Annotated in this window: 57 protein-coding genes and 1 pseudogene (1 of these 58 cut by a window edge); 22 read left to right on the top strand and 36 right to left on the bottom strand. The window is 74.3% G+C overall.

Features of this window, described 5'->3' with window-relative positions:
• Positions 1-58: 58 nt before the first annotated feature.
• The 3 genes from CUT44_RS12640 to CUT44_RS12630 are packed head-to-tail and all read right to left on the bottom strand — an operon-like array spanning position 59 to position 3,117.
• Positions 59-1,354 (bottom strand): GNAT family N-acetyltransferase, encoded by a 1,296-nt coding sequence (locus CUT44_RS12640; RefSeq protein WP_100202057.1) that lies wholly within the window; start codon positions 1,352-1,354, stop codon positions 59-61.
• 25 nt (positions 1,355-1,379) lie between these two features.
• Entirely contained in the window at positions 1,380-2,372 is a 993-nt protein-coding gene (locus CUT44_RS12635; protein ID WP_100202056.1) for an asparaginase, read from the bottom strand.
• A 46-nt stretch (positions 2,373-2,418) separates the two neighbouring features.
• Complete coding sequence (locus CUT44_RS12630) at positions 2,419-3,117, bottom strand: RsiG family protein (RefSeq protein ID WP_100202055.1); 699 nt, start codon at positions 3,115-3,117, stop codon at positions 2,419-2,421.
• A gap of 263 nt (positions 3,118-3,380) precedes the next feature.
• Between CUT44_RS12630 and dtd the strand changes: the two genes are divergently transcribed.
• Positions 3,381-3,842 carry a D-aminoacyl-tRNA deacylase gene (gene dtd / locus CUT44_RS12625; protein WP_100202107.1) on the top strand — a complete coding sequence of 154 codons (462 nt, stop codon included), beginning with the start codon at positions 3,381-3,383 and terminating at the stop codon, positions 3,840-3,842.
• Positions 3,843-3,945: 103 nt separating this feature from the next.
• Here dtd and CUT44_RS12620 read toward each other — a convergent pair whose 3' ends face one another.
• The 4 genes from CUT44_RS12620 to CUT44_RS12605 all read right to left on the bottom strand — a co-directional run bounded on the left by CUT44_RS12620 (position 3,946) and on the right by CUT44_RS12605 (position 9,412).
• The gene (locus CUT44_RS12620) at positions 3,946-4,944 is read right to left on the bottom strand and encodes a carbohydrate ABC transporter permease (RefSeq protein ID WP_233221372.1); all 999 of its coding nucleotides are present in this window, start codon (positions 4,942-4,944) and stop codon (positions 3,946-3,948) included.
• Entirely contained in the window at positions 4,941-6,353 is a 1,413-nt protein-coding gene (locus CUT44_RS12615; RefSeq protein ID WP_100202054.1) for a carbohydrate ABC transporter permease, read from the bottom strand. Before CUT44_RS12615 ends, CUT44_RS12620 begins: the two co-directional genes overlap by 4 nt.
• A 12-nt stretch (positions 6,354-6,365) precedes the next feature.
• Entirely contained in the window at positions 6,366-7,766 is a 1,401-nt protein-coding gene (locus CUT44_RS12610) for an ABC transporter substrate-binding protein (RefSeq protein ID WP_100202053.1), read from the bottom strand.
• A gap of 368 nt (positions 7,767-8,134) precedes the next feature.
• Complete coding sequence (locus tag CUT44_RS12605; RefSeq protein ID WP_100202052.1) at positions 8,135-9,412, bottom strand: ABC transporter substrate-binding protein; 1,278 nt, start codon at positions 9,410-9,412, stop codon at positions 8,135-8,137.
• 160 nt (positions 9,413-9,572) lie between these two features.
• Here CUT44_RS12605 and CUT44_RS12600 point away from each other — a divergent pair, with 160 nt between their 5' ends.
• The 3 genes from CUT44_RS12600 to CUT44_RS12590 all read left to right on the top strand — a co-directional run bounded on the left by CUT44_RS12600 (position 9,573) and on the right by CUT44_RS12590 (position 13,336).
• The gene (locus CUT44_RS12600) at positions 9,573-10,079 is read left to right on the top strand and encodes a PadR family transcriptional regulator (protein WP_100202051.1); all 507 of its coding nucleotides are present in this window, start codon (positions 9,573-9,575) and stop codon (positions 10,077-10,079) included.
• An 83-nt stretch (positions 10,080-10,162) separates the two neighbouring features.
• Positions 10,163-10,915 (top strand): ABC transporter ATP-binding protein, encoded by a 753-nt coding sequence (locus CUT44_RS12595; RefSeq protein WP_100202105.1) that lies wholly within the window; start codon positions 10,163-10,165, stop codon positions 10,913-10,915.
• A 6-nt stretch (positions 10,916-10,921) separates the two neighbouring features.
• Positions 10,922-13,336, top strand: coding sequence for an ABC transporter permease (locus CUT44_RS12590; protein ID WP_100202050.1), 2,415 nt, complete (start codon positions 10,922-10,924; stop codon positions 13,334-13,336).
• Positions 13,337-13,407: 71 nt separating this feature from the next.
• Here CUT44_RS12590 and CUT44_RS12585 read toward each other — a convergent pair whose 3' ends face one another.
• From CUT44_RS12585 to CUT44_RS12575, 3 genes are all read right to left on the bottom strand, one after another.
• Positions 13,408-14,814, bottom strand: coding sequence for a TraB/GumN family protein (locus CUT44_RS12585; RefSeq protein WP_100202049.1), 1,407 nt, complete (start codon positions 14,812-14,814; stop codon positions 13,408-13,410).
• A gap of 179 nt (positions 14,815-14,993) precedes the next feature.
• Positions 14,994-15,494: a lamin tail domain-containing protein gene (locus tag CUT44_RS12580; protein WP_100202048.1), complete on the bottom strand. Its 501-nt coding sequence runs from the start codon at positions 15,492-15,494 to the stop codon at positions 14,994-14,996.
• A 153-nt stretch (positions 15,495-15,647) separates the two neighbouring features.
• The gene (locus CUT44_RS12575; RefSeq protein ID WP_100202047.1) at positions 15,648-16,178 is read right to left on the bottom strand and encodes a DUF6924 domain-containing protein; all 531 of its coding nucleotides are present in this window, start codon (positions 16,176-16,178) and stop codon (positions 15,648-15,650) included.
• A 177-nt stretch (positions 16,179-16,355) separates the two neighbouring features.
• On the opposite strand from CUT44_RS12575, the gene CUT44_RS12570 reads away from it, so the two are divergent.
• Entirely contained in the window at positions 16,356-16,832 is a 477-nt protein-coding gene (locus CUT44_RS12570) for a hypothetical protein (protein ID WP_233221371.1), read from the top strand.
• Here the strand turns inward: CUT44_RS12570 and CUT44_RS34510 are convergent.
• Both CUT44_RS34510 and CUT44_RS12560 read right to left on the bottom strand, forming a co-directional pair.
• A complete protein-coding gene (locus CUT44_RS34510; RefSeq protein ID WP_269846177.1) occupies positions 16,823-16,957 on the bottom strand; it encodes a hypothetical protein in 135 nt (44 codons plus the stop codon). The genes CUT44_RS12570 and CUT44_RS34510 overlap by 10 nt on opposite strands.
• A gap of 325 nt (positions 16,958-17,282) precedes the next feature.
• Positions 17,283-17,558, bottom strand: a complete 276-nt coding sequence (locus CUT44_RS12560; protein WP_100202046.1) for a DUF7848 domain-containing protein — start codon at positions 17,556-17,558, stop codon at positions 17,283-17,285.
• Positions 17,559-17,780: 222 nt separating this feature from the next.
• On the opposite strand from CUT44_RS12560, the gene CUT44_RS12555 reads away from it, so the two are divergent.
• Positions 17,781-18,611, top strand: a complete 831-nt coding sequence (locus CUT44_RS12555) for a helix-turn-helix domain-containing protein (protein ID WP_100202045.1) — start codon at positions 17,781-17,783, stop codon at positions 18,609-18,611.
• The gene (locus CUT44_RS12550; RefSeq protein WP_100202044.1) at positions 18,608-18,823 is read left to right on the top strand and encodes a DUF397 domain-containing protein; all 216 of its coding nucleotides are present in this window, start codon (positions 18,608-18,610) and stop codon (positions 18,821-18,823) included. Before CUT44_RS12555 ends, CUT44_RS12550 begins: the two co-directional genes overlap by 4 nt.
• A 389-nt stretch (positions 18,824-19,212) precedes the next feature.
• On the opposite strand, the gene CUT44_RS12545 is transcribed toward CUT44_RS12550, so the two are convergent.
• Entirely contained in the window at positions 19,213-19,434 is a 222-nt protein-coding gene (locus CUT44_RS12545) for a hypothetical protein (RefSeq protein ID WP_100202043.1), read from the bottom strand.
• Between the two features lie 171 nt (positions 19,435-19,605).
• Between CUT44_RS12545 and CUT44_RS12540 the strand changes: the two genes are divergently transcribed.
• A complete protein-coding gene (locus CUT44_RS12540; protein ID WP_100202042.1) occupies positions 19,606-20,313 on the top strand; it encodes an AAA family ATPase in 708 nt (235 codons plus the stop codon).
• A gap of 15 nt (positions 20,314-20,328) precedes the next feature.
• On the opposite strand, the gene CUT44_RS12535 is transcribed toward CUT44_RS12540, so the two are convergent.
• Both CUT44_RS12535 and CUT44_RS12530 read right to left on the bottom strand, forming a co-directional pair.
• Entirely contained in the window at positions 20,329-20,895 is a 567-nt protein-coding gene (locus CUT44_RS12535) for a Uma2 family endonuclease (RefSeq protein WP_100202041.1), read from the bottom strand.
• A gap of 330 nt (positions 20,896-21,225) precedes the next feature.
• Positions 21,226-22,188: pseudogene (locus CUT44_RS12530) on the bottom strand (helix-turn-helix domain-containing protein); the annotation flags it as partial.
• Between the two features lie 97 nt (positions 22,189-22,285).
• On the opposite strand from CUT44_RS12530, the gene CUT44_RS12525 reads away from it, so the two are divergent.
• The 6 genes from CUT44_RS12525 to CUT44_RS12500 all read left to right on the top strand — a co-directional run bounded on the left by CUT44_RS12525 (position 22,286) and on the right by CUT44_RS12500 (position 27,066).
• Entirely contained in the window at positions 22,286-23,605 is a 1,320-nt protein-coding gene (locus CUT44_RS12525; RefSeq protein WP_199185689.1) for an APC family permease, read from the top strand.
• 493 nt (positions 23,606-24,098) lie between these two features.
• Positions 24,099-24,809: a hypothetical protein gene (locus CUT44_RS12520; protein ID WP_146252211.1), complete on the top strand. Its 711-nt coding sequence runs from the start codon at positions 24,099-24,101 to the stop codon at positions 24,807-24,809.
• 69 nt (positions 24,810-24,878) lie between these two features.
• Complete coding sequence (locus CUT44_RS12515) at positions 24,879-25,511, top strand: serine/threonine-protein kinase (protein ID WP_100202037.1); 633 nt, start codon at positions 24,879-24,881, stop codon at positions 25,509-25,511.
• A gap of 114 nt (positions 25,512-25,625) precedes the next feature.
• Complete coding sequence (locus CUT44_RS12510; RefSeq protein ID WP_100202036.1) at positions 25,626-26,000, top strand: PadR family transcriptional regulator; 375 nt, start codon at positions 25,626-25,628, stop codon at positions 25,998-26,000.
• Positions 25,997-26,656 carry a hypothetical protein gene (locus tag CUT44_RS12505; RefSeq protein ID WP_100202035.1) on the top strand — a complete coding sequence of 220 codons (660 nt, stop codon included), beginning with the start codon at positions 25,997-25,999 and terminating at the stop codon, positions 26,654-26,656. The genes CUT44_RS12510 and CUT44_RS12505 overlap by 4 nt, the downstream gene beginning before the upstream one ends.
• The gene (locus tag CUT44_RS12500) at positions 26,653-27,066 is read left to right on the top strand and encodes a hypothetical protein (RefSeq protein WP_100202034.1); all 414 of its coding nucleotides are present in this window, start codon (positions 26,653-26,655) and stop codon (positions 27,064-27,066) included. Before CUT44_RS12505 ends, CUT44_RS12500 begins: the two co-directional genes overlap by 4 nt.
• 83 nt (positions 27,067-27,149) lie before the next feature.
• On the opposite strand, the gene CUT44_RS12495 is transcribed toward CUT44_RS12500, so the two are convergent.
• Complete coding sequence (locus tag CUT44_RS12495) at positions 27,150-28,166, bottom strand: helix-turn-helix transcriptional regulator (protein WP_100202033.1); 1,017 nt, start codon at positions 28,164-28,166, stop codon at positions 27,150-27,152.
• Positions 28,167-28,234: 68 nt separating this feature from the next.
• On the opposite strand from CUT44_RS12495, the gene CUT44_RS12490 reads away from it, so the two are divergent.
• Positions 28,235-28,708 carry a hypothetical protein gene (locus CUT44_RS12490; protein ID WP_146252210.1) on the top strand — a complete coding sequence of 158 codons (474 nt, stop codon included), beginning with the start codon at positions 28,235-28,237 and terminating at the stop codon, positions 28,706-28,708.
• A gap of 28 nt (positions 28,709-28,736) precedes the next feature.
• On the opposite strand, the gene ygfZ is transcribed toward CUT44_RS12490, so the two are convergent.
• The 6 genes from ygfZ to CUT44_RS12455 all read right to left on the bottom strand — a co-directional run bounded on the left by ygfZ (position 28,737) and on the right by CUT44_RS12455 (position 33,972).
• On the bottom strand, positions 28,737-29,708 hold the full coding sequence (ygfZ, locus tag CUT44_RS12485) for a CAF17-like 4Fe-4S cluster assembly/insertion protein YgfZ (RefSeq protein ID WP_100202031.1): 972 nt from the start codon (positions 29,706-29,708) through the stop codon (positions 28,737-28,739).
• Between the two features lie 9 nt (positions 29,709-29,717).
• Positions 29,718-30,230, bottom strand: a complete 513-nt coding sequence (locus tag CUT44_RS12480) for a Fur family transcriptional regulator (protein WP_233221370.1) — start codon at positions 30,228-30,230, stop codon at positions 29,718-29,720.
• A 68-nt stretch (positions 30,231-30,298) separates the two neighbouring features.
• Complete coding sequence (locus CUT44_RS12475) at positions 30,299-30,862, bottom strand: FABP family protein (RefSeq protein WP_100202030.1); 564 nt, start codon at positions 30,860-30,862, stop codon at positions 30,299-30,301.
• 505 nt (positions 30,863-31,367) lie between these two features.
• Positions 31,368-32,351 (bottom strand): hypothetical protein, encoded by a 984-nt coding sequence (locus CUT44_RS12465; RefSeq protein WP_100202028.1) that lies wholly within the window; start codon positions 32,349-32,351, stop codon positions 31,368-31,370.
• Positions 32,348-33,109 carry a hypothetical protein gene (locus CUT44_RS12460; RefSeq protein ID WP_100202027.1) on the bottom strand — a complete coding sequence of 254 codons (762 nt, stop codon included), beginning with the start codon at positions 33,107-33,109 and terminating at the stop codon, positions 32,348-32,350. Before CUT44_RS12460 ends, CUT44_RS12465 begins: the two co-directional genes overlap by 4 nt.
• Entirely contained in the window at positions 33,106-33,972 is an 867-nt protein-coding gene (locus CUT44_RS12455; RefSeq protein ID WP_100202026.1) for a hypothetical protein, read from the bottom strand. Before CUT44_RS12455 ends, CUT44_RS12460 begins: the two co-directional genes overlap by 4 nt.
• A gap of 119 nt (positions 33,973-34,091) precedes the next feature.
• On the opposite strand from CUT44_RS12455, the gene CUT44_RS12450 reads away from it, so the two are divergent.
• Entirely contained in the window at positions 34,092-34,481 is a 390-nt protein-coding gene (locus CUT44_RS12450; RefSeq protein ID WP_100202025.1) for a DsrE family protein, read from the top strand.
• A gap of 118 nt (positions 34,482-34,599) precedes the next feature.
• On the opposite strand, the gene CUT44_RS12445 is transcribed toward CUT44_RS12450, so the two are convergent.
• The 6 genes from CUT44_RS12445 to CUT44_RS12420 form a co-directional block, all read right to left on the bottom strand.
• Complete coding sequence (locus CUT44_RS12445) at positions 34,600-34,887, bottom strand: DUF1416 domain-containing protein (protein WP_100202024.1); 288 nt, start codon at positions 34,885-34,887, stop codon at positions 34,600-34,602.
• 57 nt (positions 34,888-34,944) lie between these two features.
• Positions 34,945-35,787 (bottom strand): sulfurtransferase, encoded by an 843-nt coding sequence (locus CUT44_RS12440; RefSeq protein WP_100202023.1) that lies wholly within the window; start codon positions 35,785-35,787, stop codon positions 34,945-34,947.
• A gap of 496 nt (positions 35,788-36,283) precedes the next feature.
• Positions 36,284-36,970: an LmeA family phospholipid-binding protein gene (locus tag CUT44_RS12435; RefSeq protein WP_100202022.1), complete on the bottom strand. Its 687-nt coding sequence runs from the start codon at positions 36,968-36,970 to the stop codon at positions 36,284-36,286.
• Between the two features lie 163 nt (positions 36,971-37,133).
• A complete protein-coding gene (locus CUT44_RS12430; protein ID WP_100202021.1) occupies positions 37,134-38,165 on the bottom strand; it encodes a hypothetical protein in 1,032 nt (343 codons plus the stop codon).
• A complete protein-coding gene (locus CUT44_RS12425) occupies positions 38,162-38,428 on the bottom strand; it encodes a MoaD/ThiS family protein (protein WP_100202020.1) in 267 nt (88 codons plus the stop codon). Before CUT44_RS12425 ends, CUT44_RS12430 begins: the two co-directional genes overlap by 4 nt.
• 13 nt (positions 38,429-38,441) lie before the next feature.
• Entirely contained in the window at positions 38,442-39,440 is a 999-nt protein-coding gene (locus CUT44_RS12420) for an alpha/beta hydrolase (protein WP_100202019.1), read from the bottom strand.
• Between the two features lie 131 nt (positions 39,441-39,571).
• Between CUT44_RS12420 and CUT44_RS12415 the strand changes: the two genes are divergently transcribed.
• From CUT44_RS12415 to CUT44_RS12395, 5 genes are all read left to right on the top strand, one after another.
• Entirely contained in the window at positions 39,572-40,402 is an 831-nt protein-coding gene (locus CUT44_RS12415) for a response regulator transcription factor (protein WP_100202018.1), read from the top strand.
• Positions 40,403-40,524: 122 nt separating this feature from the next.
• Positions 40,525-41,550 (top strand): LacI family DNA-binding transcriptional regulator, encoded by a 1,026-nt coding sequence (locus CUT44_RS12410; RefSeq protein ID WP_100202017.1) that lies wholly within the window; start codon positions 40,525-40,527, stop codon positions 41,548-41,550.
• Between the two features lie 89 nt (positions 41,551-41,639).
• The gene (locus CUT44_RS12405; protein ID WP_100202016.1) at positions 41,640-42,689 is read left to right on the top strand and encodes a S1C family serine protease; all 1,050 of its coding nucleotides are present in this window, start codon (positions 41,640-41,642) and stop codon (positions 42,687-42,689) included.
• Positions 42,690-42,714: 25 nt separating this feature from the next.
• Positions 42,715-43,452: a response regulator transcription factor gene (locus tag CUT44_RS12400; RefSeq protein ID WP_100202015.1), complete on the top strand. Its 738-nt coding sequence runs from the start codon at positions 42,715-42,717 to the stop codon at positions 43,450-43,452.
• 38 nt (positions 43,453-43,490) lie between these two features.
• A complete protein-coding gene (locus tag CUT44_RS12395) occupies positions 43,491-44,966 on the top strand; it encodes a HAMP domain-containing sensor histidine kinase (RefSeq protein WP_100202014.1) in 1,476 nt (491 codons plus the stop codon).
• Between the two features lie 69 nt (positions 44,967-45,035).
• On the opposite strand, the gene CUT44_RS12390 is transcribed toward CUT44_RS12395, so the two are convergent.
• From CUT44_RS12390 to CUT44_RS12370, 5 genes are all read right to left on the bottom strand, one after another.
• Positions 45,036-45,485, bottom strand: a complete 450-nt coding sequence (locus CUT44_RS12390) for a hypothetical protein (protein WP_100202013.1) — start codon at positions 45,483-45,485, stop codon at positions 45,036-45,038.
• A 68-nt stretch (positions 45,486-45,553) separates the two neighbouring features.
• Positions 45,554-46,096, bottom strand: a complete 543-nt coding sequence (locus CUT44_RS12385; RefSeq protein WP_100202012.1) for a hypothetical protein — start codon at positions 46,094-46,096, stop codon at positions 45,554-45,556.
• Positions 46,097-46,494: 398 nt separating this feature from the next.
• Positions 46,495-47,067, bottom strand: coding sequence for a hypothetical protein (locus tag CUT44_RS12380; protein ID WP_100202011.1), 573 nt, complete (start codon positions 47,065-47,067; stop codon positions 46,495-46,497).
• A 134-nt stretch (positions 47,068-47,201) separates the two neighbouring features.
• Positions 47,202-47,714, bottom strand: coding sequence for a hypothetical protein (locus CUT44_RS12375; RefSeq protein ID WP_100202010.1), 513 nt, complete (start codon positions 47,712-47,714; stop codon positions 47,202-47,204).
• A gap of 75 nt (positions 47,715-47,789) precedes the next feature.
• Entirely contained in the window at positions 47,790-49,646 is a 1,857-nt protein-coding gene (locus tag CUT44_RS12370; RefSeq protein WP_100202009.1) for a bifunctional metallophosphatase/5'-nucleotidase, read from the bottom strand.
• A 138-nt stretch (positions 49,647-49,784) separates the two neighbouring features.
• Here CUT44_RS12370 and mshD point away from each other — a divergent pair, with 138 nt between their 5' ends.
• Positions 49,785-50,696, top strand: a complete 912-nt coding sequence (mshD, locus tag CUT44_RS12365) for a mycothiol synthase (protein WP_100202008.1) — start codon at positions 49,785-49,787, stop codon at positions 50,694-50,696.
• Between the two features lie 25 nt (positions 50,697-50,721).
• Here mshD and CUT44_RS12360 read toward each other — a convergent pair whose 3' ends face one another.
• From CUT44_RS12360 to CUT44_RS12350, 3 genes are all read right to left on the bottom strand, one after another.
• On the bottom strand, positions 50,722-50,967 hold the full coding sequence (locus CUT44_RS12360) for a hypothetical protein (RefSeq protein ID WP_100202007.1): 246 nt from the start codon (positions 50,965-50,967) through the stop codon (positions 50,722-50,724).
• Between the two features lie 81 nt (positions 50,968-51,048).
• Complete coding sequence (locus tag CUT44_RS12355) at positions 51,049-53,889, bottom strand: DUF6493 family protein (protein ID WP_100202006.1); 2,841 nt, start codon at positions 53,887-53,889, stop codon at positions 51,049-51,051.
• Between the two features lie 403 nt (positions 53,890-54,292).
• On the bottom strand, positions 54,293-54,494 hold the final stretch of the coding sequence (locus CUT44_RS12350; protein WP_100202005.1) for a DUF6493 family protein. Its footprint extends 2,717 nt past the window's final position; only the last 202 of its 2,919 coding nucleotides appear in the window; its start codon lies off the right edge, out of view — the gene reads right to left on this strand; the stop codon is at positions 54,293-54,295.

Below are 54,494 nucleotides of genomic sequence, written 5' to 3'. Positions count from 1 at the left end.
CCCCGCCCCCGGTCACGTCCCGCCCCCGGTCGCGTCCCGCCGCCCCCGGCCCGTCGGCTCAGAACATGTCCGGGCACCAGGGCCGCCGGCCCGTGCGCAGCAGGGCGTCCGCCAGTTCCACCGCCCCGGGGCGCTCCTCGTCGATCCGGCCCAGCGCCCGCAGCCGGGAGGCCGACTCGTCACCCAGGTACAGCGCGCTCAGCTCGCCCACCCCCAGCACCAGATCGGCCGCCCGCCCGGTGGGCGCGCAGTCGGCCCCCTCGGTGCCGGCCGCCAGCAGGAAGCGGCCCTCCGCCAGGCCCATCGGGTCGCGCAGCTCCAGCACCAGCGCCCCCTCGACGGGGTACGTGCGGGAGGTGAGCAGCGCCGGTACGTCCAGCGGGCGCAGCCACAGGAAGTCCGCGTGGTGGACGGTCCGGGCGGCCCGGACGTCCGGCAGCAGCAGCGGCAGCAGGTCGTCGGGGGCACGCCGGCCGGTGCGGACGGTGGCCACCCAGTCGACGGACAGCAGGTGGTGCCACAGGGCCCGTTCGGCCTCGGGCCCGTCGGCGAGCAGATCGCGGACCGTCAGGACCGACTGCGGCAGATCGGCCTCCCAGCGGTTCTCCACCGTGTACGTCGCCAGGCCCCGCACCCGCCCGGCGGCGTCGCGGTACAGCGCGTGGAAGGGGCGCGTCCAGCCGCTGCCGGGCCAGTCCAGCTCACCGGTGGCCAGCCGCCACCAGCGCCCGGAGCGGTCCACCGTCCCGTGCCGGCCGGGCAGGACGCGCACCCGCTCGTGCAGGGCGGCGCCCTCGGCGCACACCTCGGCGGCGCCGGCCAGGTCGATCCGGGCGCCGGGCGGCGGCGGCACCGGGCGGTGCCGGTCCAAGCCGGTGCGGTGGACGTCCACCTCCCACTCGGTGGCCCAGGCCGCCGGGCCGTAGCCGTAGCGGCCGTAGATCGGGTACTCGGCGGCGTCGAGCGTGGAGCAGACGTCCCCGCGCTCCTTCGCGGCGGCCAGCTCCCGCGTCATCATCCGGGTCAGCAGCCCGCGGCGGCGGTGGGTGGCGGCGACGGTGACGTTGGTGACGGCGAGGGAGTCCACCGCGGCGCCGCCGGGGACGGTGAGCTTCTGCGCGAAGGTGCGGAAGGTGGCGACGCAGCGGTCACCGTCGAACGCGCCCAGGGTGCGGTCCGGTTCGATCCCGCCGCGCCGGATCGCCAGCTCCTCCTCGCCGACCTCCCCGGAGCGCAGGAAGCCGGTTCCCAGGGCGCGGACCCACGCCGGGTAGTCGTCCTCGGTCAGGGCGCGGATGTCGGGCGCGTTCGCGGCGGCGGCTGGTACGGCGGGTACGGCGGGTACGGCGGGCATGGGAGCGACGTTAGGGGTGCCGGGGTCAGAACGTCGCGCGGATTTCCCCGACCCGCTCCCCGCCCCCGGTCAGGGGCGCGTCGGCGAGCCCGGCCGGCACCGGTGCGGCCGTGCCCATCCGCTCCAGGGCGCGGGCCGTGACCGGGCCCAGCGCCCGGGTGGCGCCGTCCTCGATCTTGAACGCCAGGGCGCGGCCGTCCGGCAGCGCCACCGCCTGCACCGCCTCGGCGCCCATCTTCGCCAGCGCGCCCGGTATCCCGCGCATCAGCAGGGTGTCGGCGCGCCGGGTGCCCGCCACGTACTCGGGGTGGGCGCGCATCGCGTCCGCGACCCGGCGCCCGGGGCTGCCGGGGGCGGCCAGCACCAGGGCGCGGAAGGCACGGGCCAGGCCGGTGAGGGAGAAGGCGAACAGCGGGGCGCCGCAGCCGTCCGTCCCGGTGTGCGCCACCGGCTCGCCCGCCGCGGCCTCGACCGTTTCGCGGACCAGCAGTTGCAGGGGGTGCCCGGGGTCGAGGCAGCCGGCGCGCGGCCAGCCGTTCGCGTCGCAGGCGGCGAGGAACGCGGTGTGCTTGCCCGAGCAGTTCATGGCGGCGCGGGACGGGCGCCCGCCGGCCGCCAGCCACCGCTCGGCCTCCACCCGGTCCAGCGGCAGGTCGGGCGGGCAGGTCAGCTCGTCCTCGGCCAGCCCGTGCTCGGCGAGCAGCCTGCGCACCAGGTCCAGGTGGAAGGGCTCGCCGGAGTGGCTGGCCGCGGCCAGCGCCAGCCGCTCGCCGGACAGCTCCGCACCCGCCCGCAGCACGGCCGCCGCCTGCAGCGGCTTGACGCAGGAGCGGGGGAAGACCGGCGCCGTCACCTCGCCCAGCGACCACTCGACCGCGCCGTCCGGACCGAGCGCCACCAGCGAGCCGCGGTGCCGGCTCTCGGTGAAGCCGGAGCGGACGGCCTCGGCGAGGACCGGGGGGGCCGGAAGGGCCGCAGGGGTCGAGGACGCGTCGGAGGCGGACACGGTGGTGCTCATGGGCGGGGCCTTCCCTGGGTGCGGGAGGGACGGCCGCCGCCCGGGGTCAGGGCAGCAGGTCGTCCACGTGTGCTTCGCCCTCACGGTACCTGCGGGCGATCTCCGCGCTGCACCCGTTCGCCGTGTCCTGGAGCACCTGGCGGCGGCGGGAGAGCTGCCGCTCGTACTGGCCCAGCCGCACCATGGCGGTGTGCAGTTCGTCCTCGGTGCGGGCGGCCGGATCGGAGAGCTCCACCTCGGCGAGCACGTTCTCGGCCAGCCGCCGGTACTCCTCGCTGCGCGGGGTGCGCAGGGTCACATGGCGGGCGGACCGTGCCGGGCCGCCCGCCGGCGAGGGGCCGTCGGCGAGGATCTCCGCCAGCCGGTCGACGACCGGCGCCGCCGTGCCGCCGCGGCGGGCCAGTTCGGCGCGCAGCAGGTCGAGCCGGCCCTGGACCAGCCGCCGTACGTAGCCGGTGTCCGCCTCCTCCTGCTGCGCCTGGCGGCGCAGTTCGCGCAACTGGGGCAGGCGCAGGCCGGTGAGCCTCGGGGGCTCGGTGTCGCGCAGCACCGCCGGGAGCGCCCCGTACGCGTCCGGCGGGGTGCCCGGCGGGGCGTCCCCCGGTGAGGCGTCCGACGGCGGGTCCGGCGGGCTGCCCGGTGGGATGTCCGGCGGGGTGCTCGGTGCGGGTGTGCCGTGGGTGTCGGCGGCCGTGCGGGTCGCCGGTACGGTTCCGGGCGTCTGCCCGGTTCCGGCAGTGCTCATGGTCTTGTGCCCCTCGTCCCCTTCGCCGTGGACCGCGGCGGAGCACCGCGGCCCGCCGCGGATACGCCGCGCCGGCCACCGCGCGCACCGTGCGGTACGCGCCGTGCGGTACGCATCGTGCCATCACGGGCACCCTCCGTGCAGCGCGGGGCACCCCTCCGGCGGGTGCCGGGCGGCCGTCCGGCGGGCGCCCGCAGGGGTGCGCCGGGGGCGCGACCGGGCGCATGCCGCGGCCGGCCCGGGGGCGCGGCATGATGGTCCGCATGCGTGCTGTGGTGCAGAGGGTGGACGGGGCCAGGGTCGTCGTCGGGAGCGGGGACGAGGGCGGCGCGGCGGACGGGGCCGGTGAGGAGACCGTCGGTGAGATCAAGGGCGAGGGGCTGTGCGTACTGGTCGGGGTGACCCATGACGACACTCCGGAGAAGGCGGACAGGCTCGCGCGCAAACTGTGGGGCCTGCGCGTGCTGGAGGGGGAGCGCTCCTGCTCGGACACCGGGGCGCCGCTGCTGGTGGTGAGCCAGTTCACTCTCTACGGTGACGCCCGCAAGGGGCGCCGCCCCACCTGGCAGGCCGCCGCTCCCGGCCCGGTCGCCGAGCCGCTGGTGGACGAGGTGTGCGCCCGGCTGCGGGCGCTGGGCGCCCGGGTGGAGACGGGCCGGTTCGGGGCGAGGATGGCGGTCTCGCTCACGAACGACGGCCCGTTCACGGTGCTGCTGGAGGTGTGACCCTGCCGGAGGTGTGACCCGGCTGCCCGCACGGGGGAGGCGACGGGCAGCCGGGCGTTCGTCGGGCGGCTCCGCGGAAGGACCGGGGGAGCCGCCGGGGCGGTCACTTCACCGAGCCGGCCATCACGCCCTGCACGAAGTGCTTCTGGAAGGCGAAGAACACCACCAGCGGCACGGCCAGGGAGAGGAAGGCGCCGGGCGCCAGGATCTCGATGTTGCTGCCGAACTGCCGCATCTCCGACTGGAGCGCGACGGTCAGCGGCTGCGAGTCGCTGTCCGCGAAGATCAGCGCGACCAGCATGTCGTTCCACACCCACAGGAACTGGAAGATCGCCAGGCTCGCGATCGCGGGCCGCCCCACCGGCAGGATGAGCCGCGTGAAGATCCGCCACTCCCCGCCGCCGTCCATCCGCGCGGCCTCCAGCATCTCGCGGGGGATCTCCGCGAAGTAGTTGCGCAGCAGGAAGACCGCGAACGGCAGACCGTAGGCGATGTGGAACAGCACCACCCCGGGGATCGTGCCGAACAGCCCCAGCGCGCCGAACATCTTCGCCACCGGCAGCAGCCCGACCTGGACCGGCACCACCAGCAGGCCGACCACCACCAGGAAGATCCAGTCGCGGCCGGGGAACTCCAGCCAGGCGAACGCGTAGCCCGCCAGGGCCGCGATCACCACCACCGAGACGGTGGTGGGCACCGAGATCAGCACGGTGTTCCAGAAGGCCTCGGTGATGCCGGAGTTCTCCAGCAGCGCCGTGTAGTTGTCGACCGACAGCCCGCCCGGCTCGGCCAGCGCCTCCCACCAGCCGCCGGCGGCGTTGTCCTCCTCCGAGCGCAGCGAGGACAGGAACAGGCCCAGCGCGGGGGTGATCCAGACCAGCGCGATCACGACGAGGAACACCTGGACCGCGGTCCTGCCCAGCAGGGCCGTGAGCCGCCCGGCGGCCCCCCGCCGGGCGGGGGCGGGGAGCCCGGCGGGGGGTGGGGACCCGGCCCCCGCGGCCGCCGCCGCGAGGGCCGGGGACTGTGCGGCCGGTGCCTTCCCGGGGTTCTCCGGCTCCGGGTTGTCCGGCCTCTCCTGGACGGTGCCGTGGGCGGTCATCGCTGGCTCCTGCGGAAGCGTCGGATGTTGAAGATCATGGCCGGGACCACCAGGAGCAGCAGCAGGACGCCGATGGCGCTGCCCAGGCCCTGGTTGTTGCCGCCGCCGAAGGAGACCAGCCACATCTGCATGGCCAGCACGTTGGCGTCCTCGAGCACCGGACCGGGGGCGATGATGTAGACGAGGTCGAAGACCTTCAGCACGTTGATCACCAGGGTCACGAAGACCACGGTCAGCACGGGCGCGAGCAGCGGCACGGTGATCCGGCGGAAGATCTGCCACTCGTTCGCGCCGTCCATCCGGGCGGCCTCCAGCACGTCCCGGGGCATCGCGGCCAGCCCGGCGCCGATGAGGACCATCGAGAAGCCCGTCCAGATCCACAGGTAGGCGCCGATGATCGCCGGGGTGACCAGGGCCGGGCCCAGCCAGGAGACGCCGCCGTAGGGCTCGGCGAAGTTGGCCGCGGGCAGCTTCAGGGAGTACGCGCCGCTCCCCGACAGCCCGGTGAAGCGGAACGAGCCGTCGGCCGCGGTGGTGGCCTCCCCCACCACCTCGCCGTCGCGCACCGCCTGGACCGTCATGCCGGGCAGCCCGCGCTCCCCGGAGTCGATCCGGCCCGCCTCGCCGCCCCCGCCGGGGGTGAAGTCCAGATAGACGGTGCCGGCCAGCGCCCCCTCCCCGGCCTTCGGGGCGCCCGCGGCGGGTTCCGCACCGGCGGGCACCTCCTTCGGCGGTACGCCGACCACGCCCAGGGAGACGGTGCGGTCGCCGGGCGACAGGTCCGCGGCCGTGGAGTACGAGCCGTCCGCGGCCCTGGTGACCCCGCTCTCCTCCCGGACGCGGGCGCCGGGGTAGGAGGGCTCGTCGGCGAAGGCGCCGTGGACGCCGGTGACGACGGCGTTGAGGATGCCGCGCTCGGGGTCCTGCTCGTAGGTGATGCGGAAGATGATGCCCGCGGCGAGGAAGGAGATCGCCATCGGCATGAACATCAGGATCTTGAACGCGGTGGCCCAGCGCACCTTCTCGGTGAGCACGGCCAGGACCAGCCCGAGCCCGGTCAGCAGCGCCGGGGCGGCCACGACCCAGACGGCGGTGTTGCGGACGGCCTTGAGGGTGGCCGGATCGCGGAACATCTCGACGTAGTTCCCGGCGCCCACGAACCGGTCGCCGGAGGCGTCGAAGAGACTGCGGCCGACGGAGAACAGGATCGGGTACGCGACCAGCGCGCCGAGCAGCAGCAGGGCGGGCAGCAGGAACAGCGCGGCGCTCAGTTGCCGGCGCCGCCGGGCGCTTCGCCGGAGCGCCGCGGCGCGGTCGTCGGGGGCGGGCGCCCCGGCCGGGGCGCCTTCCCGGCCGTCAGCCGCCGGGGCGGGCGGTACGGGGACCGCCGCGGGGGGAGAGGAGGTCACGGCTGTTCCCCCTCAGCCCTGCTGCCAGGCCTTGGCCGCGGCGGCCTCCAGCTTCTCCGCGGTGCCGGCCGGGTCGGAGGGGTCGCGCAGGAAGTCCTGGAGGAGCTTCCACTCGCCGGCGCCCTGGGTGCCGCCGAAGGCCGCCGGGGCCTGGTCGGACATGTCGAACCGCACGTCGTCGCCGGCCGCCACCAGGGACTCGGCGGTCTGCCGGGTGGTCTCGTCCTGGTAGGCGTTCAGGTCCAGGGACTCGTTGGGGGAGAGGAAGCCGCCCGAGGCGGCCCACACCTCGGCCGCCTCGGGGGTGGCCAGGAACTCCACGAACGCCATGCCCGCCTTGGTGTTCCCGCCCTTCTTGAGCACCACCGCGGCGTCCCCGCCGCCGACCACCGGCGGCTCGCCGCCGTCCACGGCCGGGAAGGGGAAGAACTTCGCGTCCTCGCCGACCCGCTTGCCGAACTGGCCCGAGATCAGGCCCGCGACGAAGTCGCCCTCGTAGACCATGCCGGCCTTCGGGTCGTCGCCGAAGACCCGTTCGACGGACTCGGGGAAGTCGGTGCGCAGCGCCCCGGTGCCGCCGCCCTCCACCAGCTCGTCGTCGCCGAAGAGTTCGCCCAGGGTGGTGAGGGCCTTGACGACGGACGGGTCGGTCCAGGGGATCTCGTGGTGGGCGAGCTTGTCGTACATCGCGGGGCCGGCCTGGGAGAGGTAGATGTTCTCGAACCAGTCGGTGAGCGGCCAGCCGGACTCGCCGGCGACGGAGAAGGCCGCCAGGCCGGAGTCGGAGAGGGTGCGGCCCGCCGTCAGCAACTGGTCGTAGGTCTCGGGCGGGTTGACGCCGGCCTGCTCGAACGCCTCCGGGCTGTACCAGACGGTCGACTTGTGGGACGCCTTGAAGTACAGGCCGTAGAAGATCCCGTCGACGGTGCCGTAGTCCTTCCACACCGGGGCGAAGTGGTTGTCGGCGAGCTGGTCGGTGTCCCTGGACAGCGGCTTGAGCCAGCCCTTCTCGGCGAACTGCCGGAGCACGCCGACCTGCGGGACCATCACCACGTCGGGCGCGTTGCCGCCCTCGATCTTGCTGCCGATGACGGTGGAGACGTTGTCGCCGGTGGAGACGAACTTCGTCTCGGCGCCGGTCTTCTCGGTGAAGGCGGCCATGACCTTCTTGAAGTTCTCCTGCTCGACGCCGGTCCACACGCCGGCGACCGTGACCGTCTGGCCCTTGAGGTCCTGTCCCGAGGAGTCGGCGGCGCTGTCCCCGCCGCAGGCCGTCGCGGTGAGGGCGAGGACGAGCGAGGCGGCTCCGGCCACCGTGCCGCGCCGTCCGGCGGCACCCCTCGCGCGTCCGGTACGTCCGCCGCTGCCGGTGCTCTCCGTACGGCCTGTACGTCCTGTGCGTTCGGTGGTCATGGCTCTCCTCTTCGAGGCCGGGGCCGCGCGGCGGCCGGACGGTGCGGTGCGTGGCGTGCGGTGCTCGTGGTGCCGGCTCGGCGGGAGGCCGGGCGGGGCCCCTTCCCGGCCGTGGCGGTGCGCGCCCGCGTTGCTTCCGTTTCCTGCGCCGGGTGAAGGGCAGCCACGACTGTGCCAGCCGCCGTTATGCATTCATGTTAAGTAGCGGAAACAGTGAGGTGTCAACGAGTGGTCGGAAAGCTGCCCTGCTATGGCCGTAGATGTCCGCGCGTAAGGGCGGCGGAGGACTCTTCCGGTACCTAACGTGTAGGTATCTGTCGGAGAGATGCACTCAACTCTCCGGCCCGGCACCGGTCCTGACGCCGGAGTCAGCCGCCGCGGGCGACCGCCCGCAGCTCCCGCGCAAGCCGCGCCACCGCCGCCTTCGGCGTCTGGCGCCCCGCCATCGCGTCGTGCACCACGGCCTGCACCACCAGGCTCACCTGGTCGTAGCGCGGGCTCTTGGGCCGCGGCTCGGCCGCCAGCACACTCTCCCGCAGCGTCGGCAGGTAGGGGAAGGCGCGTACCAGCTCCGGATCCGAGTACAGCTCCGCCCGCACCGGCGGCAGCGCCCCCTCGGTGAGCACCCGGCGCTGCACCCGCTCACCGGTGAGGTACGCGATCAGGTCGGCCGCCGTCTCCGGATGCCGGGAGTGGGCGCTGACCGCCAGGTTGGAGCCGCCCAGCACACTGACGCCCGGACCGTCCGGCCCCGGCAGCGGCACCGCCCCGAACCGCCCGGCGACCTTCGAGTCCGGGCCGTTCGCCATGGAGTGCACATACGGCCAGTTGCGCAGGAACAGCAGCCGCCCCTCCTGGAACGCCCGCCGCGACTCCTCCTCCTTCCAGCCCAGCGACTCCTCGGGTATCCAGCCCTCCCGCACCCCCTCGGTGAGGAAGCGCAGCCCCGCGCGGGCCGCGTCGCTGTCCACGGTCACCGTCGCGCCCTCGTCGCCGAGGAAGGAACCGCCGGCCGAGCGCACCGCCTCGGTGGCGTTGGCCGTCAGTCCCTCGTACGGCAGGAACTGCCCGGCGTAGCCGTCCAGTCCGTGCCGCGGGGCGACCTCCCGCGCCAGCCGGGCCAGCTCCGCCCAGGTGCGCGGGGGCTCCTCGCCCGCCGCCGCCAGCACGTCCGAGCGGTAGTACAGCAGCCCGGCGTTGGTGACGTACGGCACCGCGTACAGCCGCCCGCCGAAGGTGGCGGTGTCCACCACCGGCGGCAGGAACGTCCCCAGCGGGAAGCGGTCCGGGTCGACGGGCGCGATCCAGCCCGCCGCGGCGAACTCCGACGTCCAGGCCACGTCGATGTTGAGCACGTCGAAGCGGTCGCTGCCGGAGCGCAGGGCGGTGACCATCTGGGCCCGGGTCTCGTCCGCCGAGTCCGGCAGCTCCACCAGGGTGGCCCGCTCGCCGGGGCGCGCGCGGTTCCAGTCGTCGAGCACCGGATCGAGGTACTCGGTCAGATCCCCGGCCGTGACCAGGGTGACCGGTCCGCGCCCGCCGTCGTGCGCGGCCGGACGCGCCGCCGGGGAACCCGCCCCCGCATGACCCGCCAGGACGACGGCGACCGCCAGGAGCCCCCTGCCCGCGGCCCTCGTCCACCGCATAGGTCCCTCCCCGTGCACCGGTCTCGCCGTCGGGCGCCGAACAGCCCGTATTCACCCGTCGGGCATGGGCGATACTAGACGCCGACCGACCGCCGGCCGACCGCCCGGCACCGAGAAGCGGAACCGGAACCGGAACGAACGGGGAGGAAGGAGAGGGCGCGTGCGTCTGCCGCTCCTGGCCCTCCTCGCGGCCGGCCCCGCCCACGGGTACGAGCTGAAGCAGGCCCTCGAGAAGCTCCTGGGCGCCGCCTACCCCCAGCCGAACGTCGGCCAGATCTACGTCACCCTGGGCCGCCTGGAGAAGGCCGGCCTGATCGAGGGCGAGGACGTCTCCCAGTCCGCCCGGCCCAACAAGCGGATCTACCGGCTCACCGAGGCGGGCCGCGAGGCGGTGCTGGCCTGGTTCGAGGAGCCGACCGACGAGCCGCGGGTGCGCGACGAGTTCTTCATGAAGCTCGCCCTCGCCCCGCGGACCGGCCTGGCCGACCAGCTCACCCTGATCAACAAGCAGCGCCGCCAGTACCTCAACACCATGCGCGCCCTGTCGAGGCTGGCCGCCGCCGAGGACCGGGACAACCGGGTGGCGCAACTGCTGATCGAGGGCGCGATACTGCACCTCCAGGCCGACCTCGACTGGCTGGAACGCTGTCAGGAGGAGTTGGATTGACCCGCACCGGCCGCCCCGCCGAGCCCGCCGCGCCCGCCGACCCGCCGCCGGAGCCCGCCGGGCCGGAGCCCGCCGCGCCCCCCATCGTCCGCGCCGAGGGCCTGGTCAAGACCCACCACGGCGAGGGCGCCCCGGTGACGGCCGTACGGGGCGTGGACCTGACCGTGGAACGCGGCGAGTTCGTCGCCGTCACCGGCCCCTCCGGCGCGGGCAAGTCCACCCTGCTGCACCTGCTCGGCGGCCTCCAGAAACCCGACAGCGGACGCATCTGGTTCGACGGCGCCTGCCTGGACCCCTACGGCGAGGCCCGCTGGGCGGTGCTGCGCCGCCGTCGCATCGGCATCGTCTTCCAGTTCTTCAACCTCGTCTCCAACCTCACCGTCGCCGACAACGTCGAACTCCCCGCCCTGCTGGCCGGCCGCGGCCCGAAGCGGGCCCGCGCCGACCGCGCCGAACTCCTCGCCGAGCTCGGCCTGACCGGCAAGGAGCGCAGCATGCCCGGCGAGCTGTCCGGCGGTGAGCAGCAGCGCGTCGCCCTGGCCCGCGCCCTGGTCAACCAGCCCGACCTGCTGCTGGCCGACGAACCCGCCGGCAGCCTGGACAGCCGGGGCACCCGCGAGGTGCTGCGGCTGCTCTCCCGCTTCCACGCCCGCGGCCAGACGATCGTGCTGGTCACCCATGACGCCCGGATGGCCAGCGCCGCCGACCGGGTGATCAGCTTCTTCGACGGCCGGATAGCCGACGACGCCGCCCTGGAGCCGGGAGCCCCCGGTGCCGCCGCCCGCCCCGGACGGCGCGGCGGCGGCGTGGCCGGCGTACTGGAACTCAGGGACTGAGGACGCATGCGCGCCACCCTGCGCTGGGCCCACGCCGACCTGCGGGCACACCGCGGCGAGACGCTGTTCACCGTCCTGGCCACCGTCGGGATCACCGCCTCGCTGCTGCTCGCCGGGGCGCTGTTCTCCTACGCCGCCGACCCCTGGCAGCGGATCTTCACCCAGTCCGAGGGCGCCCATGTGTGGCTCCACACCAGGGCCGGCGCCGAGACGGGGAAGCTCACCGGCCTGGACGGCGTCGAGGGCGTCTCCGGACCCTTCCGCACCGTCCGCGCCACCGTCGGACTGGGCGGCGCCCGGGCGGGCGCCGAACTGCGGGCCACCGGCCCCCATCCCCCGGAGGTCAGCCGCCCGCGGCTCACCTCGGGCCGCTGGACGCGCGCCACCGCACCCGACGAGATCGTCCTGGAGTCCTCCCTGGCCCGGGCCCTGTGGGCGGAGACCGGCGACACGCTCACCGTCCGCGGCACCGGCACCGGCACCGGCACCGGCACCGGCACCGGCAGTGGTGGTGGCACCGGCACCGCGCCGCACACCCTGCGCGTGGTGGGCGTCGCCGACACCGCCGAACCCCGCTACACCCCCGGCGAGACCCCCGGCACCGGCTGGCTCTCCCCCCGCGCCCTGCGCGCCCTCGCGCCCGCACCCGACCGCACCGGCCAGACCGTCGGACTCCGGCTGGCCGACCCCGGCGACACCGACTACACCGTCCAGCGGGCGGTCACCCTGCTCGGCGCCGACCAGATCACCCAGGTGACCCGCTGGCAGCAGGCCCGCGCCGACGCCGAGAGCGACAACCGGCTCCTCGGCCTGCTGCTCGGCCTGTTCGGACTCGGGGCGCTGCTCGCCGCCGCGCTGGCGGTCGCCGCGGCGATCTCCGCCCGCGTCCGGGGCCAGCTCCGGGACATCTCCGTGCTCAAGGCCGTCGGCTTCACCCCCGCCCAGGTGGTGCGGGCCTTCCTCGTCCAGCACCTGGGCTTCGCCCTGCTCGGCGTCGCCTGCGGCGCGGCCGTCACCGAGCTGCTGGGCCCGTACGTGCCCGGCCGCATCGGGGAGGCCGTCCGGGTGTGGCGGCAACTGCCCGGCCACACCTGGACGGTGCTGCGCACCACCGGCGCCGCGGTGCTGTTCATCGCCGCCGTCACCTCACTCGCCGCCTGGCGCGCGGGCCGGGTACCGCCGGTGCCGGTGGCGCGTACGGCCGCGCCGCGCGGCCTGGGCGCGCTCACCGCCGTGGAGCGGCGCCTGCTGGGCGTCCGCCGGCTGCCGACCGCCCTGGTGCTGGGCTGGCGCGGCGCCTTCGCCGGCCGGGCCCGCTTCCTGGCCGACGTGGGGCGGCTGGCCGTACCGCTGCTGATGGTCACCATCGCGCTGGGCACCTGGGCCACCCTGGACCGCTTCGAGAGCCACCCCGGGGAGGTCGGCCTGCCCGCCGCGCTCACCGTGCGCGACACCACCCCCGGCACCCCCGACGCCCGCACCGGTCCCGGCGCCTCCGCCGACCCCGGCGCCGCCCTCGCCCCCGAACTGCGCGAGCTGCTGACCGGCCACCCCGCCGTCACCGCCGTCCACCCCGGCGCGGAGGTCGAGGCCCTGGTCCCCGGCCAGACCGGCACCATCACCCTGCGCGGCCTGGGCACCGACGCCGCCCCCTACCCGTTCGCCCTCGCCGAGGGCCGCGCCCCGCACGGCCCGGACGAGGCGGTCGCCGGACAGGGCCTGCTGGACCTGCTGGACGTACGCGTCGGCGACTGGGTGCGGATGACGGTCCAGGGCCGCCCGCAGATCCTCCACATCACCGGCCGCAGCATCGAGCCCGACGACGGCGGCCGGATCATCGCCACCTCCCTGGACAACCTCCGCGAGAACGGCACCGCCGGACCCGGCTTCCACCAGCTCGTGCTGCGCGACGGCGCCGACGCGGCCGAGGTCGGCGCCGAGCTGACGGCCGCCTCCGGCGGGCGGCTGGAGGCCCGCCAGGTCGCCAACCCCGCCGACGGCCTCTCCGCCGTACGCGGCGTCGTCCTCGGCCTGGTGCTGGTGCTCGCCCTGATCGGCCTCGCCGAACTGTCCACCGTCATCGGCGCCCGGGTCCGCGACCGCCGCCGCGATCTGCTGGCCCTCAAGGCCGTCGGCCTGACGCACCGCCAGATAGCGGGCGTGGTCGTGGCGTCCACCGGCTTCACCGCCCTGGCCGCCGCCCTGCTCGGCACGGCGGTGGGCGTCCCCGCCGCGAACTGGCTGATCGACGCCCAGGGCCGGGCCGGCGGCGTCGGCGCGGGCATCGCCGCGCCCCCGCACCCGGGCGCCCTGGCCCTGGTGGCGGTGGCGGCCGTACTGGGCGCGGTCGCCGTCTCCGTCCTCCCCGCCGCCCGCCTGGCCCGCCGCCGCATCGCGGACACCCTCAGCGAGACGCTCTGAGGGTGTCCGGCCGTCCGGGCCGGGGCGGGACGGGGACCACAACCGGGGCCGGAACCGGAACCGGCCTGCGGTCAGGAGTTCCCCGGCAGCCGCCGGAAGCGCTCCACGGCCTCCTCCTCTCCCCCTTCCTCCCCCGGCGTCTCCTTCCGCCTCTTCTCCTTGCGGTACTCGACCGCCGGGATTCCCCGCAGGTCGTCCACGCCGGGGAACTCCTCCCCCTGCCGGAAATCCGTGCCGTACACCTGCATGTCCTCCTCCGGCCCCGGGTGCATGCCGGTGTGGGAGCTCCCCACCTCCATGAGGTAGCGGCCCTCCGCCGAGGAGCGGCGGCGGTCCCTGGTGACGACCTGGTCGGCGTAGGTGTTCATGGTGGCGGCGCGCTGGAACAGGGTGTTCGCGGGAATGGCCGTGGCCGGCCGCCGGGCCGGGCGGCCGTCCAGCCCCTTGACCCGCATGCCCTGCGCCTTGGCGGCCGTCAGCAGCGACCCCAGCCCGTTCGCGCCGAGGCTCATGCTGCCGTCGTAGCGGGTGACGAAGGCCTGGAGTTCCGGGGGCATCGGCCCGCCGCCCAGGAACGCGTCGACATGGGCCTGGTAGCTGTCCTCCCGGATGCTCTCCAGGTAGACGGTGTTCACCCCGGCGGCCTTGATCTCCGCCATGTTGGTGGTGAGGAACTTCCAGATCTCCGCCCCGCTGTGGCTGGCCACGCCGATGGCCACGCCCTCGTAGTCCGCCAGCAGCGTGCGCAGGTCGCCCATCGCGTCCTGGGAACCGGCCAGCTTCGCGTCCACGTCCGCGTGGCGCCGGCCGCGGTCCTCCGGGGTCTCCGTGTAAGCGTCGCGGGTGGCCCGTGCGGCCTGCCCCATCTGCTGGTCGCGGGCGTCCTGCCCGGCCCAGTAGCCGGCCGTGCCCGGGTCGTTGCGCCCGAGGCCCTCCACCACGCCGGAGCGGCCCGCCGCCCACGGCACACCCGGGGTCAGCCGACTGAGGCCGCCCAGTGTGTAGTGCAGTGCCGGGTTCTGTTCCTGGAGGGTCTGCGGGTCCTCGTCGATCTCCAGACGCTCCTTGGTGGTGTTGTTCCGGACCTCCGCCGGCAGGGAGTTCCACTCGGCGGCGGTCAGCTTGTTGGGCGTACGGCCGTCCTTGTGGCTCCTGCGGGGCCCGCGCACCCGGGTGGAGGGCCCCGGCGGATTCCGGACCAGCTCCTCGTCCTCGTCCATGCGCTGGACCACGGGCGGGCCGCCGGAGGCCGCCGCCGAACGCTGGACGGGAGCCTCCTGACCGTGGCCGGCCCCGTGCTCGTTCCGCTGCTCTGCCACCATCCGCGACACCGCCGCGTTCCCGGCCTGGCTCTGGAGCGCCAGCACGGCGTCGGCGGCGGTCCCGCCGCCGGAGGCGGGCGTCTGCCGTGCGGCCGCCTCGGCGGTCCGGCGCCGCCGCTCGTCCTCGCTCTCGTGCCGGGACCGATGTGCACGCATGCGCGCCTCCTCCGCAGGGCCGTCCAGCCAGTGGAAGCCACCGCCCGGCCCGGTGGAACGGCCGTACGGGCACCTGATGGCGCAACGCCCCTGCCCGGCGCGTCCTTCCCGCGCCCGGTCTCCGTCCCGCCCGGGAGGGGGAAGGGAACCGGCCGCGGGGACACGCGGACGCGTACGGCTCAGCCGTGGAAGGTGATGTACCCGTTGCCGTCGCGGTCGGAGCCGCTCCTGGTGTACGAGTGGGTGTCCGCGCGGCTGCCGGTCGGCTTGACCAGGTAGACGGTGTCGCGGTCGTTGTTCCACAGGAAGTTGCAGTTGTCGCGGTAGACGACGTTCTTCGCGTCGGAGTCGGTGCCGTGGCCGCCGCGCAGCCTGACGTGGTCGCCGGGCTGGAGGTAGTGGTTCGCCCGGAAGGCGAAGCGGTTCCCGGCGGCGTCCTTGACGAGGTGGCCCCGGAGGTTCACGGTCTTCGTCCGGGAGTAGTTCTTGACCGTCAGGTACTCCTGGTACGTGTTGCCGGAGGAGCAGCTGTTGCTGTCCCGGCCGGGCGCGTCGTACTGGACACCGCGGACCTTCAGCGCCGAGGTGTACTCGGCGGCCTGGGCCGGCGGAGCGACCAGGAAGCCCAGCACGCCGACGGTGGCGGCGGAGGTGACGGCTATGACGGAGCGCTTGCGCACGGTGAATCCCCCCACAGGATCTCGAACTGGTGCTGCGGGTACATGACTCACGACACCCCGTGATGGTTGCACGGTGAACAACATTGGTTCACCGCCCGTTCACCGGCGCCCCGTCGCGGCACCCGGCGGGGCGCCGGCCGCTGGGTGCCGCCCCTATCCCTCGCCCCGCCGGTACGCCCGGAAGCTCTCCAGCAGTTCCTGGTCCTTCCCGTCGTCGAAGGGGGAGTCGATGCCGCGGAAGACACCGTCCGCGTCGGCGCTCTCGGCGAACTCCTCGAAGTCCGTGTTGGCGAGGGAGAGGTTGACCACGACACTGCGGAGCCCGGTCAGGCCGACCCGGAGGGCCTGCCCGTACCCTTCCCACGCCTCCTCTTCCTCCTCTTCCTCCCCTTCGTCATCCTCGTCCTCGGAGTCCTGGAAGGTGTCGACGGCGAGGAGCGGGGCGTCGTCCTGCGACAGGGCGACGTGGTCGGCGACGAGGACGAACGTCTCCTCCTCGCTGACCAGTTCCAGCAACTGCTCGACGGTGGCGCCCTCATGGGCGGGGTCGTCCACGAAGCACATCCGGGTCACATCGTCCAGCCCCTCCTGACATGCTCTCCTGAGGGCCTCCCACGCACTCTGGTCGGAGAAGTCCGTCCGCACCAGCAGGGTGCTCTCGTCGTCGAAGGGCAGCAGGTTCATGGGGGAATCCTCCGGAGCGTGACGGTGTCCGCGGCCCGCGGCCACGGCGATCACCAGGGAGGACGCCCCGGCCGGAGAGCAGGTTCAGCCGCACTGCCGTGTGACGGGCCGGCACCGGGCGAGCCCGGGTAGGTTGGCGGGGCCCGGCCCCGTCCCGCCAACCGCCAAGGACGCCTTGTGCAGTTCCTCGTGCTGCTCGCCGCCCTGCTGACCGGAGTGATCGCCACCGTGTTCCTCGTGGTGCGCGGGCTCAGGGGGATACGCGGAGCCAGGCGGCACTCCCGCCGGGAGCGGCTGCGCGCGGCGGCCCTCCTCGCCGGCGTGGGCGCCGTGACCCTGTACGTGTGGGGACTGCTTCACCTGGCGGGCGCGGTGGCGGAGGCGGAGGACGGCGGAACCGACTCCTCCCCGCTCCGGCCGTGCCACACCGCCGACGCACAGGCCGCGTCCCACGTCGACGGCTACCGCGTGAGCTACGTACCGCTCCGCTTCGAGTGCGGGCTCACCGGCGGCGGCGCGTACGACGCCCCCGTCGTCCCGGGGTACGTCAACCCGGCCGTGGCCCTCCTCGGCCTGACCGCCGTCGCCTGCGGCATCCTCGCCGCCACGGGCCCGGCAGCTCCGGCGCCCACGGCGGCCGCGCCTCAGAGGTAGAGCTGGCGGGCGCAGGCGCGACAGTGGGTCTTGCCCTCGCGCTGCTCGGTCTCCGGGTGTTCGCACGCCTCGGTCCCGGCGCTGGTCTCGATCGGCGTCTCCGGCTCGGCTTCGGTGTCGGTCATCGGGCGGCTCTCCGGGTGGGGGGCGGGAAGCGGTACAGCCTGCGGCGGGGCAGCCGGTGACGGCCGGGCCGCGGGCGGTCGGCGGGCGCGTCCCGGGTGTGGGACTGGGCGCGGACCATGTGGTCGAGTTCCGCGATGCAGGCGCCGCACGCGTACAGATCCCCGATGGCACCGGGAACATGTACGGATCCGACCCACAGTACGCGTACGTCCGCGCGTCGGCAGTACAGCCAACAGGACCCTCTCACCCACCTGTTGGCGTCGCCCGGCTGCGCGGGGAGCGGCCATCCGTCGCGCCACGGGCGCTCGACGGCCGGGGCGAACGTCATGCCGTACCCCCGTCCCCGGTTCCGCCCTCGGTCCAGTCCTCGGCGGTCCGGAAGACTGCGTAGTCCGCGAAGGTCCGGCGGTACCGCCGGTGCCCGGTCTCCTGGACGTGCCTGCGCTGCCACTCCTCGACGGGCCCGGGGTGGTGGTGCGTACCGGACGCCGCACCGCACTCCGCCTCGTCCCCGGAGACGCAGCGGGACGCGTACTCCGGCTCGGCGGTCTCGTCCTGGCCCACGGTGAACGGCACATACCGGAACACGCGCCGGGTCACCGCGCGGCCTCCCCGGCCTTCTCTCCGTCAACGGCCCGCCGTTCCGTAACCATATGTGGTGCTCCATCCGGGATTTCCCTGCACAAGATGTGATGTGACTACTACCGTGGGTGCCTGTCCGGTTACGAGCATGACCCGGAACGGAGCCCGGAAATCCCTGCTCGGAGCCGGTGGCACCGGCCTGCGGGGCCGTTTCCACACCTACAACGGAGGGAGGTCGCCTTGCCGCCGAGAAGGGTCGTCACCGGGCGCAGCCAGGAGCCGCGCCGGCGGTTCGCGGAGGAGATCCGGCTGCTGCGCACCGAGCGGAAACTCAGCCTGCGCAAGCTCGGTGAGGCGCTGGGCTGGGACTGGTCGCTGTTCTCCAAGATGGAGAGCGGCCACACGGTCAGCAGCCCCGACGTCGTCCAGGCCCTCGACCAGTACTACGGGACGCGGGGGATGCTGCTGGTCCTGTGGGAGCTGGCGGTCGCCGACACCACCCAGTTCCGTGAGCGCTATCGCCGCTTCATGGCCCTGGAGGCCGAGGCCGTGGGTATCCAGCAGTACTCACCCAGCCTCATGCCCGGTTTGCTCCAGACCGAGGCGTACGCCCGTCACATGTTCCGGCTGGGCGGCCTGCCGCCGAGCGCGGAGTTGGACCAGCAGACGGATGCGCGGATGAGCCGCAAGGACGCGCTGATCCGCAAGGAACCGGCCTACTTCCGCGCGATCCTCGATGAAGCCGTGCTGCGCCGGCCGCTTCCGGATGCCGAGGAGTGGCGTGGCCAGTTGAAGCACTTGGAGGAGATGACGAGACAGGAGAACGTGATGATCCAGGTTCTCCCGTTCTCGGCCGGTCCCTGCGAACTGGCCAACACGGACACGGCACTTCTGCGTCTTCTGGACGGCCGGACGGTCGCCTGGGTGGAGAGCGGGTACAGCGGGGAACTGATCGAGGAGGCAGCCAAAGTCGAACGGCTTACGGTCGACTTCGACCGGCTGCGTGATCATGCTCTGCCTCCGCGTGAATCAGCGGAGTTCGTACTCCAACTCCTGGAGGAGCTTCCATGACCGCATCCCAGCAGGGGATAACCGCAGTGCAGTGGCGCAAGTCCAGCTACAGCAACCAGGACGGGGGCAACTGCGTCGAGGTGGCCGACGGGCTCCCCGGTGCCGTCCCGGTGCGGGACAGCAAGGAACCGCAGGGTCCGGCGCTCGTCTTCGGACCGGACGCCTGGGCGTCGTTCGTGACCGCCGTCCGGGGCGGGCGGCTCACCGCCTGAGCCGTCGGGCCGGACGATCCGGCCCCCGGCATACGTCGACGGCCCTCGCCGTCCGGCGAGGGCCGTCCGCCGTGCCGCTCAGCGGCGCCGGGGCTTCCGGCGCGCGCGAGCCTGCCGGGGCCGTGCCGACGGTGCGCCGGACCGTGCGGAGGACTCGCTCGGCCGCTCCCGGTCGTCGTGGCCGGGGTGCTCCGAGTCGGAGTCCTCCGAATCGGCGTCCACGAGCGTGACGTCCGCGAAGTCGGGAGCCTGGAAGGGATTCCTCGCCGGAGGCCGTGCCTCTGTTGTGGGGGGTGTGGGCGCCGGTTCGGGCGCGGAGAACAGAGAAGGCGTGTCGATGGGAAATCCCTTTCGGAGGGGTGCGCCGAGCGTAGGTGACGAGTGGGGGCTCAGAGATGGGCCAGTTTGGAGTACGGGCTCTGGATCCAACCCTGACGGGCACCGAAGTCGACGAGGACCGCGACGCCGTCATCGACGCCGGTGACCCGGCCGAGGCCGTACGTGTCGTGTGTGACCCGGTCTCCCACGGCGAAGTGCTTGGGGGGTGGTACGACCGGGGCCTTGAAGGGGCTGGTGGGCAAGTGGCGCCGGGCTGCGGCTGGCTTTGTCATTGATGCCAGTATGCACCCGCCGATCCGGTGTGCGCCCGGGCGTACGGTTTCCTCTTGGCCACTCTTTCGGCACCGTGCGGGCACTCCCACCAGGACGGGACACGTTTGCCGAGGCCACCGCCATTCTCCGGTGCCGCCTCCGCTGTCGGTGGCCCGTGTGAGACTCAGCACGTGATCGTCGAACGCGCATACGCACATGTGGCCTCGTACGACGAGCGGCGCTGGCCCTGGTCCGTTCCCTGTGTCCGCGAGCTCCTGGGGAACGGGTTGTGCTTCACCGCGCCGGTGACCTTCCTCGTCGGCGAGAACGGCTCGGGCAAGTCGACACTGGTCGAGGCGCTGGCGGAGGGCTTCGGGCTGGACCCCTGGGGCGGCTCGCACGACTGGCGCTACGCGAGCTCCCGGGGCAAGTCGGTGCTGGGCCAGTCGGTCCGCTTCGACGCGGCGCCGGGCGGGCGGCGCATGCTGGGGAGCTGGGCCGCCCGCAAGGGGTTCTTCCTGCGTGCGGAGACGGCGATGAACGCGCTGGACCGGGAGGGCTTCGCTCCGGAAGCGGTCAGCCACGGCGAGGGCTTCCTCGCGGCCTTCCGGGAGAAGTTCCTCGCCCCGGGGCTGTATGTGATGGACGAGCCGGAGGCGGCCCTGTCGTTCTCCTCCTGCCTCGAACTGCTCGGCCACCTCGACCAGTTGACGAGGAACGGCGGCCAGGTCGTCTGCGCCACCCACTCCCCGCTGCTGACCGCGCTGCCGGGCGCGGACATAGTCGAGGTCGGCGAGCACGGCATGCGCCGGGTGGCCTGGCGCGAACTCGCCCTGGTCGACCACTGGCGCCGCTACCTAGAGAACCCGGGCGCGTATCTGCGGCACATCCTCGACTGAGGCGGCCGGAGCGGGCTACCGGCGGGCGGTCAGGCGGGCGGGGTCGAAGGTGACGGGGAACGGCTCGTCGAGGTGGGCGACGGCGCCCGCCAGGTGGGGCGGCTGCTCGGTGTAGGTGCCGTGCCGCAGTCGGCCGACGATCAGCCGTGGTGCGGGCTCCAGCTCGACGCGCCAGTAGTGCTCGATGCCCGCCGCCGCGTACAGCGACGGTTTGAGCTTGCGATCGGCGATCCGGGTGGAGGGGGAGGCGATCTCCACCACGGTGAGGACGTCGTGGGCGGAGACGGCGACGCCCGCTTCCTCGGTGGCCGCCGCGTCGACCACGGCCAGGTCCGGGATGAGCAGCCCGTCGGGAACGACGACGTTGATCGCCTCGAACACCTCCACGTCGGCGCCGACGGCTTCGGCGGCCTGCTCCAGCAGGACGTGCAGCCGGTGCGAGGCGCGCTGGTGCCCCAGCCCGGGAGCGGGACTCATCATCAGCGCACCCCCGACCAGCTCGACGCGCTGCGAGGTGTCCTCGGGCAGGGCCAGGACCTCGTCCACGGTCCACGGCCCGCCATGGCTGTAGGCGACACTCACGGTTCCTTTCACCTCCTTCCGGGCGGTCCTCCCAGTGTGGCCCGGCGGAGGGCCGGGTGTCTCCTCGGTGAGCTGCCCGGATCAGGTTTCTCGACTACTCATCGTAGACAAGCAAGCAGCGCATCGTGTTGTCTCCCTGTGTCCCGCCTCGGTCGTCGGCGGGGTGGGCGGCTCACGGCCTGAGTCCCGGCAGTGCAAGCAGGCTTCTGTCGGCCGTGGAGCTGTCCGGGGACTACCGGCCGGGATCGTCGGTGTGCTGTGCACAGGCACCGTCTGGGGGAAGTCTCCGGCGTCCGCCACCGGATCCGACCCTGCACGGTCGTCGCCGTGGGCCGGTCCGCCCTGGAAGGCGCGGCGGTAGGCCACGGGGGACAGGCCGACGTGCCGTGTGAAGTGCCGTCGCAGGTTCGCCGCGCTGCCCAGTCCGCTGTGGGCCGCCACGTGTTCGATGGAGAGGGGAGTCCCTTCCAGCAGGTGCTGGGCGTAGCGGATGCGTTCCTGCTGGAGCCAGCGCAGCGGTGGCATCCTGACGGTTTCCTCGAAGCGGCGGGCCAGTGTGCGTCTGCTGAGATTGGCGTGGCGTGCGAGGTCGTCGAGGGTGAGGGGCCGGTCGAGCCGGGAGCGGGCCCACTCCAGCAAGGGGGCAAGCCGGGTGTCGTCGCGGGCGACGGCGGGCACGTCGACGTACTGGGACTGGCCTCCTTCGCGGTGGGGTGGTGTGACGAGCCGGCGGGCCAGGGCGTTGACGACGGTGGTTCCGTGATCGGCCCGGACCAGTTCAAGACAGAGGTCGATGCCGGCGGCGGTGCCGGCTGAGGTGTAGACGCCGCCGTCCTCGATGTACAGCACTTTCGGATCGACGTGCACCTTCGGATAGCGGTGGGCCAGCTCTGCGGCGTGCATCCAGTGCGTGGTGGCGCGTCGGCCGTCGAGCAGACCGGCGGCCGCCAGGACGAAGGCGCCGGAGCAGATGGCGGCGATCCGGGCTCCGGCGGCGTGTGCGGCGCGGACGGCGTCGGCCAGTTCCGGGGGCGGTCGGTGTGTTTCGGCGCAGCTGGGGATCACCACGGTGTCCGCCTGGACGAGACGGTCGAGATCGTGTGCTTCCTGCGCGATGAAGCCGTGCGCGACCCGGGTGCCCGGTCGGACGGCGCAGATCTGCAGTTCGTACCAGGGGTCGGCGAGGTCGGGCCGGTTGATGCCGAAGACCTCACAGGGCACGGCCAGTTCGAAGACGGGTGCTCCCTCGGTGACGGCGACCGCAACACGATGGGCGGCAAGATCCGCGCGCATATCGGCAAGCTTGCCACTGGTGTGCCGGCGGCGGAAGGCCGAGGCTGATGCCTGCTGCCGGGGGCTCCCGGCTCCGCGGTCCGGAAGGAGTATGAGGGTGAGTACCACTGGCCGGACGTACGGCACGGCGGGGCAGGAACGGGAGATGCCGCCGCCGCGGGGCACCATCGGTTACGGGCAGGCGGTGGCGCTGTACGTCGGAGCCGTGCTGGGTGCGGGCGTTCTGGTCCTTCCCGGGCAGACGGCTTCGATGGCGGGCCCGGCGTCCCTGGTGGCCTGGCTCTTCATGGGGTTGCTCGGTCTGCCGCTGGCGATGACGTTCGCGGCTCTTGCCACGCGGTACCCGGACGCCGGCGGGATCGCCACCTACGCCACGCGGGCCTTCGGCCCGACGGCGGGCGGGCTGGCCGGCTGGTTCTACTTCGTCGCCGGGTCGATCGGGCAGACGGTCGTGCCGTTGACCGGTGGCTACTACGTCGCGACGGCCCTGGGTACGGACCAGTCCTCCGCCTACCTGATCGCGGCCGTGATCCTGGCCCTGGCCGTGGCGGCGAACCTCGTGGGAATGCGTCTGAGCGGACGTGTGCAACTCGCTCTGGCCGGCGGCGTCGCGCTCCTCCTCCTGGCAGCGACTGTCACCGCACTCCCGCACGTGACCGCCGACGCGTTCACCTCGTTCGCCCCGCACGGAGTCTCCGGCATCGCCCAGGCCGCCGTCGTACTGTTCTTCGCTTTCGCCGGCTGGGAAGCGGTGGCTCATCTCGCGGGCGAGTTCCGCGACGTGCGGCGCGACATGACCCGCGCGACGGTGACGACGGTCGTGGTGGTCCTCGTCCTGTACGCGGGGATCTCCTTCGCGGTCGTCGGGACGGCGACTTACGGCAACGCCGCGCTGGACCGGATCGCGGTCGGTGAGGTGCTGGGCACCGGTCTGGGCTTCAGCGCCACTGTCGCCGCCGCCGTCCTCGCCACCGTGATCAGCCTGGGCACCACGAACGCTTTCATCGCCTCCGTCTCCCGGCTCGGATACGCGCTCGGCCGTGACGGCTGGCTCCCGTCCCCCCTGGGCCGGCGTGGCGCGAACGGAGTCCCGGTGGCCGGTGTGCTGACCGTGGGCGGGATCGGCGCGGCCGGCCTGCTGGTCGGCTTCGCCGGCGACTGGGGGACCGAGGACATCGTCGGCATCCCGGCCTCACTCGTGCTGGTGACCTACCTCGTGGGGATGGCGGCCGGTGTCCGCCTGCTCACGGGCAAGACCCGCGTCCACGCCATGACCGCACTGGTGCTCACCATCGTGATCGCCCCGTTCGCCGCCGCCTACATCCTCGTCCCGGTACTCGTCGCGGTGGTGGCCCTGCTCTACCGGTGGACGAGGACCAGGACCAGGGCCGGGACACCGATGGCCGGAGACCGGTAAGCCTCTCGTCGGAATGGCCAGGACCGCGGTCGCGGACCCCCGCCCGGGGTGTGCCTGGAAGGGGGCGTTCCGGAATGTCCGTGAAAGGCTCGCCGCTTGCCGGGCCTCGGAGTGAGCGTTCCGGAACGGGCAGGTGGGGCCGAGTGGGCGGCGCGGGGCTGGAAACCTTCCGTGGCGCTTCGCTGGAAAGTGCTCTGAACAGCTAAAACGATGAACGCCGCAGAGTGTGGGGGTAGAGAACAAGCCGACTTCGTGAAGTGTCGCGGGGTGGCCCGGCGGTCGGTCGGGAGGGCGATGCGCCTTTCTGGACTGGTATGAGGTGTTCCGGTCGCCGGAGTCGGGTGGTGGGTGGCTTGCGGCGGGGTGTGTCCTGTTTGTTCCGGTGGGTCTGTTCTGTGGTGACTGGTCGGCGCTAGCGTCCCGCACCGCCAAGCGGTTCGTGCGGCCTCGCCGCGCGGGCTGTCGGGACCACCCGAATCGGGAGAGCAGAGGCATGAGATCCCTACGCAGACGTGTGGCAGCGGTGGCCGTCGCCCTGGGGGCGGCGCTGAGCACCGTGGTGACGGCGGTGCCCGCCGGGGCGCAGGCGGCGGCCCCGGACGGGGCGGGCGCCCGCGGTGAGGTGACGTTCGCCGTCTTCGACACCGGCGCGGGCATCCCTCGCGACCGCCCGTTCGAGCTCGGCGAGCTGACCGACCACCGGATTCCGCGGGAGACCGTGGAGCGGCTCGCCGCGAGTGAGCGGGTCGGCGCGGAGGAGTCCGCGGCGGCGCCGCTCCAGGCCCCGCCGGCCGACCGCAACGACATCGAGGGCGAGTGGCAGGACCGGGACGGCTGGAACGCCGTCATGCGCAAGGGCTGGTGGGACGGCGGCAACAGCGGCTTCGGGATGCGGAAGATCGACCAGAAGCACAATCTCAGCCTCGACGCCGTCAAGGCCACCACGATGTATCCGCGCCCCGGTCCGGAGGGCAAGGAGAACATCGGCGGCACGACGTGGAACTACCGCACCGAGGTGCTGCACGTGGAGTGCAGCGGGTGGTGGATCTTCCGCCGCTGCCGGGTCACCGAGGTCATGACGGTGCGCGCCGGGCTGGACTACCGCACGCTGGACGACGGCAAGGCGTTCGGGGCCGTCACCGCCTTCTGTGAGGGCGTGACGGGCCGCTGCCCGGACTGGGTGCGGGACGCCGTCAACATCTGACCCGTGTCCGGTGGGCCGGCCGGCGTCCGGCGCCGGCCGGCCCACCGGCGTGACCGTGGAGGGAGCCCGATGAGCGCACGGCCCACCCGTCCGACCCGTCCGGCCCGGCGGTGGCCCGCAGCCGAGTGGTGGGCGCCGCTGGTGAAGGACCTGGCGGCCGTCCAGCGGGGGAGCGCGGCGCTGGGGCTGGTGGTGCGCCGTGTCGCACTGGCCGGGCCCCGCCCGCTGGTCGAGGCGGCCTGGCCCGACGGCACCGCCGCCACCGTCGCCCCGGACCCCGAGGCGGGCGTACCGGCACTGCTGGCGGCACTGGGCGCCCGGGGCCCGGTGGCGCCCCCGCCCGGGAACCACGACCGGATCCACTGGGCGCCCGGCCGCGACGCGCCGCCGCTGCTCGCGTACGCCTGGCTGCTGGACGAGCTCGGCAGCACCAGCGACGCCTGGTACGCCTACACGCCCACGCCGGTCGAGCTGCTGGAGATCACCGCGGACGGGACCGAGGCCGTGGGCGTCGTGGTGGGGCGTCCCGGCCGCCGGGACGCCGTACGGGTCCGTGCCGCCCTGGCGCACCGGGGGGAGACCGGCGGCTTCGGGTACGCCGTGGTGGAACGTGCCGTGGCTGCCGGGGACGAGGACGGCGAGCCGTGCCCGGATTCCGTGGCCGGGCTGCCCGTCCGGCAGGTCACCCTGTCCGGCGGCTGACCCGCCTGACCCGCCGCCTGACCCGGCTGACCCGGCTGGCCCGCCGCTCCGGATGCCTCTAGTCTAAAAGCGAACTAGTCGCTATGGTGAACTAGAGCGAAGGGGGGAGTAGAAATGCCGACGACGGACCCCTCCACGAGCTGGCTGCGCGGAACGCTGCCGCTGGTCCTGGCGGCGGTGCTGGCCGAGGCCGACCACCACGGCTACGCGCTGGTGCAGCGGCTCGGGGAGCTGGGCTTCGGCAAGATCCGGGGTGGCGCGCTCTACCCGGTGCTGGGCCGCATGGAGCAGGACGGCCTGGTCATGGCCCGCTGGGAGGCGGGGGAGGGCGGCCCGGGCCGGAAGGTCTACCGGCTGACCGGTACCGGACGCCTCCGGCTGGAGGAGGAACGCACCCGCTGGCGGGATTTCTCCGCCGCCATGGACGGCCTCCTGGAGCAGTCGGAAGAGGCGGAACAGCAGGCGGGACAGGTACGGGAGGAACGATGACCACGGACACACACCGGAAATGGACCGCACGGGCCCGGCTCGCCATGGCCGCGCACGCGGTGGACCGGGAGACCGCCGACACCGCGCTCGGCGAGGTCGAGCAGCACTGCGCGCTCAGCGGCGAGCACCCGCGCGAGGAGTTCGGCACACCGGAGGAGTTCGCCCGTACCGTCGCCGTCGAACGCGTCCCCGAGCGGGTGCGCGCCGGACGGGACCGGGCGGGGATGACCCCGGCCGACTACCGGCGGGGCGGACTGGCCGGGGTCGGGCTCCTGCTGACGGTGCTCGGCGTGATGCTGTGGCTCGAGCCCGGCAGCACGATCACGGTCACGGCGCCCGCCCTGGCCGGGACGGTCCTCGTCGCGGCCGTGGTGCTCTGTGTGTTCGCCGCCGTGGCCGCCTCCCGCGTCGCCCGCCGGTGGTGGTGGGGCGGTGCGGTCCTCGCGGTGGTCCTCGCGGGAACGGCCACCGACAGGCTGCCCGAGGACGACCTGTTCGGGATGCCGTCCTTCGCCGTCTGCCTGACCGGGATCATCCTGCTGCTCGCCTGGTCGCTGCTGCCCGACGGCGCACCGGACCACGACTCCACCCGCGACCACGACCACGACTCGATCCACGACCACGACTCGATCCACGACCAGAACGGGGCCTCATGAACACCTCGACCGGCAAGCCCGCCGACCCCGCCGCCGACAAGTGGCTGCGCGAGCTCACCGACCTCCTCCGGCAGCGCCACGGCATCACCCGGGACCGTGCCGCCGAACTCACCCGCGAGGCCGGGCGGCACCTCGCCGAGAGCGGCGGCACCCCCGAGGAGGAGTTCGGCCCGGCGCCGCTGTACGCGCTCCGGCTGGCGGACGAGGAGAAGGGCGCCCGGGAGCCGTGGTGGATGCGCCGTGAGGTGCAGGCGCTGATCATGGGCGTCGTCGGCGCCAGTTGGCTGGTGGGCGCGATAGCCGCCGGGGTGTGGTGGCAGATCGGGATGACCGCCTTCATCGTCGTGTGGTGCGCCGGGGAACTGGGCGCCTACGTCCTCCGCAGGCGGCGCGAGGCGCGGGCGGGATAACGGGGGCGGCGGCAGCGGCGGTGGGCGCCCGGGACGGCGGCGGGGGAACCGCCGTCCCGGGCCCGGCACGTACGCGCCGGTGCTCAGCGGCCGCGGTACAGGGCGTGGACGCCGGCCGCGGCGCGGGCCAGCTCCGCACGGGCCTCGGACGGCCCCAGTACCTCCACGTCCGTGCCGAACTGGAGCAGCTGGCGGACCGCGCCGAGCACGGGATAGGCGAACTCGGCCGGCACCCAGCCTCCGTCGCCGTCCGCACCGTCCCCGCTGTCCCCGCCGTCCGCACCGTCCTCCGTCAAGGCCGCCGACACCAGGCAGGGCCCCACGATGCGGGCCACCATGTCCAGCCGCTCGCGCCGCACCCGCGCCGTGACCCGCACATCGCCGGGCCGCTCCTCCACCTCTCGCCGCAACCGGTCCCACACCTCGGCCAGTTCCACGCCCGCGCGGCGCCGCACCGGCGCGCCGGTGACCGTGACCTCCGACAGCCGGTCGGCGCGGAACAGCCGCCCGTGCCGCCGGTGGTCGGCGACCAGGTACCAGACGCCCGCCTTGGCGACCAGCCCGTAGGGATCGACCGTGTACGTGCGCGGAGCGGCCCGGCCGCCGTGCCGGTAGCGGACGCGCAGCCGCCGGTCGGTGAGGACCGCGCCGTGCAGCTCCGCCGGGTCCGGCGCCTCCGGGGCCGCCGTGAGAGCCGGGCCCGCCAGCCAGCGGTCGGGGTCCACCAGGACGCGGCGGCTGGTCAGTTCGGCCGCCGGGCGGTGCGGCGCGGGCAGCGCGACCAGCAGCTTGCGCAGTGCGGAGCCCAGCGCCCCCGCCAGCCCCAGCGCCGCGTGCGTCCTGCCCGCCGCCAGGACGAACAGGGCCCGCGCCTCGTCGCCCGTGAGGCCGGTGACATCCGTGCGGAAGCCGGGGAGCAGGGCGATGCCGCCGTACCGGCCGCGCTCGGCGTACACCGGGACCCCGGCCGCCGACAGCGACTCGACGTCCCGGTAGACGGTGCGTACCGAGACCTCCAGCCGCTCGGCCAGTTCGGCGGCCGGGATGCGGTTCCTGGTCTGGAGCAGCAGGAGGATCGAGAGCAGCCGGTCGGACTTCACCGTGTGGATCCTCCCGGACTCCCGGAAACATGACGGTGGTTGTCAGGTTATGCGGCCAGGGTCGTCCCATGCGAAGTGAGCGCGGGGAGAAGAGGGAGAAGGCGTCCGGTGGGGGTGCGCGGCGCGGCGGTGGCCGGGTGCCGGGGGCACGCCGTCTGCTCCTGCTGGACGGGACGGGCATGGCCGTCGTCGGGGCCGGTTATCTGGCCGGCGCGGCCCCGCTGGGCCGGGTGCTGGGACCGGCTACGGGGACGGTCGCCCTGGTCGGCGCCGTGCTGCTGGTGCTCGGCGCCGCGGTCGCCCTGGCGGCCCGGCCGCCGGAGGCCGCGCCGGGCACGGTGCGGTGGGTGGTCGCCTGCGGGGCGGGCTGGATCGCGCTCAGCGCGGCCGTGCTCGCCTTCGATGTCTTCGGAGCCGGAGTGCTGGACCTGACCGCGGCCGGGGCCGTGTGGACCGCGGCCCAGACCGTCCCGGTGGGGGTCTTCGCCGCGCTCCAGTACGCCGCGCTGCGGCGGGCGGCGCCTCCCGCGGGCCGCGGGTGACCGCGGCCCGCGCGGCCCGCGGGAGCCGTCACGGCTCGACCACGGTCTCCTGGGCCGCCGCCGTGTCGCCCGCGAGCAGTTCGGCGTCCACCGGCACGTTCCGCTTCACCAGGGCCAGCGCGATCGGGCCCAGCTCGTGGTGGCGGGCCGAGGTGGTGACGAAACCGAGCTGCCGGCCCTCCTCACCGTCCTTCGCCAGCCGGACGGGGGTGCCGGGGCCGGGCAGGTGCACCTCGGAGCCGTCCAGGTGCAGGAAGACCAGGCGGCGCGGCGGCTTCCCCAGGTTGTGGACGCGCGCCACCGTCTCCTGGCCCCGGTAGCAGCCCTTCTCCAGATGGACGGCGCTGCCGATCCAGCTCACCTCGTGCGGGATCGTGCGGTGGTCGGTCTCCAGGCCCAGCCGCGGCCGGTGCGCCTCGACGCGCAGCGCCTCCAGGGCCAGTACGCCGACCGCCGGGCCGTGCGCCGCCGCGAAGGGCTCCAGCTCGCCGCGCGGCAGGAACACGTCCCGCCCGTACGGCGTCTCGCGCACGACCGTGCCCTCGGGCGGCTCGGCGATGGAGCCCGCCGGGAGGTGGACCACCGCGTACTCGGCCGTCGCGTCGGTGACCTCGACCCGGTAGAAGAACTTCATGCTCTCCAGGTACTCGATCAGCGCCCCCTGGGTGCCCGGTTCGACGTGCGCCCACACCGTGGAGCCGTCGTCGACGAGGTAGAGGGCGTGCTCGACGTGGCCGTGCGCGGAGAGGACCAGCGCCTCGGTGGCGAGGCCGGGCTCCAACTCGCTGACGTGCTGGGTGAGCAGCAGGTGCAGCCAGCTCAGCCGGTCCTCGCCGGTGACGGTGACCACCCCGCGGTGCGAGAGGTCCACCAGGCCGCCGCCGTCCGCGAGGGTGCGCTGCTCGCGGAAGAGGTCGCCGTAGTGCGCGGCGACACCTTCGTCCGGCGCCTCGGCGGGGACGGCGCCGGGCAGCGACAGCAGGGGGCTCTTGTACGACATGTGACCAGCCTACGACTCCTCGTCGGCCGCGCTTCCCCCGCCGGTGCCGCCGTCCGCGCCGTTCGCGTCGCCCGCGTCGCCCGCGCCGTTCGCGCCGTTCGCGCGCTTGTCCGCGCAGTCCCGGCAGCGGCCGAAGATCGCGAAGTGCTTCATGTCGGTGTCGAAGCCGAACTGCTCCCGCAGCCGGCCGGTGAACTCGGCGGCCAGCGAGATGTCGGCCTCGATCACCTCCGTGCAGTCCCGGCACACCAGGTGCATGTGGTCGTGCCGGTCGGCGAGGTGGTACGTGGGCGCGCCGTGGCCCAGATGGGCGTGGCTGACCAGCCCCAGCTCCTCCAGCAGCTCCAGGGTGCGGTAGACGGTGGAGATGTTCACGCCGCCCGCGGTGCGCCGCACCTCGGCGAGGATGTCGTCCGGGGTGGAGTGCTCCAGCCTGTCCACGGCCTCCAGCACGAGCTGGCGCTGCGGCGTCAGCCGGTAGCCGCGTCTGCGGAGGTCGCTCTGCCAGTCGGTGCTCACCACACGGCCCAGTGTAAGGAGGGCGCCGCCGGGGCGGGGGCCGACGGCGCGGCCGGTACCGCCGGGGGCCGTCAGCGGAAGAAGGCGATCCCGTCGTCCGGGAGGTCCTTGAGGTCCCTGGCCCACTCGCTGGGATCGACGACCTTCTTCAGATGGGCCGACATGTACGGGCGCAGCGGCGTCTCGGGGGTGGCCATCTCGCCGACCCACATCAGGTCGCCCTTGACATAGCCGTACAGCCGCTTGCCGCCGGTGTACGGGCCGGAGGAGGAGAGCCGGGCGACGGCGTCCGTGGCCAGGTCGATCTGGGGCTTCTGGTCGGCCAGCTCGCCGTACCAGACCTCGGCGACGCCCCGGTCGCGGATCATGACGGCCTCGACCCTGCGCTCGGAGTCGATCCGCCAGTAGCCGCTCTCGGTCTCCAGCGGGCGGACCTTCTCACCCTTGTCGTCCAGCTCCCAGCTGTGCGAGACGTACTCCAGGAAGTCCCGGCCGTCGTGGGAGAAGGTGACCTCCTGGCCGAAGTTGCACTGCTCGCGCCCGGGGAAGTCGGCGACCCCGGCGCCCGCCCAGTCGCCCAGGAGGAACGCGAGGGGGACGAGGTCCCGGTGGAGGTCGGACGGAATCTCGATCATGGCTGCTCAGGCGATCTGTCGGGGGCGGGCGGCGTGGGCGGTGCGGACGGCGGGGACGGCGGGGACGGTGCGGACGGTGCGGGCGGGCGGTGCGTCAGCGCTGGCCCTCGAAGAGCTTCTTCACGGTCAGCGCCATGAACCCGGTGACGGCCGCGAAGGCCAGGATCAGCAGGGCGATGAAGAATGCCTCAAGCACGGGAGGGCTCCTCGGTGGCGTCGTACGGGCGGGTGGGCCGGTGGGCGGCCCTCCGCCCGAGTCTAGTGGGACGGCGGCGGGCGGCGCTGTGAGGTACGCCGCGGGCCGCCCCGCCGCGTGCTGGGGTCGGGGCCGGTCCGGGGCGACCATTCCGGACGGTACGATTTACGGCCGTTGCCGTGTCACGTGTCGTGGCCCGCTCATTGGCCGCAAATCGTTCCCCTTGCCTCCGGCATGGGCAACCCCAGAGTGTCCGGAACGGTCGCCCCTCCCCGTCCCCTTCCGCCGTCGCCCGGCGGCCGGTAGTCCTCAGCCCAGGAGCTGGGCCTGGAGGATCACCGTCTGCCGGAAGGGCACCTCGGCCGGGGACGGTTTCCCGGCTCCGGCCCCCCTCGCGGTCTGCACGACGACGCCCACGGTGTCCCCGGCCAGCAGGTACGCCAGGCGCGTCGTCCGGCCGCGCGGCCGGACGTCGGTGTGGACGCCCACCTCGACCCCGTCCGGCCCGGCGTCGGACGGCCAACCGTCGTCGGGAGCCAGCCGCGGTCCCCAGCGGAGGGCGGTGCCCGGCGCGGGGGAGCCGGTGAGCAGGTCGGCGTGGAAGGCGGTCGCGATCGCCGCCGTGTTGAACCGCAGCAGACGGATGTCGGTGCGGGTGCCGTCCGGCATGGTCCAGCCGCGCGCGGTGATGTGCCGGACGGCGTCGTCCAGCAGCCGCCGCCGAAGCTCCTCGCCCGCCGCCGCCGAGTGGATCCGGGTGTGCTCCTCGACGGTGATCCACTCGCCGTCCGGGTCCGGTGACCCCTCCACCGTGCCCGCGGGGGCCGGGAGCAGCAGGTCGCGCAGGTCGGCGTGGTGGATCCGGGCCGGGTTGTCCGGTGCGAACGGGGGCGGCGAGCCGGAGGGGAGGGCGGGCAGGACGAGCGCCGGGAAGTCCCAGCGGCCGTCGTCCTCGGTGGCCAGGCCCGGTACGTCGCCGCGCTCCAGCCGCAGGATGCCGTACGCGGTGCCGGCGAGGAACACGGCGAAGACGGCGGCGACCGTGCCCCAGAGCCGGACGGCCCGCCGCAGCCGGGGAGGGAGGACGGGCGTCTCCGGCAGTCGCGGCAGTCGCGGCAGCCCCGGCAGTCGCGGGAGGCGGCGGGGCGGCGGCGCGTCCGGGTCGAGGAGCTCGGGCGCGTGGAAGCCGGCGTCCCGCCCCGCCCCGCCGGCGGGTCCGGCCCACGGATCCGGCCGGGGCGGCCCGTCCGGGTCCGGGACCCACTCGGGCTCGCCGATCGAGGAGCCCGTCATGCGTCACCGTCCGGGGGGCCCAGCCGTTCGAGCTGGATCACCAGCAGCCCGACGGCCTCCACCAGCGCCGTGGACGGTCCGGTGCCGTCCGCCCGGAGGAACAGCAGCAGGTCGCCGTGGTGGGCCGTGCAGACCAGCGACGGCAGACCGCTTTTGCCGGCCGCGGGCGGCTGCCGGCAGTCGGGGTCCTCGGTGCCGACGGTGTACGGGTGCTCGGGGAAGTCCGAGAACGCCCCGGCCAGGGCGGACCGGAAGGCGGCGATCTGCCGGTCGGCCCCGTCCCTCTCCAGCCGGGCGAGATGGAGCGTGATGGTGAGGTTGTCCCCCGGCAGGGTGTACGAACGCGCCTCCGTCTCGCGGATGTCCAGCCGCCCGAGGAGCCGGCGGTACGCGCGGCGCTCCCCGGCGGGCAGGCCCGCGGCGCTCTCCGCCATCAGGTCCGGGGCCGCCCCGCCGCTCGCCCTGAGGGTGTGGTGGCGGCCCGCGATGTCCGGGCCCGGGTCGAAGCCGACGAGCTCGGGCTGTATCAGCCAGTTGCCCGGTCCGGGGACGGGACGGGGCACGGGGCCGTCCGCCCGGTGATCCTCGTCCGGGCCGTGCCAGATCCGGGCGGGGGCGGCGCGGTCGGCGTCCGCCACCAGGTGCGCGGTGCAGGCCAGCGCGCCGCCCGTCGCGCCGAGCACTGCGGCGGCGGCCAGGACGCCGGCCCGGCGGCGCGGACCGCCGCCGGGACCGCCGCCGGTGCGCGCCGTGCTCACAGGCGCTCCAGCTGCCGCTCGGCCAGTGAGGCGATGTCCCGTTCGCGGACCGGCCGGGTGTCGTGGATCCGGATGTCCAGCACGAGGTCGCCGCGCTGTGCGACGGCCCGGGCCCGATACCTGGGCTCCCGGCCCGGGGGCCGGACGGGCTCGCCGGATACGCCGAGGATGTAGTAGCGGCCGTTGCCCGAGTTCCGCAGGGCTCCGCTGCCGCCGTCGCCCGTGTCCGCCGCCTCGCGCGTCAGGGCCCGCAGGCGCGCGGCGTAGGCGCGGGCCGAGTGCCACTGGACGCCGTGGAACTGCAACAGGGCGATGTCCACGGTGCGGTGGCCGTCCTCCGCCCAGGAGGTGACCGCGATACGGCGGATGTCCGCGCCGAGCAGTTCCTGGAGGGCGTCCCCGGGATCCTCGTGGTCGGCGACGTACCCGGGGACGAAGGCCCAGCCGTCCTCGGCGAACGGCGGATCGGCGTCCCGGGCGCCGCCGGGGGCGTCCAGGAGCAGCTCGCGCAGATCGCCCTCCGTCCGTACCCGCCGGTCCTCCTCGGCGGTGAGCGGCGCGGGCGCGCTCTCCTCGGCCGACGGCTCGTCGGGGTGGGACAGTCCGGCCTGGGAGAGCGGCGGCAGCGGGGTGGGGGCGCGGCCGGCCTGGACGGTGTAGCCGGTGGCGACGCCGCCGACGGTGCCGAGCAGGGCGGCGCAGCCGAGCAGCAGGAGCGCACGGGGGCCGAGCCCGCCGGGGAATCCGCCGGGGAGGCCGCCGGACCCGCGGCGTCGGTACGGATGCGGATGCGGGGGCGAGGTCGGGGACGGGGGGCCGGATTCCGGGACCCCGGTCCCCTCCTCCGGCGGGAACACCGGCACGGGCGCCTCCTCGTGTCGCCGTCGGTTCGGTGCACCAGTATGCGGCCGGTACGCGCGGACCTCACCGCTCCGAACCGGCCCGCGTCACGGGCCGCCGGGCCACGGACTACCGTGGCGGCATGGCAGGTGTGGCAGGTACGGCGGGTACGCCGAAGAAGCTCGTGATCAAGGTGACGGCCGGGGCGGACGCCCCCGAGCGCTGCTCGCAGGCGTTCACGGTGGCGGCGGTGGCCGCGGCCAGCGGGGTGGAGGTCTCGCTCTGGCTGACCGGGGAGTCGGCGTGGTTCGCGCTGCCGGGGCGGGCGGCGGAGTTCGAACTGCCGCACGCCGCGCCGCTGCCCGAGCTGATCGAGGGCATCCTGGCGGGCGGGCGGATCACCCTGTGCACGCAGTGCGCGGCGCGGCGCGGCATCGAGGAGAAGGACGTGCTCGAGGGCGTCCGCATCGCCGGGGCGCAGGTCTTCGTCAGCGAGGTCATGGGCGAGGACGCGCGGGCGCTCGTCTACTGATCCACTGAATCCACTGGGACGGCAGGACGGCAGGACGGCGGAGCGGCACGAGGGCCGCGTCCCGGAGGTCGGACACCTCCGGGACGCGGCCCTCGCCCGTTCGTTCCCGCCGCGGCGGTCACACCGTGATGGCGACCTCCGCCACGCCGCCCTGCTGGGCGACGACGGTGCGGTCCGCGGTGGCGCCGGGTACCAGGGCGCGCAGCGTCCAGGTGCCCTCGGCGGCGTAGAAGCGGAACTGGCCGGTGGCGGAGGTCGGCACCTCCGCCGTGAACTCGCCGGTGCTGTCCAGGAGGCGGACGTACCCGGTGACGGGCTCGCCGCCGCGGGTCACCTGGCCCTGGATCGTCGTCTCACCCGGCTTGATGGTGGCGGCGTCGGGCCCGCCGGGCTGTGCTCCGCACATGTCTTCGGTCTCTTCTCTGTGAGATCGGTGAGTGGAGGAGTGGACCGGCCGGACGGCTCAGTTGTCGCCGGGGCCGAGCTCGATCGGCACGCCGACCAGCGAGCCGTACTCGGTCCAGGAGCCGTCGTAGTTCTTGACGTTCTCCTGGCCCAGCAGCTCGCGGAGCACGAACCAGGTGAGCGAGGAGCGCTCACCGATGCGGCACAGGGCGATGGTGTCCTGCGAGAGGTCGATGCCCGCGTCCTCGTAGAGGGCCTTCAGCTCCTCGTCGGACTTGAAGGTGCCGTCGTCGTTGGCGTTCTTCGACCACGGGATGTTGCGCGAGGACGGGATGTGGCCGGGGCGCTGCGACTGCTCCTGCGGCAGGTGGGCCGGGGCGAGCAGCTTGCCGCTGAACTCGTCGGGGGAGCGGACGTCCACCAGGTTCTTCTTGCCGATCGCGTCGACGACCTCGTCGCGGAAGGCGCGGATGGAGAGGTCCTGCTCCTTGGCCTTGTACTCGGTCGCCGGGCGGGAGGGCACCTCGGAGACCAGCTCGCGGGCGTCCAGCTCCCACTTCTTGCGGCCGCCGTCGAGGAGCTTCACGTCCTGGTGGCCGTAGAGCTTGAAGTACCAGTAGGCGTAGGCCGCGAACCAGTTGTTGTTGCCGCCGTAGAGGACGACGGTGTCGTCGTTGGAGATGCCCTTCCCGGACAGCAGCTTCTCGAAGCCCGCCTGGTCGACGAAGTCGCGCCGCACCGGGTCCTGGAGCTCGGTCTTCCAGTCGATCCGGACGGCGTTCTTGATGTGGTTCTTCTCGTAGGCCGAGGTGTCCTCGTCGACCTCGACGATGACCACCTTGGGGTCGTCGATGTGGGCCTCGACCCAGTCGGCGTCCACCAGGACGTCACTGCGGCTCATGTGTCTCCTCCGGAGGGCGGGTGCTTCAAGGATGAGCGGTGGATGTGCGGGCGGGCGTGTGCGGCTCGCGGGCGTCCGGGGTGTGTGCGGCGCCGGTGGCCGCGGGGCGCGCGGCGGGACAGCGGTGCGGTGCGTGCCGCGGACCGCGCGCCGGGCGCGGGCGGGGGCACCGGATCAGCCGTCAGAGGACGGTGCGACAGAGCATGGCGGCGACACGGCACAGGTCGACTGCCCGTCGCTTGGTGAGATCCGCCTGTCGCGTCATGGGCCCGATCGTAGGGACGGAAGGGCGGAAGTGCCACCGTCGTTCCGTATCACGAGACGCGATCGTCCGGCAGGTGAGATTCCGGCCGAACTCCGCGCCCGGTCCGTACGCCTGTGCGGTGCCCCCGCCGAAGCCTCCGCGGTGTCTTCTGTCGTACGGACGCGGCCGTCTCGACTGCTGGACGGCACCGGACGGCGGCGGTCGGCCCGGGCCGGGCGCCGCCGTCCGCCGTCAGCCCGCCAGGTCCACCTCGCTGCCGGAGAGGTGCAGCGTGACGCCGTCCTCTGCCATGGTCAGCTTCTCCAGCCGCAGCCCCTCCGGAAGTCCGGTGATCTTCAGCTCGTGGTCCACCCGGCCCCGTATGAGGTTCTCCGCCACGGGGATCTCGGGGATGTTCTCGGCGCGCAGCGCTATGGTGTCGCCGTCCCGCACGCTCGCCGCGCTGTAGAGGGTGACCTGCGCCACGGGGATGTCCACGTCGATCCTGACCTGGTTCTCCGCGGCCCGCTCCGGCCCGGCGTACGCCGCGGTGACGCCCTCCGTGCCCGCCGCGGTCAGATCCGCGTAGCCGATCCGCGCGGTGCCGGTGGCCCGGCCGGCCACCGCCGAGGAGAAGTTGTTCTCCAGTCGCACGTCGCGCAGCTTCACGTCGACCTCGGTGACCTCCACGGAGCGGTCGCCGACCCGGACGGTCAGCCCGTCCATGGAGGCGTCGACCGAGTCCAGTTCCTTGCCCGCCACCTGGGTCAGGAAGGGGAAGCCGTTGATCTGGACGGAGGGGTTCTGGTCCAGCCCGCGGGAGGATCTGATCCGTTCTGCGATCTTGTCCTCGGCGAGGCCGACCGCGAGCCGGTCGGCGCCGACGAACAGCCCGCCGAGGAGGACCGTGAGTATCAGCAGGACTCGCAGTGCGCGCATCGTGAGGATCCCCCCAGGGGTGGCCGGGCCGGTCGGGGCCGACCGGCCTGATCGGTCTGATCGAGTTGATGTGAACCTGGTCGAACTGACGGATCGACGCCGACAGGGGCCGAACGGGTTCCGGGGAGCCTAACCCGGCCCCCGGCCCCGGGTCCGGACGGGGCTACCCCAGCGCCCTGCCCAGCAGGTACACCGCCGGGACGGCGGCGGTCAGCGGCAGCGCCACCCCGGCCGTCATGTGGACGAAGCGGGAGGGGAAGTCGTAACTGGCCACCCGCAGCCCGATCAGCGCGCACACCCCGGCCGCCAGGCCCAGGAGCGCACCCGGCAGGGCGTCCAGGGAGACGAGCAGCCCGGCCGCCGCGCCCGCGCCCGCCGCGGCCGGGAGCGCGGCCACGAGGGAGACCGCCGACGGCAGCGGCAGCGCCCGGACGAGCGCGGTGACGGCCACCCCCAGGGCGCCGGCCGTCACCGCGTCGGGCTCGGCGGCCAGCAGGCCGGCGCCGAGCACGGCCAGGGCGCTGGAGGCGATGGCGGCGGTGAGGGCGTACAGCCGCTCGTCGGGGGAGCTGGTGTTGCGCAGATGCGCGGTGACGACCAGCACGCACCAGAGGCCGAGCGTGCCGACGACGGCGGCCGTGGCGTGCTCGTCGCCGGTGGCCAGCAGCGCGATGTCGGCGGTGACACCGCCCAGGAACGCCAGCGCGATGCCCTGCCGGGCGGGCCACATCCCGTTGAGCCGGTACCAGCCCGCGGCGGTGACCGCCTGGAGCAGCAGCACCGGGACGGCCAGCACCGGCCGGGAGGCCGTGGCGGCGAGGGCGAGCAGCACCGCCAGGACGGCGGTCAGGACGGCGGGCAGCAGGCCCGGCGCGATGATCGGGTCGCCGGTGCGGCGCGGCGCGGCGGTGCTCCCGGGGCCACGTCCGGAGCCGGACCCGGATCCGGCGTCGGAGCCGGGGCCGGACCCGGCTCCGGGTGCGCCGCCGGGGGCGCTCAGGGTGGCGGTGGACGCGGCCGGCGGCTCGCCCGGCGCCCCGTACGCCTCGTACGCGCCCGGGGCGTACGGCGCCCCTGGCGCGCCGCCCTGGGGCCGGTACCGCTGCTGGTGCGGCAGCGGGTACTGCGGGCCGGGGTGCTGCCCCGGGTGCTGCCGCTCGGGGCGCGGCTGCTCGGGATACCACTGGTCGGTCATCGTGAGCCTCCCGCGAAGGGGGGAAGCACCTCGACGGTGCCGCCCTCGGACAGCCGGACGAGTGCGTGGTCGCGCCTGCCGACCGGGTCACCGTCCACCAGGAACGAGCAGCGCCGCAGCACCCGGTCGAACTCCGGCCGGTCGGTGTGCCGCTCGCGCGCCGCGGTGAGCGCCTCGGCGAGGGTGTGGGCCTCGTATCTCTCCTCGGTGATCCCGGCGGCGGCCTTGGCCGCGGCCCAGTAGCGGATCATGCCGCTCGGCATGGTGGTGTCCCTCTCAGCCGTCCGTCGTGCCGTCCCCATCATGGCGTGCCGGCCGGCACGCCCGTGCCGCCGCCCACGAACCGATGCGGTCCAGCAACCCGGGCGGCGCGGCGTTCTCGGCGTGGCCGAAGCCGTGCTCGATCCACAGCTCGGTGTGCGCCGGGTCCGCGGCGGCGGCCAGCGAGCGGGGGTGGTCCAGCGGGAAGTACGCGTCCCGGTCGCCGTGCACCACCAGCAGCGGCACCGGGGCGATCAGCGGGGCGGCGCCCACCGGGGAGAGCGGCACCGGGTCCCAGTCGCGGTGGTGGACACGGGTGCGCAGCCAGTGGCGGGAGACCAGCCGGCCCAGGGGGTGCTGTATCGCCCAGTGCACCCGGCGCATGGCCGGGGTGCCCCGGTAGTACCAGCGCGCGGGGGCGCTCACGGCGACGACCGCGTCGGTGTGCGCGCCCGTACCCCCTGGATACGCCTCATGCGCCGCGTGACCCCCGGCCGATGCGGCGTCCTCCGCGCCGCCGTCCGCCGCCCGGAACAGCGCCGCGTGCCGCACCACCACCGAGCCGCCCATGGAGAAGCCCACCGTCGCCACCCGGCGGTACCCCAGCGAACGCGCCCAGCGCACCGCCGCCGCCAGGTCCAGCACCTCCCGGTCGCCGACCGTGGACCGGCCGCCGGAGCGGCCGTGGCCCCGGAAGGAGAAGGTGACCACGGCCGCGTGGCGGGCGAGCGCCTGTGACGCTCGTCGCACCGCGGGCCGGTCCAGCGAACCGGTGAAGCCATGGGCGACGACGATCGCGCACCGCGCCGGAGCTGCTTCCTCCGCTTCCGTCCCGCCACCGGTGGTCACCCCTGCGTACGGCCGGTGTTCCGCCTCGATGCCCACCCCGTCGGCGGCCCGCAGCCGGGTCCGCGTGACGGCCCGTGCCGGGGGCCGTTCCGGTGCACCGTTACCACCCAAAGTGACGACGCTGGTACGGAAAAGCTTTCCGGACCCCTCCGCATGCTCGACCATGTGGGATATTCTCAACGACCAGAAGGATCCGGGCAGCGACGCCCCCGGGTCCTTTCGTGCTTTCTGGGAGCGCCGTACGAAGCAGTGCCGAGACACGTCCCCACGGGGCCCGGGGAAAGGAACTCGCCGTCATGAGCTCGCTACTCCTACTCACCAACGCACTCCAGCCATCCACCGAGGTCCTGCCCGCGCTCGGCCTGCTCCTGCACAACGTCAGGGTGGCACCGGCCGAGGGTCCCGCCCTGGTGGACACCCCCGGAGCCGACGTCATCCTCGTGGACGGCCGCCGCGACCTGCCGCAGGTGCGGTCCCTGTGCCAGCTGCTGCGCTCCACCGGGCCCGGCTGCCCGCTGATCCTGGTGGTCACCGAGGGCGGCCTGGCCGCCGTCACCGCCGAGTGGGGCGTCGACGACGTCCTGCTGGACACCGCCGGACCGGCGGAGGTCGAGGCCCGGCTGCGGCTGGCCACCGGACGCCAGCAGATCGCGGGCGAGGACAGCCCGATGGAGATCCGCACCGGCGACCTGTCCGTGGACGAGGCCACCTACAGCGCCAAGCTCAAGGGCCGGGTGCTGGACCTGACCTTCAAGGAGTTCGAGCTGCTGAAGTACCTGGCGCAGCACCCCGGCCGGGTCTTCACCCGCGCCCAGCTCCTCCAGGAGGTGTGGGGCTACGACTACTTCGGCGGCACCCGCACCGTCGACGTCCACGTACGGCGGCTGCGGGCCAAGCTCGGCCCCGAGCACGAGTCGCTGATCGGCACCGTGCGCAACGTCGGCTACCGCTTCGTCCTCCCGGAGAAGGGCCCGGAGAAGGGCACCGAGAAGGGCTCCGGGAAGAAGGGGCCCGCCGAGGCGGGGAAGAAGGAGGAGGAGGCGGCCGGGGCGGTCGCGGACGCCGCCGAGAAGGTGGCCCGGGACGCGGTGCGGGGCCCGGCGGGCGGCCCCGGCGGCCGGCGGTAGCGGGCCCCGGCCGGGCCGCCGCCCGGACGGCGGGGGCGAGGCCCGGCCACCCCCGTTGACCGGGGCGCTCACCGGGCCGCTCACCCGGGAGAGAAGCGGCACTTCGCGCGTAGACTGCGCCCGTGGCAAAGGTGACGCGGGACGATGTGGCGCGGCTGGCGGGTACGTCGACCGCGGTCGTCAGCTATGTGATCAACAACGGCCCGAGACCGGTCGCCCCGGCGACCCGGGAACGGGTGCTCGCGGCGATCAAGGAGCTGGGGTACCGGCCCGACCGGGTCGCGCAGGCGATGGCCTCGCGGCGCACCGACCTGATAGGGCTGATCGTCCCCGACGCCCGGCAGCCCTTCTTCGCGGAGCTGGCGCACGCGGTCGAACAGGCCGCCGCCGACCGCGGCAAGATGGTGCTCGTCGGCAACTCCGACTACCTCGACGAGCGCGAGGTCCACTATCTGCGCGCCTTCCTCGGCATGCGCGTCTCGGGCCTCATCCTGATCAGCCAGGGCCCCAGCGAGCGCGCCGCCGCCGAGATCGACGCCTGGGACGCCCGGGTGGTGCTGCTGCACCGGCGGCCCGAGGCGATCGACGACGTGGCCGTCGTCCTCGACGACGTCGGCGGGGCGCAGATGGTCACCCGGCACCTGCTGGAGCACGGGCACGAGCACGTGGCCTGCCTGGGCGGCGTGGAGACCACCCCCGCCTACGGCGACCCGGTGACCGACCACGTCGAGGGCTGGCGCCGGGCGATGCGGGAGGCGGGCCGCTCCACCGAGGGGTTGCTCTTCCAGGCCCCCTACAACCGCTACGACACCTACCGCGTCGCGCTCGGCCTGCTCAGCGGCCCCGACCGGCCGTCCGCGCTGGTGTGCGCCACCGACGACCAGGCCATCGGCGTGCTGCGGGCGGCCCGCGAGCTGGGCGTCGACGTGCCCGGCGAACTGGCGGTGGCCGGCTTCGACGACGTCAAGGAGGCGGGGCTGACCGACCCGCCGCTGACCACGGTGGGCTCGGACCGCGAGGCGATGGCGCGGGCCGCGGTGGACCTGGTGCTGGACGACGGGGTGCGGGTGACGGGCTCGCGGCGCGAGCGGGTGCGCCAGTTCCCCGCGGGCCTGGTGGTGCGGCGCTCCTGCGGCTGCGAGGGGTAGCGGCGGCGGGGCATAGCGGCGGCGGATTCTTCGGCGGGTCTCAGCCCGTACTCATGGAGTTCTCATCCCGGGCGCGCACAGTCGCCGGTATGAGCGAACACGAGACGAACCACAGGACGAACCCCGCGGCGGACCACGGGACGGACCCCGGGCCGCGGCCGGGGTACGCGTACCCGCCCCGCCCCTCGTACGAGCCCGCCGCCGGCACCGTCGCCCCACCCGCGTCGGCCGCGCCCGCCCAGGGAGCGCACGCCCGCCGGCGCGTCCGCCGTCCGGCCGCGGTGCTGACGGCCGTGGCGATCGTCTCCGCGGTGGTCGGCGGCGGTACGGCCACCCTGGTGGGCGAGGCGTACGGCGACGGCTCCGGCACCTTTGCCGCCACCTCCCCGGCGGTCCCCGGGACGAACACCTCCGCCGACTCCGGCGCGAGCGTCGCGGACGTGGTGAAGGCCGTCGGCCCGAGCGTCGTGGAGATCGGCGCCAACTCCCGCGCCGGCTCCGGGACCGGCTCCGGAGTGGTGATCTCCGGGGAGGGCGAGATCCTCACCAACAACCACGTCGTCTCCGGCGCCGCCGAGATCAGGGTGACCTTCGCCGACGGCAGTACCGCCCCCGCCGAACTCGTCGGCACCGAGCCCGACCTCGACATGGCCCTGCTGAAGGTGGGCGGCGAGGACCTTCCCGACGGGCTGGAGCCCGCGAAGCTGGGGGACTCCGACGCGGTCCGCATCGGCGACCGGGTCGTGGCGTTCGGCTCGCCCGAGGGTCTGTCGGGCACGGTCACCAGCGGCATCGTCTCCGCCAAGGACCGCGAGGTCACCGTGGCCCGGGAGGACGGCGACGGCGGCCGGCCGCGCCCCGACGGCGAGTGGCCCTTCGAGTTCGACGGCGGCCGGTACAACGGCGAGGTCGGACCGGAGACCACCACCTACAAGGCCATCCAGACCGACGCCTCCCTCAACCCCGGCAACTCCGGCGGCCCGCTGGTCGCCATGGACGGCACGGTCGTCGGCATCAACTCCGCGATCCACAACAACGCCGCCGCCACCGGGGGCAAGGCGGGCAGCGTCGGCCTGGGCTTCGCGGTGCCGGCCGACGAGGTGAAGAAGATCCTCGACGACCTGCGCGCCGGTGACTGACGACAGGGGTGCGACACTCGCCCCCATGGCTCCTCCCCACCACCCGGCCGACCCCGCCCCGCCCGCCCGTGTGCTGATCGTCGACGACGAGCCGGACGTACGGGAGGCCCTGCGCCGCAGCCTGGCCTTCGAGGGCTACGACACCGACCTCGCCGCCGACGGCCTCCAGGCCCTGGAGCGGGTGGCGGCGCACCGGCCCGACCTGGTGGTCCTGGACGTGCTGATGCCGCGCATGGACGGGCTGACCGCCGCCCGGCGGCTGCGCGCGAACGGCGAGACGGTGCCCGTCCTGATGCTCACGGCCCGGGACACCGTGGGCGACCGGGTCACCGGTCTGGACGCGGGCGCGGACGACTACCTGGTCAAGCCGTTCGAGCTGGACGAGCTGCTGGCCCGGGTCCGCGCCCTGCTGCGCCGCGACTCCTACGCCCGGGAGCGGGCCGGTGCCGAGGGCGCGGCGGACCCCGGGGTGCTGGCCTTCGCCGACCTGCGGATGGACCTCGCCACCCGCGAGGTGACCCGCGGCGGGCGGCCGGTGGAGCTGACCCGGACGGAGTTCACGCTGCTGGAGATGTTCCTGGCGCACCCGCGCCAGGTGCTGACCCGAGAGCAGATCCTCCACACCGTCTGGGGCTTCGACTACGAGCCCACCTCCAACTCCCTGGACGTGTACGTGATGTACCTGCGCCGCAAGACCGAGGCCGGCGGCGAGCCGCGGCTGGTGCACACCGTGCGCGGCGTCGGCTACGTGCTGAAGGACTGACGGACCGACGGACCGATGGACTGGCGGACGCGAGAGACATGACGGAGACGAGGGACACGAGGGGCCAGCACCCCGCACCGGTGACCGGCCGCACCGACCCCACCGGCCGGCCCGGCGGGCTCAACGCCCTGCCGCTGCGCTCACGGCTGGCCCTGCTGGTCGCGGTGGCCGTGGCGGTCGCGGTGGCGGCCTGCGCCACGGCGGCCTGGTTCCTGGTCCGCGACCAGCTGGTCGACTCCCTGGACGACGCACTGCGCGCCAACCGGGTCCCCGACGGCGTCGTCGTCGACCTCGTGCAGGCGGGCCAGTGCCGGGCGGTGCCCGAGGAGCAGCGGGAGGAGGTGCCCAACCCCTTCCGCTCCACCGTGCAGCTCGTGGACCGCGACGGCGACAGCTGCATGGTCTTCGGCAACCAGCCGCTGCCGGTCGGCTCCGCCGACGTGGCGGTGGCCGGCGGCGAGCGCGAGGAGGCCCTGCACACCGTCACCGCGGGCGGCGCCGAGTACCGGGTGCTCACCACCCCGCTGCGGGGCACGGACGCCGCCCTGACCGTCTCCCGTCCGCTGGACGAGGTGGACGGCACCCTGGACACCCTCGCCCTCGTCCTCGGTCTGGTCGCCGCCGCCGGGGTGCTCGGCGCGGCGGGCGCCGGCGTGGTGCTGGCCCGCGCCGGACTGCGGCCGGTGGACCGGCTCACCGAGGCCGTCGAGCACGTCGCACGCACCGAGGACCTGGCCGTCCGCATCCCGGTGGAGGGGAACGACGAGGTCGCCCGGCTGTCGCGCTCCTTCAACTCCATGACCGCCGCCCTGGCCGTCTCCCGCGACCTCCAACAGCAGATCGTCGCCGACGCCGGGCACGAGCTGCGCACCCCGCTGACCTCGCTGCGCACCAACATCGACCTGCTGGTGCGCAGTGAGCGGACCGGCCGTCCACTGCCGCCGGAGGACCGCCGGGAGCTGCTGGAGTCCGTACGGGCCCAGCTCACCGAACTCGCCTCCCTCGTCGGCGACCTCCAGGAGCTCTCCCGCCCCGAAGCCGCCCCCGCGGGCGGGCAGACGGAGGTCGTCGGCCTGCACCGGATCGCCGAGCGCGCCGTCGAACGCGCCCGGCTGCGCGGCACGGGCCTGACCCTCACCCGCGAACTGGCGCCCTGGTACGTGCGGGCCGAGCCCGCCGCCCTGGAACGGGCGGTGGTCAACCTGCTGGACAACGCCGTGAAGTTCTCCCCGCCCGGCGGAACGGTCGAGGTGGTCCTGGCCGACGGTGTCCTGCGGGTGCGCGACCGGGGGCCGGGCATCCCCGAGGAGGAGCTGCCCTTCGTCTTCGACCGCTTCTGGCGCTCCCCGTCCGCCCGCGGTCTGCCCGGCTCCGGGCTGGGCCTGTCCATCGTGGCCCGCACGGTGCGCCGCGGCGGCGGCGAGATCGCCCTGCGCCCGGCCGAGGGCGGCGGCACCGAGGCCGTCCTGCGCCTGCCCGGCGCCCCCGTGCCGCCACCGGACCTGCCGGACTGAACCGGAGGCCGGAGGCCGGAGGCGGGGCCGGGGCCGGGGCCGGGGAGGTTCCGGCCGCGGCTCGGCGGCTCAGTCCAGCTCCACGTCCTCGGCGATGCTCCGGGCCCTGATGTAGGGCTCCCCCTCGTACTGCCCGTACAGCGTGCCCGAGAGCTCCACGCCGAGTTCCTCCTCGACCTCGGCGAGCTCGAACTCGCGCACGACACCCGTGACGCGGACCGGGTCGTCCTGGTCCACGGCCGGCATGTCCCCCTCGACGATCAACAGCGGTTCGATGTCGCTGGGCTCGTTCCCGCCGACGGTGAAGACCCAGGGCGAGATGACGTCGTGGACCCGGCCCTCGACCGTCCGCTCCTCCCCGGCCACGGATTCGGCGTTCCCGTCCTCGAACGCCTCGTGCACCTCGGTGATGCCCTCGGCGCCGTTCCCGCCGCATCCCGCCAGTCCGGGGAGCACGAGCAGCAGGCCGAGCAGCGCCGCCGACCGGCGCCGGTGCGGGATGCCTCGGGCGTGTTGCATGGGCGTCTCCTGTCGTCCTCTCGCTTCCGGGTTCTGTGGGCGGACCTCGCCGCGCGGGACGTGGCCCCTCATCCCAGCTCGGCGTCGGGGTCGAGGGAGGAGGCCACCACGTAGTGCTCCTGCTCCCAGTCGGTGAAGGCGTCCTCGTTCCAGTCCACATCGAGCCCGTCCGCCACCTCCTCGGGAACGAAGCCCTCCCGGACGGTGCCGGTGACCCGCACGGTGTCGCCCTCCGCCACCCGGGTGGTGTCCGCGGAGACGACCAGCAGGCTTCTGATGTCGCCCGTGGTGTCCCTGTTCTCCGGATCGGCGCGGGCGACGGTGAAGGCGTTGTCGTCGAGGACCTCGCCGACCTCGGTCGTGAGAATGATCCGCCGGTCCGTCCAGGTGGTGACGTCGTTCCAGAACCCGGCCTCCGCCAGGTCCCCGTAGACGAAGTCGTACCCGTCCTCCTCACCCTGTGCGCCCCCGACGCGCACGGACGCCTCGGGAGCGGGCGACTCGTCCTCGCCGCAGCCGGTCAGCGCGGCGGCACCGGCCACGACGGAGACCAGCACGAACGGCAGAGCCGCGGTGCTCCGCAGCCGGCGGCATCTCACACTGGAGCGCATGTCCTCGGTTCCTCTCGACGCACGGGCGGTCCCGTGCGTCCCGAGTGAACGGACACCAGGGCCGCCAAACCGGCAACCCGGCAAACCGACGCGAAGAACATGCCGGACACGGCGCCCGGCCATGGCCGCGGACGCGGTCTTCCACTCCGACGGGGGTGGATCCCCACCCGGGTGGCGGGCCCCGGCCCGCCGCCCGCCCGGCTCCAAGGCCGTCCTGGGCGTGGAGCCCGGCGGGGGGAGGCCGACCCCGGTCCCGAGCGGTGCCCGGAGACCACCCGGCAGGAGAGCGTGGAGAAGCCGTCGCTCGTGGCCGGCGACCGCTACTGCCTGCGGACCCAGGAGGCCACAGCGGCACCGGTCCGCCGGTCCGCCGGTCGCCGCAGCGGCGTCCGCCGGGGTCAGCTCTCCAGCGCCTCGCAGACGTTCTCCTCCGGGCCCATCCGGACCGAGAAGCCGCGGGTGCCGTCCTCGGCGAACTCCGCCACATGGACGCCGCCGACGATCCAGAAGCCCTTGGGGAAGTCGTCCCCGTCCCGCATCCCGAAGCCCACCGGGCCGACGGCCAGGTACCGCTTGAGCCGCCCGTCCGTCCGGTACTCGGGGAAGCCGCGCCCGCCGACGTCGCGGACGACGGTGGCGCCGGTGTCGGTGTTCTCGTACTCGACCACCAGCGGGCCCTTGTACTCCTCGCGCTTGACGGCGCCGCCGGGGTGGCGCTCCAGCACCCGCTTGACCATGTCCTGTTCCAGCGGGGTCGCCTTCAGCGGGAACGCGCAGGTGTATCCGGCGGGCGCGGTGAACCCCTGGTCGACGTACGGCTCCCACGGCTCCGGGGCCACGCCCCGGGTCGCTGCGGGTGCCGGGCTGTCGGCGGCGGCCGTCGCGACGGGGAGCAGCCCCGCCGCGCACCCGGCGGCCAGTACGGACGCGATCCGCCGCTTCGCGCGCTTCGTCGAACCCGTCGACCCCATCGAATCCTCCCCGGTGGCACGGCACTCGCCCACGACCCAACCGGCCCGCCGGTCCGGGTGTCAAGAAGCGTGCAGCATGCAGGAGTTGACCGCCCGGGCCTTCGGATCCCCGCGTCGCAGGCCGGCCGGACGGTTCAGCAGCGGCCCTCGGCGACCGTGGTCGTCAGGTCGTACTCGGGGACGCGGGTGCCTCCGCCTCCGGCGTCGGGGACGGTGAACCCGCCCTCCTCGGAGACGGACTGCGTGACGGTCAGGCAGAAGGCGGTGTCCGTGTCGCGCGCGGTGACCTCGTAGGGGCCGTGCTCGCCCACCGCCTCGACGGTCACCCCGTGGCTGGGGGCCATGGTGCCGCCCGCGTCGACGACGGCCTCCTCGATCAGCTCCTCGATGTGGCCCGCCGCACTCCAGATGCTGGGCAGGGTGTGCGGCTCCGCGCCGAGAGCGTCGGGAACCTCGTGGACGGCCGAGCGCAGTTCGCCGTCGCTCCACGAGGAGCCGGCGAACAGGTAGTAGAGGGTGCCGCCCGTGACGATCAGCGAGAGCACGATGAGCACCCGGCCCACCGGGTTGCGGGGGTTGTAGACGTAAGGGCCGCCCGAGCGGACGAACACGGGTTCGCGGTCCCCGGGGAAGTCGCCGTGACTCATGCCCACACCCTAGGGGGCCGCCCGCCGCGGGCCCGGCGAAGGGCCCGCGGCGGGAGGGTCAGCCCGTGGCGGGGGTCACCGGATGACGGTGATCCGGTCCGCCGCCGGGGCCTCGATCGGGTCGGCGGCGGAGGAGTTGGCGGTCAGGTAGTCCGACAGGGCCGCCAGGTCGTCACCGCCCACCAACGGCTCGGTGCCCTCCGCCAGGGTGGCCAGGCCGTCGCCGCCGCCCGCCAGGAAGGAGTTCACCGCGACGCGGTAGGAGGCCGCCGGGTCGATCGGCTCGCCGTTCAGCCGCACCGAGTCGGCGACGATCCGGTCGGCGCCCGACCTGGTCAGGTCGAGGGTGTAGGTGAAGCCCTCGGAGACCTGCAGAATCCTCGGGGACGCCTCGTTCGCGCCGCTGACCTGCTCGCGCAGCACCGTCAGGAGCTGCTCGCCGCTGAGGGTGAGGACGTTGACGGTGTTGGAGAACGGCTGGACGGTGAAGCCCTCGGCGTAGGTCACCACGCCGTCGCCCTCGCCGCCGGAGGCCGCGTACGTCAGGTCGGCGCGCACCCCGCCGGGGTTCATCAGGGCCAGGTCGGTCTCCGGGTCCAGCTCCCTGGCGTGGGCGAGCTGCGCGTCGGCGATCAGCTCGCCCAGCGGGAAGACGGGCTCGCCGGTGGCGCGGTTGCTGGGGATGTCCTCGGCGATCCATCCGATGGGCCGGTTCGCGACGGGTGCGGCCAGCGTCTGCCAGAACTCCAGCAGTTCGGTGATGTCGGCGGCCTTGGCCCGCTCGCGGTCCACGACGCGGTTGGAGCCCTCGACCGAGGTCCGCACGATGTCCCGGGTGCGGCGGTCGTACTCCATGGTCAGCTCGGTGAAGAGCCGGCCGTTGGAGGCGGCGGAGGTGACCAGGCGGTCGTTGCCCTCCGGGTCCGGGACCGAGCAGACGTACGGCTGGTGGGTGTGGCCGGTGATCAGCGCGTCCACGCCCGCGTCGGTGTTGCGGGCGATCTCCGTGATCGGGCCGGAGAGGTTGCCGCCGTCCGCGCCGCAGTCGTTGTTGTACGCGGGGGAGGCCGGGTGGCCGCCCTCGTGGACCAGCGCGACGACGGCGTTGACGCCCTTGTGCTTGAGCTCCCTGGTGTACTTGTCGATCGTCTCAACCTCGTCGAGGAACTTCAGGCCCTTGATGCCCTCGGCGGTGACGATGTCCGGGGTGCCCTCCAGGGTCACGCCGATGAAGCCGACCTTGACGCCCTTGAGTTTCTTGACCGTGTAGGGCGCGAGCAGCGGCCTGCCGGTCCTCTCGTCGACGACGTTGGCCGCGAGGATCGGGTAGTCGGCGCCCTCGAAGACCCGGCCGTCGGCGTAGCAGCCGTCCTCGGGGTGGCAGCCGCCCTTCTGGAGGCGCAGCAGCTCGGCCGCGCCCTCGTCGAACTCGTGGTTGCCGACGCCCACGACGTCCATGTCCATCGCGTTCAGCGCCTCGACGGTGGGCTCGTCGTGGAACAGGCCCGACAGCAGCGGACTGGCGCCCACCATGTCGCCGGCGGCGACCGTCACCGAGCGGGGGTGCCCCTTCCGCGCCTCGCGCAGGGCGGTGGCCAGGTACTCGGCGCCGCCCGCGGTGATGTCCTCGGTGGTGCCGTCCGGGTGCTCGTGGGTGACCCGGCCGCCGGAACCGGTGGGGGGCTCCAGGTTGCCGTGGAAGTCGTTGAGGGCGAGCACCTGGAGGTCGACGGTGCGGCCGTGGTGCCGGTCGTGCCGGTCGTGTCCGCCGTGCTTGCCGCCGTACGCCTGCGCCGTCTGCCGGGGCGCCGTCTCCGGCGCGGCCTGCGCGGCGGGCATGGCGGCGGCGAGCGTGCCGACCGTCAGCAGACCGGCCGCGGTGGCGGTGAGTCTGCGGGAGAGGGCGGACCGCCTGGATGGAGTGGACACCATCTGTCCCCTTCTGTTCCCTTGTCAGGACCGAGCGTTGACCTTATCGGCCGCATACGGGCCGCAGCCTAGGTCAACGCGCGTAGCGTGTCACCGTTCCGCGGGTAACCAGGAGGTTTCGATGCTGCGTAGGCTGTCCCCATGAGCGACGTGGTGGTTGTGGACGAGGTGTCGGCCGAGGTCGTGCGGAACGCTCAGGCGCTGATCGACGCGGCGGCGGCGGCGGACGGCCAGTCGGCCGTCTCCGAGCAGGGGCGGCTCCAGTTGCGCGGCGGCCGGCGGCCGGGCGTACGGCACCTGCTGCTGTGGGAGCAGGGCGAGCTGGTCGGGTACGGCCAGTTGGAGGACACCGATCCGGTGGAGGCCCCGGCCGGGGAACTCGTCGTCCACCCCGACCACCGGCGCAAGGGGTACGGCCACGAACTCGGCCGCGCCCTGCTCCAGGCGTCGGACCGGCGGCTGCGGGTGTGGGCGCACGGCGGCCACCCGGCCGCCCGGCACCTGGCCCGCATGCTCGGCCTCACCCTCTTCCGCGAACTGCGGCAGATGCGGCGCCCGCTGGCCGGCGGCCCGGAACTGCCGGAGCCGGTGCTGCCGGAGGGGGTGCGGCTGCGCACCTTCGTCCCCGGGCGGGACGACGCCGCCTGGCTCGCCGCCAACGCCGCCGCCTTCGCCCACCACCCCGAACAGGGCGGCATGACCGGCCGCGACCTGGACGACCGCAAGGCCGAGCCGTGGTTCGACCCCAAGGGCTTCTTCCTCGCCGTGCGGGGGGAGGGCGAGGACGAGCGGATCGCCGGCTTCCACTGGACCAAGGTCCACAGCGCCGAACAGCTCGGCGAGGTCTACGTCGTGGGCGTCGTCCCCGGCGCCCAGGGCGGCGGCCTGGGCCGGGCCCTGACCCTGGCGGGCCTGCGCTACCTGGAGCGGGACCGGGGCCTGCCGACGGCGATGCTGTACGTGGACGCCGACAACAAGGCCGCCGTGACGGTCTACGAGCGGCTCGGCTTCCAGGTCCACGAGGTGGATCTGATGTACCGCACCGAACTCTGACCGGGCTCCCGCCGGGTTCCCGGCGTCACCGGGGGCGCGTCCACCTGCGCCTGACGACGGGCCAGGCCACCGCGTACCCGGCGGCCACGCCCGCCGCCAGACCCGCCGCCCAGGGCAGGCCTGCCGCCCAGGATCCGCCGAAGACCCGCCAGAAGAAGACGAGGACCAGCGCGGCGATCACGGACATCAGCAGGGCGTGCAACACGTAGGCCCGGCCGCCGCGGACCTCGGTGGGCAGGAACGCGCTCAGCAACTCCGCCAGTAACAGCATGCGGTGAATGCTTCCGGCGCCGCGCGGCGCGCGTCCAGGCCGCCACTCCGGCGTCCCGGAGTACGGCCGGAACGCGCCCGGTCACCTTCCGGCCGCCACCTCCGTCCCCGCCTCCAGTACGTCCCGCAGTCTGCGGGCCTCCTTCACCAGCCGGCTGGTGCCGCCCCGGGCGGCGAGCTCCGCCGCCGCGGCCCTCAGCTCGTCCACCGGCCCGCGCACCCGGACCGTTCCGGCGCACTCCGCGCCCAGCGTCAGCAGGTCCGGCAGGCCGCGCACCGCCTTGCGCGGCTCGGCTCCCGCCAGCACGGCGGGCAGCGCGGTGACCAGCACCGACCACACCACGCCCGGCGCTCCCGCCCGGAACACCTCGCGCAGCGACTCCGTCAGCCGGTTCGGCTTGACGGTGCCCAGCTCCACCGTCCCGGCCAGGACCCGTCCCAGCCGTGCCGTGTCCAGTTCGCCGCGGGCCGCCAGCACCAGCAGCGCGTCCACGGCCGCCGTCCGGTCCTCGGGGTGCCGCGCCCCCAGCCCGTAGGCCAGCCCCAGGTGGACGGCCTGCCCGGCCGGGCCGCCGCCCTCGACCAGTACGGGCAGCAGCGCCGCGCCGCCGCGCAGCTCCTCGTCGGCCGCCGCGGCGAAGGTGGGCTGGAGATGGGTGGCCAGCAGTTCGCGGTGGGCGGGCAGCACGGCCGGCCACAGATGGACCCCCGTCTTCCAGACCGTCTCGTCCCGCCTGCCGTGCGCGCTGTACGCGCCCAGCAGCCGCCCGAACGCCGGGCCCAGCGCGAACGGGGTCTCCGCGGCGGCCCGGTGGAGCACCAGCCGGCCACCCGACGGCTCGTATCCGTCGGCCGGCCCCGGCGGGCCCTCCCGGCGGACGGGCTCGGGCACGGCCGGGCCGCCGGCCGTCAGCCAGGCGTGGACCTTCCGTCCGGCCGCTCCGGCCGGGCCGGTCTCCCCGGACAGCCGCTCGGCGGCGGTCAGGGCCTCGGGTACGGAGGCGGCGGTGGTGTCCAGGCGCAGCAGTGCCTGGTCCAGGTCGCAGGGGCCGGGTTCGGCGCCCAGCCGTCCGTACTCGGCCAGCCGGTCGGCCAGTTCGGCCGGATCGAGCCGCCCGTCCGCGGAGGTGGGGGTGGCCAGCAGGAACGGCACCGGATCGTGCACCACCCGCCAGGCGACCTCCCACACCCGTGCCGCCAGGGCCTCCTCGAAGAGGGAGAGCCGGGTGTGGGGGTGCGCCCCGGCACGGGGGTCCACCGGCCGGGGCCCGCCGACGGGCTCCTCACCGCAGAGCACGGCCACCACCAGGCGCAGTTCCAGCGGGCCCAGATCCTCGTGCGGCACGGCCCGCCCCTGCCAGGGGTGGGCGCGGACGACCGGCTCCAGTGCCCGGACCAGCTTCTCCCGATCCCGGTACCCGTGCCGGGCCAGTCCGTCCAGGGCCCGCTCGAAGGAGACGGCCTCGACGGTGGAAGCGGCGGTGGCCGTAGCGGTGCCGGGCCGTGCCGCCCGCCGCGCGGCGGTCAGGACGGCGTTCACCTCCTCGGCCACCTCGGCGGGGGTGGCGGGCGGCGGTGCCGTCGACCGCTGCACGGGAGCGGGCGGCAGGACGTCCTCCGTCCCGGCGGACCCGGCCGCGGTGGTCTCCGGACCCAGCAGTTCGGCGGCCCGGGGCCGCAGTACGGGGCTGACCGCCTCCGCGGCGGCGGCCAGTTCGCCGCGGACCGCGTCCCCGGCGTGCGGCAGGTGGCGGGCGATCAGGTCCAGGGCGCGTTCCTGGACGGCGGTGTCCTGGTGGCCGAGGGCGTCGGCGGCGGCGAGCACCACGGCGCCGGCCCGTCCCCGGTCCCGGCGGGCGGCGGCGTCCAGCCACTTGAGCTGGGCCCGCACCAGCTTCTTCTCCCGCCGGAACAGCGCCGCCCGGGACGCCTCGGCCAGCTGCCCGGTGTCGAGCCGTCCGGCGGTGTCCAGGGCGACGAGGGTCTCCTGGGCGTGGACGGCGATGTCGGTGGGGGCGTCCGACAGCATCCGCAGCAGGACCGTGACGTGCCCGGCGTACTCCTCCTCGGTGGGGTCGAGATGGATGAGGAGGAGGTGGAAGCCGTTCATCTCCTCCCGACGCCCGCCGCGCAGCAGCCGCGACAGGCAGTCGTCGATCAGCGCGGCCCGGTCCAGCCGCCCCTCGGCGGCGAGTTCCGCCAGGGAGGCGCTCATGCTGTTGCTCCCCCCGAACCAGGCGTTGAGCGGGTCGCCGACGCCGTCCACCTCGAACAGGCGCGGCAGGAGCGTGTCCAGGAACGGATCGGCGCGCAGCCGCTCCGCTCCTCCGTGGTACGGCGCGGGGGCCGGGGCCAGGGCGCCGTCCACGACCACCGGCCAGTCCATGGCCTGGGGCCAGGGGAGATCGCGGACCCAGCCCTGGACGAACACCTCGGTGGTCGGCACCGGGCACCCGGAGAGCAGCACCAGCCTTTTGACCAGGGGATAGTGCTTCCCCCAGGAGTACTCCAGGCGGGGACCGGCGACGCGGTGGGCGACGTCACCCAGCCACTCGGCCGGGCGGTCGGCGAGGATCGTCAGCAGCGCGGTGGCGTCGTCGGCCTCGATCAGGTCCAGGTGGGGGTGGCGGAGCCACCGGGCGGCGGCGGACGCCCCCGTGTGGCAGCCGGCGCCCGCCACGACCAGCGTCCGCGCGTACGGCCGGAGTTCGTCCTGCCATGCCTCGTCCCACCGGGCGCGCAGCGCCTCCAGGTGGGGGACGCAGGAGCGCCGCTGCCGGTCGGAGAGCGCGGCGAGCAGGTCGGGCAGCCGGTGGGAGGCGCCGTCCGCCACGGCGAGCAGGACCGCGTACGCGTCCGGGTCGAGCTCTGGTGCGGCGGTGTCGAGGATCCGCCGGTCCGCCGCGGACAGGTGCTCCGTCACCGGGCACCCCCCCCGGGGCGGCCGCGGCGGCACGCGGCCGGGGGGTGGGGGAAGGCGCGCGGCCGCGCGGCAGCCGCCGGTGGTGCCGGTGGCGTGGGTGCTGTCGGTGGCGTCGTCATGGCGCAGAAGCTAGAAGCGGCCGCTGACAGTCCGGCATCGTCCCGCCCCTCCCGCACTCTCCCGACTCCGGACGCCGGACGGCCCTGACGTGCCCGGATGCCCGGACGGCCGCCGGAGCGCCCCGGAAACTGCCCCGAGGGCACCCCGGGGACTGCCCTCGCGGGCCACGGGCCCGCGGCCCCGCGGCCCTCCGGCTCCGTGACCCTCCGGCCGGAGATGCCCTCCCGCGCGAGGCGGACGAGCCGGCACCGCCGTGAGCGGGCACCGGCCGTACGGCACCGGCTCACTTCCCGGCGGGCGGTTCCAGTACGTCCCGCAGTCTGCGGGCCTCCTTCACCAGTCGGCCGGTGCCGCCCCGGGAAGCCAACTCCGACACCGCGGCCGTCACCCCGTCCACCGGCCCGCGTATCCCGGACGCCCCGGCGCACTCCGCGCCCAGGGCCAGCAGATCCGGCAGGCCGCGCACCGGTTTCCGCCCCCCGGAC

The sequence above is a fragment of the Streptomyces carminius genome (genome assembly GCF_002794255.1).
GTDB lineage: Bacteria > Actinomycetota > Actinomycetes > Streptomycetales > Streptomycetaceae > Streptomyces > Streptomyces carminius.
This window is presented reverse-complemented; position numbering and strand designations above follow the sequence as displayed.

Bases quoted from the DNA above. Each gene is read 5' to 3' on its own strand.
- CUT44_RS12640 (WP_100202057.1), bottom strand. From the start codon at position 1,354: ATGCCCGCCGTACCCGCCGTACCCGCCGTACCAGCCGCCGCCGCGAAC.
- CUT44_RS12635 (WP_100202056.1), bottom strand. From the start codon at position 2,372: ATGAGCACCACCGTGTCCGCCTCCGACGCGTCCTCGACCCCTGCGGCC.
- CUT44_RS12630 (WP_100202055.1), bottom strand. From the start codon at position 3,117: ATGAGCACTGCCGGAACCGGGCAGACGCCCGGAACCGTACCGGCGACC.
- dtd (WP_100202107.1), top strand. From the start codon at position 3,381: ATGCGTGCTGTGGTGCAGAGGGTGGACGGGGCCAGGGTCGTCGTCGGG.
- CUT44_RS12620 (WP_233221372.1), bottom strand. From the start codon at position 4,944: ATGACCGCCCACGGCACCGTCCAGGAGAGGCCGGACAACCCGGAGCCG.
- CUT44_RS12610 (WP_100202053.1), bottom strand. From the start codon at position 7,766: ATGACCACCGAACGCACAGGACGTACAGGCCGTACGGAGAGCACCGGC.
- CUT44_RS12605 (WP_100202052.1), bottom strand. From the start codon at position 9,412: ATGCGGTGGACGAGGGCCGCGGGCAGGGGGCTCCTGGCGGTCGCCGTC.
- CUT44_RS12590 (WP_100202050.1), top strand. From the start codon at position 10,922: ATGCGCGCCACCCTGCGCTGGGCCCACGCCGACCTGCGGGCACACCGC.
- CUT44_RS12585 (WP_100202049.1), bottom strand. From the start codon at position 14,814: ATGCGTGCACATCGGTCCCGGCACGAGAGCGAGGACGAGCGGCGGCGC.
- CUT44_RS12575 (WP_100202047.1), bottom strand. From the start codon at position 16,178: ATGAACCTGCTGCCCTTCGACGACGAGAGCACCCTGCTGGTGCGGACG.
- CUT44_RS34510 (WP_269846177.1), bottom strand. From the start codon at position 16,957: ATGACCGACACCGAAGCCGAGCCGGAGACGCCGATCGAGACCAGCGCC.
- CUT44_RS12550 (WP_100202044.1), top strand. From the start codon at position 18,608: ATGACCGCATCCCAGCAGGGGATAACCGCAGTGCAGTGGCGCAAGTCC.
- CUT44_RS12545 (WP_100202043.1), bottom strand. From the start codon at position 19,434: ATGACAAAGCCAGCCGCAGCCCGGCGCCACTTGCCCACCAGCCCCTTC.
- CUT44_RS12520 (WP_146252211.1), top strand. From the start codon at position 24,099: ATGAGATCCCTACGCAGACGTGTGGCAGCGGTGGCCGTCGCCCTGGGG.
- CUT44_RS12515 (WP_100202037.1), top strand. From the start codon at position 24,879: ATGAGCGCACGGCCCACCCGTCCGACCCGTCCGGCCCGGCGGTGGCCC.
- CUT44_RS12510 (WP_100202036.1), top strand. From the start codon at position 25,626: ATGCCGACGACGGACCCCTCCACGAGCTGGCTGCGCGGAACGCTGCCG.
- CUT44_RS12505 (WP_100202035.1), top strand. From the start codon at position 25,997: ATGACCACGGACACACACCGGAAATGGACCGCACGGGCCCGGCTCGCC.
- CUT44_RS12500 (WP_100202034.1), top strand. From the start codon at position 26,653: ATGAACACCTCGACCGGCAAGCCCGCCGACCCCGCCGCCGACAAGTGG.
- CUT44_RS12490 (WP_146252210.1), top strand. From the start codon at position 28,235: ATGCGAAGTGAGCGCGGGGAGAAGAGGGAGAAGGCGTCCGGTGGGGGT.
- ygfZ (WP_100202031.1), bottom strand. From the start codon at position 29,708: ATGTCGTACAAGAGCCCCCTGCTGTCGCTGCCCGGCGCCGTCCCCGCC.
- CUT44_RS12475 (WP_100202030.1), bottom strand. From the start codon at position 30,862: ATGATCGAGATTCCGTCCGACCTCCACCGGGACCTCGTCCCCCTCGCG.
- CUT44_RS12465 (WP_100202028.1), bottom strand. From the start codon at position 32,351: ATGACGGGCTCCTCGATCGGCGAGCCCGAGTGGGTCCCGGACCCGGAC.
- CUT44_RS12450 (WP_100202025.1), top strand. From the start codon at position 34,092: ATGGCAGGTGTGGCAGGTACGGCGGGTACGCCGAAGAAGCTCGTGATC.
- CUT44_RS12445 (WP_100202024.1), bottom strand. From the start codon at position 34,887: ATGTGCGGAGCACAGCCCGGCGGGCCCGACGCCGCCACCATCAAGCCG.
- CUT44_RS12440 (WP_100202023.1), bottom strand. From the start codon at position 35,787: ATGAGCCGCAGTGACGTCCTGGTGGACGCCGACTGGGTCGAGGCCCAC.
- CUT44_RS12435 (WP_100202022.1), bottom strand. From the start codon at position 36,970: ATGCGCGCACTGCGAGTCCTGCTGATACTCACGGTCCTCCTCGGCGGG.
- CUT44_RS12430 (WP_100202021.1), bottom strand. From the start codon at position 38,165: ATGACCGACCAGTGGTATCCCGAGCAGCCGCGCCCCGAGCGGCAGCAC.
- CUT44_RS12425 (WP_100202020.1), bottom strand. From the start codon at position 38,428: ATGCCGAGCGGCATGATCCGCTACTGGGCCGCGGCCAAGGCCGCCGCC.
- CUT44_RS12420 (WP_100202019.1), bottom strand. From the start codon at position 39,440: ATGGTCGAGCATGCGGAGGGGTCCGGAAAGCTTTTCCGTACCAGCGTC.
- CUT44_RS12415 (WP_100202018.1), top strand. From the start codon at position 39,572: ATGAGCTCGCTACTCCTACTCACCAACGCACTCCAGCCATCCACCGAG.
- CUT44_RS12405 (WP_100202016.1), top strand. From the start codon at position 41,640: ATGAGCGAACACGAGACGAACCACAGGACGAACCCCGCGGCGGACCAC.
- CUT44_RS12400 (WP_100202015.1), top strand. From the start codon at position 42,715: ATGGCTCCTCCCCACCACCCGGCCGACCCCGCCCCGCCCGCCCGTGTG.
- CUT44_RS12395 (WP_100202014.1), top strand. From the start codon at position 43,491: ATGACGGAGACGAGGGACACGAGGGGCCAGCACCCCGCACCGGTGACC.
- CUT44_RS12390 (WP_100202013.1), bottom strand. From the start codon at position 45,485: ATGCAACACGCCCGAGGCATCCCGCACCGGCGCCGGTCGGCGGCGCTG.
- CUT44_RS12385 (WP_100202012.1), bottom strand. From the start codon at position 46,096: ATGCGCTCCAGTGTGAGATGCCGCCGGCTGCGGAGCACCGCGGCTCTG.
- CUT44_RS12380 (WP_100202011.1), bottom strand. From the start codon at position 47,067: ATGGGGTCGACGGGTTCGACGAAGCGCGCGAAGCGGCGGATCGCGTCC.
- CUT44_RS12375 (WP_100202010.1), bottom strand. From the start codon at position 47,714: ATGAGTCACGGCGACTTCCCCGGGGACCGCGAACCCGTGTTCGTCCGC.
- CUT44_RS12370 (WP_100202009.1), bottom strand. From the start codon at position 49,646: ATGGTGTCCACTCCATCCAGGCGGTCCGCCCTCTCCCGCAGACTCACC.
- mshD (WP_100202008.1), top strand. From the start codon at position 49,785: ATGAGCGACGTGGTGGTTGTGGACGAGGTGTCGGCCGAGGTCGTGCGG.
- CUT44_RS12360 (WP_100202007.1), bottom strand. From the start codon at position 50,967: ATGCTGTTACTGGCGGAGTTGCTGAGCGCGTTCCTGCCCACCGAGGTC.